Origin of the sequence: Streptomyces sp. NPDC046197 (genome assembly GCF_040646295.1) — a bacterium.
Lineage (GTDB): Bacteria > Actinomycetota > Actinomycetes > Streptomycetales > Streptomycetaceae > Streptomyces.
Genome location: NZ_JBEYZY010000011.1, coordinates 183,861 through 239,851 on the forward strand (window position 1 = coordinate 183,861; position 55,991 = coordinate 239,851).

Genomic DNA, 55,991 nt, shown 5'->3' on the forward strand with positions numbered 1-55,991 from the left:
GCTCGCGGACGGCATCGAAGCTGTCTTCTGCAACGCCGAAGCGCTGCTGGAGCACGGCCCCGGCACTCAGCGCGCCACTGACGCCCAAAGGATCGCCGGCACCTTCGCAGAACCCGGCGTCCTCCTCGCCGCCTGGTGTGAAACAGAGATCCCGGTGCGCGGCGAGGAACACGAGGGCATGAAGCCCGCCGAAGTGAAGACCGCCCTGGCGGAGAACGACGCCAAGCACCAAGTCGTCCGGGAGCTCGCCAAGGCTGCAGTGCCGTCCCAATTCCTCGTCGGCCGCGAGTACGACCCGTTCACCAAGACCTTCACCATCATCAAGAGGCCCGCGAAAGCCTTCGAGGATCACCGCGTCTACATGGGTCTGCTGGACCTCTACCGTTCGTGCGGGGTCGTGGACGACCGCTTCGAGCGTGCCCTCTACCCCGGCGACGACCCCTACCCGCTGCCCCGCATGGCCTTCTGCGGCATCCACATCCGCAAGCAGGCCACGGACCGCAAGTACAAGGGCCAGCCCAAAAGGATCATCACCGCCAGCGTGATCATCCCCTCCCCTGAACCCGGCGGCCCGTGGCGCATGATCGGCTGGAGCAACATCCACCCGCAGTGGGAGCACTACGCCCTCGCACAGAGCAACTTCCACGCCGCCAACTACCCTCTTCACACTGAAAACGGCGACGGCGAAATCCAGCGCTGGGCACAGGCCGGTGAAGACGTCCGCACCGCCCTCCAAGAGCTCCACGACGAACTCGACGGCCTGCCCTACGCCTTGATGATCGACGGTCACGCCAGCCGCCGTGTATGGCCCGGCCTCCACAACAACAAGCAGGGCCTCGGAAAAGATCCCGGGGACCCGCGCCTCTGGCTCCCCGCAAGCGGACTGCCCCGGTCCTGGAATCCGGTCAGCATCATCCGCATGAACTGCGCGCAGGCGGAAATGCCCCGTCTGGTCGCCGTCACCGAGAAGCAGAAGAACGGCAAGACCGTCCCGCTCAAGACCTCCAGCGACCTCTACTACCCGGAAGCACGGCCCGAAGGCCACCCCTGGTTCCTGTTCACCGAACCCCGCAACTACGGCAAGAAGCGCCATGGGCAGTGGAAGACCCGCTGGCGCGCCGACCCGGGGAAAGCATCGAAGAATGCCGACGAGCGCAAGGAGAACGAACTGAACGCACCCTGGTACAGCATGACCACCAGGGAGATCACCCCGATGCACACGCGGGACGGCTACGACCGAGAGATTCTCGCGGTTGCCGCGGCGCGGCTTTGTCACCAGGCGCTCTCCTGGTCAGACCGGACGCGATACCCGGCCCCGCTCCACGCCGCGCTTCAGATGGACCTTGGCCACCCCCAGTACCGACGCTCCGAGCCGAAGGACCCTGAGAGCATCGAAATCCTGAAGGAAGCCAGCGGCACCGACCTGTAGATACCGGGACGGCTCCGAGCCGTTCGGCGTGGCGGCCTCGAAGATGAGGCCGCCAGCCGAACGGCAGCAACGCTGGCCGCACTGCCCCTATAACGGGGCACCGCGATCTTCCGTCGATGGTTTGGACACCGCCTCCTGGTCGCGCTCTGAAGGCACACTGGCCAGTCGAGGGACTCGCATATTCGCGAAGGCAAAGCTGTTCGGCGAGCTGAGCGAACGTGTGTGCCGTGTGGTCGGCCAGGCCCTACCACGCCCGGCATCCTTGCTCCCGGTGCTCCAGAGCCGGGAGTCCAAGCGTCAGTGCCCGTGCTGCCGGACGCCGCACTCTGTCATAGCCCCCTCCATGCGGAAGCCCCGTCGTGATGTTTCCGACGGGGCTTCGCCGTATCACCGACGCCCCTATAACGCGGGATCGGTAGATGCCGTCCTGACCAGGCCGAAGACCTCTCGGGCGGCATACCGCTTGAGGCATCGGATGATCTCACGCCGGGTCTTGCCCTCCTGGGTGCGGCGTTCGAAGTACGCCTGGGTGCGCGGGTCGTGGCGCAGCCGGGTGAACACGATGCGGTGCAGGGCGGCGTTCGCCTGACGGTCGCCGCCGTAGTTGAGCCGGCGCGTGCTCCGACGGCCCGACGAATACTCGACGGGGCTGACTCCGCAAAGCGCGGCAAAGGATGCCTCAGTGTTCAGCCGCTCGGGGTTGTCTCCCATGGTGATCAGCAAGGTGGCCGCGCTGTCCGGGCCGATGCCTACCGGTACGAGTAGCTGTGGGGCGTGGTGTTCGACGAGCTGGGTCAGGCGTTGGTTCAGCTCATTGATCTGCCCGGTGAGCTGTTCGATGCGCTCGGCGAGCATTCTCAAGGTCATGTGGGTGGCCTGAGTCACCGCGTCCTCGCCGTCCTCACCGTCGCCTGGCCCGAGGCATGCGCAGGTGCGGAACAGCTCGCGGTTGCCCAGGCTGGACAGTCGTTCCCGCAGTGCGGGATCGGCGATGACCAGGACGGCTTTGAGCTGGTTGATCGCCTGGGTACGGGCCTTTACCGCGGAGTCCTTGGCGAGCTTGAAGATCCGGGCGCTGTGCACCGGACCGTCACCGGACTTGGCCTGGGCCCGGGCGCGGCCACTGAGCACGGCTCGCGCGGCGGCCTGCGCGTCGAGCGGGTCCGACTTCCCGAGCAGACGGCGAGCCGAGCGGTCGGGCCGGTTCACTTCGAAGACCTGAATCTGCTGGGCCAGCAGGTAGCGGGACAGGCCCGCGCCGAAGGTGCCCGTGCCCTCCACACCGGCCCGGCGCACCGTACCCCGCTTGCGGGCCCACACGAGCAACTGTCGGTAGCCGGCCGCCGTCGCGGGAAAGGACTCCGTTCCCAGGATCTTCCCGAGCGGGGAGATCACGGCGGCAACATGCACCTCGCCGTGCGTGTCCACGCCCAGGACGACCTCGCGCCGAACGGGCGGATCCGCGCTCGATGAGGTGCTGTGCTGTCGGGTCGTCATGATGGCGTGCCTCCCACATGCTGACGTACTGGGTGATGGCACCGGCCTGCTTGGGGCGGTCTGAACCGTGATGGCGCCTGAAACTCGGCAAGGCCCCTATAGGGACACGCCCTGTGGCTCGGTGGCAGGCAGCATCCCGCAACGACGGTCGACAGGTCCGTGACTGGACACTTCGGTCATAGATCTCACGAGTCAGACCCCGTCCGGGATGACACTGCACAACCGTCCCATCGATCGCGGTACAGCCGCGTGACTCGATCACTGCCGGATGACTTCGACCGAACCGATACTCAAACTGACTGAGCGGGCTGACAAGGCGTTGACTCTCGTCCACCCCTGACCGGCATTGACAGGGAGACGTCACGCAAGGAGGTGGTGCTCGCCGGCTGCGGCAGCTGCGGCTCCTCCCCCGTAGAGTGTGAGCAGGGCACTCTGGTCAGGCAGCTCAGGAGTCAGACCCCACCGCAGGACAGCACCCACCTGCTGTTCTCCTTCTATCCTGCTTGCAGCCCCGTCAGCCCGCTCGTTCGGACGAATTGAGTCGAAGCACCGGTCGCCTACCAACGGAACTGGCAACATGCCGCTGTCGTACGACACTGCGAGTTGAAGGCGGGCCATTGGAACAGCGGGTCAACGAGCGGCAGCTCTCGGTGTTGCAGTGGGTGGGAGCCGGGTGCCCTGCCAGCGTATGGGAGACCAGCTCCTACAAGACCACCTGCCAGGCACTCCACAACCGTGGTCTGGTGACGGTCTCCCGGAAGGCCGGGCAGTGGAGCGTCGCCCTGACAAGCGCCGGTCGGCACTACCTGGCGCACGGCACGTACCCTCCCCGCGGATCACGCCCGCGGAAGACCCAGGCCGCCGGTCCACGGCCTAAGAACTCCTAACGAAATGATCTTCGGCGTGGTTGGATCACTCCCAGGCTGATGATCAGGGGGTGCGGGGTGGCGCGGCCGAAGCCGTGGGAGGTCGACGACGAGCTGTGGGCGGTGATCGAGCCGCTGCTGCCCAGTGTCGAGCGCCGGACCCGGCACCCCGGGCGCAAGCGGCATCCTGACCGGCTGGTGTTCCAGGGCATCCTGTTCGTGCTGCACACCGGGATCTCCTGGGAACACCTGCCGCAGGAACTCGGCTTCGGTTCCGGCATGACCTGCTGGCGCCGCCTGGCCGAGTGGACCGAGGCCGGGGTGTGGCCCCGGCTCCACGAGACCCTCCTTGCCAAGCTTCGCGGCGCGAACGCCCTGGACTTCTCCCGGGCGGCCGTCGACGGCTCGCATATCCGGGCGTTAAAGGGGGCTCCAAGACGGGACGAAGCCCTGTCGACCGGGGCAGGACGGGCAGTAAACATCACTTGATCACCGACGCCACCGGCATCCCACTCGCCGCCACCCTGACCGGCGGCAACCGCAACGACGTCACCCAGTTGATCCCACTACTCCAGGCTGTGCCGCCTGTGCGGGGCAAACGTGGTCGGCCCCGACGCCGACCAGACGCGGTGCTCGGTGACCGCGGTTACGACCACGACAAGTACCGCCGGCTCGTCTGGGGCCTCGGAGTGAAACCGCTGATCGCCCGCCGGGGCACCGAACATGGCTCCGGACTCGGCTCCCAACGCTGGGTCGTGGAGCGCGCGTTCGCTCACCTTCACTGGTTCCGCCGCCTGCGGATCCGCTGGGAGATCCGCGACGACATCCACGAAGCGTTCCTCATCCTGGGATGCGCACTCATCTGCTGGCGACGCCTGCGTGCCCTTGAAAAGCGGGCCTGAAATTTAGTTGGGTCCTACCTCATGAGCCACTACGTCAAGACGTTCCATGCCATTGAGATCGGTGACGGCGCAGACGGTCGGTGGGCCGTGCATGTCCGTTCGGCCATGGCGAAGGCGGAGGACTGGCTGACCGAGGAGGGCCGCACCCCCGAGGGCGCAGCGCAGGCCCGACAACTCTTCGATACGCACATGCCCGAACTGGTCCCCGTGCTCGACCGGCTCGCGGAGCAACTGGAATCTCCTCAGGCCAGGACGCTTCTCACCATGGCAACGGTGCGCCCGTTCTTCTCTGGCTGTACCCAGATCGGCCACGAGGGCACGCTGCTCAGAAACTACGACTTCGCCCCGGAACACTGCGAGGGCACCATCGTCTCCTCCCAGTTCCTCCGCCCAGTCATCGGCATGCAGGAAGCAGGATGGGGCCTGCTGGACGGCATGAACGACGCCGGACTCGCAGTGTCTCTCACCTTCGGCGGGCGATTCGTCCATGGAGCCGGCTTCGCCATTCCCCTCGTGCTGCGCTACCTCCTGGAAACCTGCCGGACCGTTGACGAGGCCATCGACAGACTGCGCACCATACCCATCGCGATTCCGCAGAACGTCACCCTCGTCGACGAGCACCAGAGCCTGACGGTCTATGTGGGCCCCGACATCCCGATGACCGAGGCCCACGACGCATGCGCCGCCAATCACCAGCACCTACCCGTGCCTGACGAGCAGGAACAAACCACCCGGACACGAGCACGACTGGCCGCCGTTCAGGCAGCGGGAGTTGATGTTCCGTCGATGCTGCGACCACCGCTGTACCAGTGCAGCTACGACCAGTGGTTGGGCACTGTGTACACCGCCCACTACCGACCCGCTGAGGGGCGAGTGACGTACCACTGGCCCGGCGAGCATTGGGAACACACCATCGTCGGCTTCACGCCGGGAGCACGCACCGTTGCCCTGGGGCTGTCCGGCGATAACGATCACTGACGCACAACCGACCGTCACCCGCATTCATTTCGTTAGGGGTTCTAAGTCCACCCGAGCGCAGGAAACTCCGGCCACCGAGCGGAAGCCAAGCCCTCCCTCACAGCCTCGTGTGACGCTCACGGAGCAGCTTTTACAGGAGCTTGCGGAGGCCGGCGGCAGGATCGTCAAGAGCGGCAGCGGTCCCGGCTTGGAGAAGTGGCCGTCCCGCGTCGCCGCCGCACGCAGATCCGGAAGGGTTCCGGAGACGAAGGAGCTGTACGGAAACTGGTGCCGCGACGGGTACGAGATCAAGCTCGTCGACATCCCCGCCTGGCGCCTTGCCGTCCTCGACCCCGTCCCCGTGCCGTCGCGGCTCACTCGGCCGCACACCGTTGTCCGGGCCATGCAGAACGAACGCCAGCCGCTCGGCCTGACCAAGCCCGTCCACATACGCGCTCTCCGACTCATCCAGGCACTGATCACCGCTGCCGAGGCCGACGGACACACCTGCTCGGCCGGGCAGACCGGCTTCGCACCCCCACCTCATCGCCGCCGCAGGGCAAAGCCCCACTTCACCATCACCGCCCAGGGCCAGACCGTGGGGTTTCTCGTCCTCCAGGAACAGGACCGGGCCGAGCACGTCGCCACCGAGAAGGAACTCGCCGACGCCAAGAAGAACTCCTGGGTCAGAATCCCCCGCTTCGACTACACCCCGTCCGAACGCCTCCGCATCATCCTCAGCGGCGGCCAGCCACACCGCGCGAGCGAATGGGCCGACGCCCCCGGCCGTCCCCTTGAAGAGCAGCTCGCCGAGATCGCACAGGAGGTCACGCTGCGCGGCCAAGCCGCCGAACGCAGACGCCAGGACGAGGCCGAAGCGGCACGCCAGAAGCGCATCCGCTGGGAAGCCGCCATGGAACAAGCCCGCATCCGGTACGCGGAGGCGTACCGCGTCCGGCACCTAGAAACTCAGGAAGCGGCATGGCGCCACGCCACCCGACTGACCCAATACGTGAGCGCCGTACGCACGCGAGTCGAGGACATGCCTCCGGGCCAGGCCAGAACCGACGCCGAAAAATGGATCAGCTGGGCAGCGGCCACCGTTGAGCGCCTCGACCCATTGAACGCACCGCCCCGGCTGCCCGACATTCCCAAGCCACAAGCCGACGACCTGAAATCCTTCCTCGGGCACTGGAGCCCTTACGGCCCCACCCACTGAACGCCCGCACCGCACAGTGTGCGCACACAGCCGCAGTTCAGGAGCTCTTCGCAACCGGTTCAATCGCGGCACACCGACGTGGTGGGTCATCGGAAAGATGTCGGATTCGGCGAGGTCCGGAAAGGTACAGGTCAGGACCCCTTTTACGGCCTGCTGCACCGCCTGTGGGCACCCGGAGCGTCAAACGAGCGTCATGGCCAACACTGCGTCGCAGGCGGCGAGGGGAGGCGCGCCGTGATCGCCCTGCGCACACCTCCTGCGGCACAGGAGTAACGACGCGAAACGTCGCGCGCACTAATCGCGGACAAGAGGTGAGCCGCCACGGGCAACCCGCTCACACCGCTGGTTGGAGTCCTCGGGCCAGCAGAGTCCCGCAGGAGGGCCGTCCGCACCATGATCACCCTGCCTGGACTCTCGTTCTGCGGGACCTCGGTGAGCGGGAAGAGCGGTGGGTGTGGAGGACGAGCAGCGCCAGGGCACCGGTCGCCGCTGACCAGGTGAGGGAGAACAGGCCGTGGGACCAGGGGATGCGCGAGGTGAGAGCTGAGCTCAGCGCCAGCTGGTTGACGCCGTACAGAGGAAGCGCGGACACGCCCGCCACATCCATGAGTGTGTTGAAGACGGGGTTCTGCAGGCCGGTGTCCACCAGGCTGAGCATGATGATGAGGAAGAAGCCCTCCAGCTCGCCGCGGACCAGGGAGCCGAGCAGAAGACCCATGCCGCCGTAGGCGAGGCCCGCGCCTGCAAGGGCCAGTCCCAGGGGGCCTGCGTGGCGCACGGGCAGAGAGATCCACAGCAGGATCGTGGTGTAGAGGGCCAGCAGGGCGGCAGTAAGGGCGACGGCAGCGAGTTTGGCCAGCAGTATCGGCAGCCGGGGGTACCCGGCCAGCAGCAGACGGCGATCCATCTCCCGCGACTGGAAGGTCTCGGTGAAGGCGATAAAGCCGGCGACCATGGTGATGGCGCCCAGCGCGCTGGCCACCTGGCCCACCTGGCTGGCCGGAGCGGAGACGGAGCCGCTGATGGCGTCCAGCCAGATACGCACCACGTGGTCGGAGGTGCACAAGCGCGCCACGAAAATCCAGATGGGGATGAACGCGACCGCCAGAACCAGGGCCAGCCGGTTGCGCAGGTGGCCCCGAAGAGTGCAGCGCAGCAGTTCGATGAATGCCGTCCAGGAGAGCCTCAACTGTTCGACTCCTCGAAGTGCAGACGCCCCTGGCGCAGATGAGCGATCGCATCGAAGTGGCGCAGGTCGTGCAGCAGGTGAGACACCACGATGATCGACCGGCCCTGATCACGCAGATCGGCGGCCAGGGACCAGAACCGCTGATGGGTGTCCCAGTCGAAACCCTGGTAGGGCTCGTCCAGGACCAGCAACTGCGGATCGTGCATGAGAGCGATCAGCAGGTTCAGCTTCTGTCGCGTGCCACCACTGAGTTCACCGGCCTGTTGTCGCCGGCAGCCGGTCAACGCCAGCAGCTCCATCAGCTCGCCGGCGCGCTCCAGCGTCGGCAACCGGTAGGCCATCTGGAACAACCGCAGATGCTGTCCGACGGTGAACGCATCGTTGAGCACCGCCTGTTGTGGGCAGTACCCCACCGCCCCGGCCCGTGTCACCGTTCCGCGGTCGGGCACAAGGTGTCCCACGGCGATCTGCAGCAGAGTGCTCTTACCCGCACCGTTCTCGCCGACGACTCCCACCAGCATCCCGGCAGACACGTCAAGATCCACATCACGCAGGACCTGCCTGCCGCCGAACGCCTTGCAGACTCCGCTGATCCGCAGCCGTGGCCGGTGGCGCGTCGTTACTGCCTGCACATAAGCCCCTCGAAAGAACGGACAGGTGTAGCGAGCCGGCCCGGAGCCCACCGCAGAGGCCGAGGCCGTGCGGGCTCATGTCCCCTGGCCTGTCCGGCTCATGACCGCTCAGCAGCGCCCCACCCGGACGGTCCGGCCCTCGGCGGGACCGATCCGCCGCGCTGCTGCCCGGTGTCCAACGAGTCCATACCGCTGGTGTAACGGCAACCACCCGCTGTTGCGTTGAGCAGCCGACATCACCACTCCACAGGCTTTGCGCCTCCCCGTCGAGCGTGACCCGCTGCGCGGTCCGCCGTTGTAGGAGGCGATGCCCTCGACACCGCAACAAAACCGCAGCGCTCCCACGATCGTGATCGGAGCGGGCCCCCACGGCCTGGCGGCCGCCGCGCTACTGCGCCGCTCCGGAGTGCCAGCCGTGATCCTGGAACGGTCGGACCGGGTGGGAGCGAGCTGGGCGCAGCGCTACGACCATCTACGCCTGCACACCACTCCCGGCACCTCGAGCCTCCCCGGCCTGTCGGTGCCGCGTCAAGCGGGCCCGTGGGTGAGCCGGGACGACTACGTGCGCTACCTGGAGGACTACGTAGCCCATCACCGGCTCGAGGTCCGGGTGACCACCCCGGTGCAGCGCATCGAACGGGCCGAGCCCGGTCTGACAGCCCAGTGGCTGGTCCACACCCCCGACCGCACCGTGACTGCTGGTGCGGTCGTGGTGGCCACCGGCCGCTGCCACACCCCCAATATCCCCGACTGGCCCGGGCGTTCGGCCTTCACCGGCACGCTGCTCCACTCGGCCCACTACCGCTCTCCGGCCCCCTACCGCGGGCAGCACGTCCTGGTGGTCGGCGCCGGTAACAGCGGTACCGAGATCGCCAGCGTCCTGGCCGGGGCCCGGGCCGCACGGGTATGGATCGCAGTCCGTACCCCACCCAACATCCTGCCCCGCTTCAGCGCCCGATGGCACGCGGCCGGCCGGCTGACGGAGATCCTCCCGCTCGCGTGGCGCGACCGCACCTCCCTGCTCACGCAACGTCTCGCGGTGCCCGACCTGACCTCACGGGGGCTGCCGCGGCCCCGCACGGGCCTGTACACCCGCAATGCCCGAGAAGGGGTCAACCCGGTGCTCGACCACGGCTTCGTGGATGCCGTCCGGTCCGGGCGGGTCGAGCCGGTCGCAGCCGTCCAGGCGTTCGACGGCCCCGACGTGTTACTGGCCGACGGCACCCGACTGCGTCCCGACACGGTCATCGCCGCCACCGGGTACCGGCCCAACCTGCACGACCTGGTCGGATCCCTGGGCGTACTCAACGAGGACGGGCAACCCCTCACCGTAGGAGCACAGACCCATCCCGCGGTCCCGCGCCTCTACTTCGCCGGATACACCAATCCCCTCACGGGTGTCCTTCGCCAGGCCGGCATCGAAGCGCGCGCCATCGCCCACGCCCTACGACGCGAGACGGTGCGGGCGCCCCTTCCCACCCCACGCGTCGGCGACAGCACCGCCGACACACTCCGCACAGGCCACGCGCCGAGCTGACCAGGCTTCGAAACCAACGCCTCCAGCTGCGCGGCCTGTGATTCCGGCAGACGTGCCGTGGTCAGAGGCAGGCATGAACGCTTCACCGGAGCCGACAGGTTCTCCTCAGGCGGAACGGTCGTCCATGCACTGGGCGAACAGCGTCAGGCAGGCGGCACAGTGCGGTGCGTCGTCCCCCTGAGCGCGGCGCGTATCTTCGACAAGCGGCTGTCCGCACAGAGCGACGAGAGCCTGCGGAGCGATGACATGCCACACCTCGGCACCTCGATTGCCGTATCCACGACGCATCTCATACACGATCAGCCTCCTTGCCTCGGACGAAGGCTCCGCGTTCCAGGAGACCTCACCCCCATGGAGTACACCTGCTGAGCAGCGCCATCTGGGTGATATCCGCATCGACCGGTTCGGCCACGGCGCGGCCCCCGCTGGGCGGGACGACCACCGTCTCGCCGCCGACCGTGTTGGCGGTGACGCCCCCCATCCGGTCGCCCGGCGGCTTCCGGCCACCGCCGTCGTACGCTCCGGCGCGCCGCTGGCGCAGCGCCGATCAAGGCTGCGCATCCCCGCAGGGCGTGGCCTGGCGGGAACCCAGCCGTGCGAGGGCTGTAGCGGCAGCAGGGCGATCCGGCCGCCTGCTGCTGGGCGGAGACGAGTGACACCGCTCGGGCTGGTGATCGGTGCGGAGACGGTCATAGCGGCCGTGATCGTGGGCCGACAACACCCGCAGGTCGGCGTGCCAGGGCATGAGCGGGCGGATGCGGCAGGATCGTCCCGGGTGGGCCGTGCCGTGCTGGAGAGAGGACCCTCGGGTTCAAGCCATCGCGTCGGCGGCTGCGAGCGTACGTCGTGCTCAGGGCTGAGGGTTGGTCTCGCCGTCGTGGGCGATGGGGAAGATCTGGTCGAGGCCGGCGATGCGCAGGGCGCGCAATGTGTGGGCGGGTACGGCAGCGAGTGCGATGTCCGCTTGGGCGGCCTGGGCGTGATTGTGGGCGGCGATCAGGGCGCTGAGCCCGCTGGAGTCGCAGAACTCCATGCCGCCGAGGTTCAGGGTGAGGCAGTGCCCCGGTCGCAGGACGAGGGCGGAAATCAGTTCACGCAGTTCGGTGGCACTGTTGTAGTCCAGCTCGCCGAAGATCTCCATTACGGGACCGGTGGCAGCGTCTCGGGTGGTGATCTTCAGTGGGCTCATGGGCTGCTTTCCCTCCGAGGACTGCGGGCGGGGACACCGACGGCGAGGAGGGCGGTGTCGTCGTCGAGGCCGTCGCCGAAGCTGTGCAGCAGTTCGGTCAGCGCCTGCAGCACGGCGGGCGGGGGCTTGCCGGCGTGTTCGGCGGCGAAGGCGAGGAGGGCCTCGTCCCCGTACAGGCTGGTGCGGTCTTCGCCGGTGCGGGCTTCCGTGAGGCCGTCGGTGTAGAGGACAAGGGTGTCGCCGGGGGCAAGCAGGGTCGTGGCGGCGGTGAAGCGGGCGGCGGGCAGAACGCCGACGAGAAGACCTCCAGGGGTGGGCAGGAAGTCGGCGGTGCCGTCGGCTCGCGCGACGATGACCGGAGGGTGGCCGCCCGAGGCCAGGTGGACGGTCACCCGGCCGGTGTCGGGATCGGGCTCCAGGGTGCCGAAGACCACGGTGCAATAGCGCGGGTCGTTGCCGGAGCTGGTGTACCGCTCGTGGAGCACCTTGTTGAGCGTGGTGAGGGCGCTGACAGGGTCGGGGTCGTGCAGTGCGGCGGCGCGCAGGGTGTAGCGGGTCAGTGAGGTGACCGCCGCCGCTCGGGGTCCCTTGCCGCACACATCGCCGAGGAAGAAGCCGAAGCGTTTGCCGTCGATGGAAAAGACGTCGTAGAAGTCGCCGCCGAGCCGGTCCGGTGAGGCGGTGTGGTAGTAGGCGGCCGTCTCCATCCCCGGTATCTCCGGCAGGGTGTCGGGCAGCAGGGACCGCTGGAGCACGGCGAGAGTGTCCTGCAACCGGGCTCGATCGGCCTCTGCCTGCTTGCGCGCTTCTTCGGCCGTCTTCCGGCTCCGCAGGAGTTCCTGTTCGTAGGCGCGGCGGTCCCGGGCGTCGAAGACGGTGGTGCGGATCAGCAGGGGCTCGCCGGTAGTGCCGTGCTTGATCACGGAGGAGATCAACACCGGTATCCGGCCGCCATCTGTCTTCTTGATCTCCAGGGCGATGCCGCTGATCTCACCCTGCATGCGCAGCAACGGCGCTAAGTGGGTCTCGTGATACAGCTTGCCGCCCACGGTCAGCAGGTCGGGGAACCGCATCCTTCCCACGACTGCCTCGCGGTCCAGACCGAGCCAGGTCAGCAGCGTGGTGTTGATCCTCGCGATGGTGCCGTCCATCAGCGTGGACAGGTATCCGCAGGGGGCGCTCTCGTAGAGGTCTTCGGCGCTGTCCTCCAGCAGCGCGGCGAACGCTGCGCTGCTGGAGGTTTGTTCGTCGCCGGCCTCGTGTGGATCGGGGTGCTGACCGGTGCGGCACATCACCGCAAGCCCGCCAGGAAGTTGCGTAGTGCTTCGTTGGTGGCTTCGGGGGCGGACAGGTGCGGGCAGTGCCCGGTCGCATCCAGTGTGACCAGCGTCGAGCCGGGGATCGCCTCGTGGACGAAAGCGCCCACCTCCCGAGGAGCGATCACATCCTGGGTGCACTCCAGCACCAGGGTGGGCACGTTCACGCCCTTCAGGTCGTCCCGCGAGTCCGACAGAAACGTGGTCCGGGCGAAGACACGCGCCATCTCCGGGTCGGTGGCGCAGAAGCTGTTCTTCAACTCCTCGCCGAGTTCCGGACGGTCAGCGTTCCCCATGATCACCGGAGCCATCACCGCCGACCAGCCCAGGTAGTTCGACTCCAGCGACTCGAGCAACTCACCGATGTCCTCGGCGCTGAAGCCGCCGCGGTAGCCGTCGTCGTCGATGTAGCGCGGAGACGGGGCGACCATCACGTGTGCCCCGATCCGCTCCGGTGCCATGCCGGCCGCCAGCACGCCGATCATCGCGCTGACCGAATGTCCCACGAACACGACGTCGCGCAGATCGAGCGCCTCGCACACCTCCACCACGTCCTGGGCGTAACCGGCCAGGCAGGCATAGCGGTCCTCCGAGAACGCGGCCGCATCCGAGCGACCCGAGCCAACGTAGTCGAACAGCACCACCCGGTGGTCCTCGACCAGCGCAGGCAGGGTCAGCCGCCACATGTTCTGATCGCAGCCGAAGCCATGGGCCAGCATCACCGTCCGCCCCTGCGGGCTGCCGGTCACGGTGACGTTGTTCCTGCGGGCGATATCCATGATCGGGAATCTCTCAGACATAGTCGGGTAGTCCTGTTGCGCCCAGGATCATTCGCATTTCGTCCGCCGCCGTCATCGACCGACTCCCACAGCCGCCCACCTCGACGGCAGCGCGGCCACACGGTTCTGGACGGCATCCGACGGTCTTTTGCGGACCTGTCATCGGACTTGCCTGTGGGCTTCAGCGGTGGGTGAGCATGCCGTCACGCAGTCGGGCAAGGGTCCGCGACAGGAGTCGGGAGACGTGCATCTGGGACACGCTCAGGTGTTCGCCGATCTGGGCCTGGGTGAGTTCCTCCACGAACCGCATGTGAATGATCTGCCGGTCCCGCTCATCGAGTTCGGCGAGCAGCGGGGCGAGGGTGTGGAAGTCCTCCACCAGTTCCAGCGCCTGGTCTTCGGCGCCGATGAAGTCCTGCAGGGCGCTCTCGCCGTCATCGCTGCCGCCGATCGCGGCATCCAGGGAGGAGGAGTTGTAGCCGTTGGCTGCCAGACGGGCTTCCCGCACCTCGTCCTCAGACAGGCTCATCAGCTCCGACAGCTCCTGGACCGTGGGCGTGCGGCCGAGCCGGCTGCGCAGCTCCTCGGTGGCGCGGGCGAGTTCGACGCGGGCTTCCTGCAGTCGGCGCGGCACGTGCACGGCCCAGGTGGTGTCCCGGAAGAACCGCTTGATCTCGCCCACGATGTAGGGGATGGCGAACGAGGTGAACTCCACTTCACGGGTCAGCTCGAACCGGTCGATGGCCTTGATCAGGCCGATCATGCCGACCTGGACGATGTCCTCCATTTCCTCCGCGCCACGGCTGCGGAAGCGGCCGGCCGCGTATCGGACCAGGGACATGTTCATCTCGATCAGCGTGCCGCGGGTGTAGCTGTACTCGGGCGTGCCCTCTTCCAGGACCGTCAGCTGTTCGAAGAACAGCTTGGAGAGCCGGCGGGCGTCCTTGGGCGCCACTCGGGAGGGGTCGGCGACCTCCGGCAGCTCGCTCGTTCGTGCGTCCAGTGCCGCCGGAATACTCATGAGCGCCATGCTGTGCCCTCCCAAAGTTCGAGCCGGCCGCTACTGCTCGCAAGACGGCCGACGGGGCAGCGCGTACCCCGTCTTTCCGCACCTACACCTGTGCCCTGTTGAGCGGGCCCGCCACGTGGCGACGGTCAGCTAGGGAGGTAGCAGCGGATGGTGGTGCCATCGGGGCCGGTGTGGACACGGACGAGGTCGGCCAGTTGGTGGACGAGCAGGAGTCCACGGCCGCCGGGCTGCGTGGGATTCGGCGGGCGGCGCCCGGCCAGCGGATCGGTCAGCTGTCCGCCGTCGTGCACCTCGCAGACGGCCCGGCCACTCTCGGCCCAGATGCGCAGTATCCCCGAGCCGGCGCCGTGGACGACGCTGTTGGTGGTCAACTCCGCCACCGCGAGTTCCAGGTCTCCCAGACTCACGCCGGACATGCCCATTGACCGCGCCTGGGACACGGCGAAGTCGCGGGTGGCGGGCAGCGTCCGGGCGGCGAAGGCGCAGACCGCGGCGTCACTGGGCGCGAGCAGGGGCTCGTTGTAGCGGGCGATGATCTCTTCGGGGCCGTAGGCGGTGGAGGACCTCTGACCGTCGGCGTCGATGACGACCGGGTGGGTCGCCAGGGCGTCGCTGAGGGCCTGTTTCCTCAGTTGCCCGGCGTCGTAGGGGCACAAGATGGTTACCGCGCGCCCGGTGAAAGCGGCATTGATCAGCGCCTCGTGCTGGACGCACGCCGGGTACTCGTCGGCGGAACGGCCCTGCCAGATCGGCTCGCCGATGATGCGGACCCGGCGGGCGCCCGGCTGGGCGTCGGCGAACTTGCGCAGCACGCCGGGGATGATGCGGCCCGGGTTGCGCCCGGCCCGGGTCATGTCGATGAAGCGGACCTGTGCCGCCGCTCGCTCACCCAGCCCCTCGCGGATGAGCTCCAGTCGATCCGGCGGCGCGGCGACGGCTGCGGGCTCGCCGGCGTCCAGCCCTTCCCGCAAAAAGGGAACCGTTCCCGCGATGTACTGCTCCGTCCCCTCATAGAAGAGCGCCGGGTGAACGAACGGCTCGGGCGAGGTGGCTGTGCTCATCACGAAGCCACCTCGATCCCGGCAAGCCCGGGCCAAAACATCTCAAGGATGCGTGGCAGCTGCGCCGGTGGTCGGTGAAGTACGATCCGCTGCCCCTGGGGAAGACGCTGGGCCGTGACCGCAAGGTCCGTCACGCCGGCCACATCCACGAATCGCACCCGGGACAGATCCACGTGCAGCACATCCGTGCGGCACTCGATCAGTTGCCTCAGCGCCTGCTTCCAAACTCCCCGTGTGTTCATGCTGATCTCCCCGATCGCCCCCAGCCCGGAATTTTCCGGCAACGGATTGATCTGCAGTACCGCGTCACGTGGCGGCGCGACGGGTGGCCCGCCCACACCAGGTGCGACATCCACGCTTTTGCCCCCAGTTCCCCGGGCTCGGCCGCACGGCGGCTCAATATCGATCGCCTCACACGATACCGGCTCAGGCACCGCGCACGCCCAGTCCGGCCAAGCGAGGGAATGGAGCAGGGCATGCCCTGCACGGATACCGGTGAGGCGAGCCGACGGCAGCGCATGCGACCGAGCAGGCTTCCTCCAGCAGCGGCGACCACGCTGACGCTTACCCAGAGGAAAAGCGGCTCAGGGGGCGAGGCTGAGTTCGGCCCAGACCGTTTTGCCGGGGTGACGTGGGGTGACGCCCCAGCGGTGCGCAAGCCGTTCGAGGAGCTGCATGCCGAAGCCGCCGGGCTCGGTGTTCTTGGTGGCACGCAGGCACGGCCAGCGGTCACTGTCGTCGCTGACCGCGAGCCGCAACAGCCGACCGTTCCAGGAGAGACGGACCAGCGGTGGGCCGGCGCCATGGCGGATGGCGTTGGTGATCAGTTCGGAGACGAGCAGCTCGGCAGTCTGGATCATCCGGTTATGGTGCACTGGGCCGCCGAAACCTTCGACGCAGTCGCGGACCCAGTGCCGGGCGGCCGCGATGCTCGCCGTGACAGGGGGGAAACGCGACTCGCAGGAGGAGGTGGTTGGTTCGCCGTTCACGAGGTTCCTCCAGCCTGGGTGGCGGCCCTGCTCTGCCGCCGACCGACTGTATACAGCCGGTAGCAGTCGCCTGTCGGGTTACCCCTGCCCGCCTGGTGAACCATCTGTGTCCGTCAGATGACGGGCTGATCCTGTGAAGGGTTGATCGCCGCTGTTGACGGGACTGGTGGTGGCGGGCCGGGGGGCGCTGGCAGAATCATCCCGTCACACGACATGAGGCCACTCCGGTCGCGCTGCCGCCCGGGCCCGAGAGCGAGGGAGCCGGCATGGAACAGATTTCGGATGTGGAGATTCCCCTCGACCGTGATGTGTTCCTGCGGACCTTGGTACGCGAGCTGGCGACGTCGCTGGAGTCGGTGATCGGCCTGGAGGAGGCATCCGGCTACGTCAGTCTCGTGGGGCAGGCCGTCGGCACGCAGATCGACGAGATGTACCTCAAGGCACTGGGAACCGACCGGCTCACTGGTGAGCAGGTCGCCGAGGCGCTGGTGGACCTCAAGCGCCGAATCAAGGGTGACTTCTACGTCATCGAGCACGACGAGACGAAGATCGTGCTGGGCAACCGGGTGTGCCCGTTCGCGGAGAAGGTGGTGGGCCGGGAGTCGATGTGCATGATGACATCCAACGTCTTCGGCACCGTCGCCGCCCGCAACCTGGGCTACGCGCGGGTGGAGTTGGAAGAGACCATCGCCCGCGGCGACGCGGGCTGCCGGGTGGTGGTGCACCTGGTGCCCGACGTGGACGTCGAGACGGTGAGTGGCCGTGAGTACTTCGGCGACCGGGCTGTGGCTCCATGAGCCTTGGCCTCTTCCGGGCCATCACCCAACCGCTGCCCCATCCGGTGCTGCTCTGCGGGGCCGACGGCCGCGTCCTGGCCGCCAACCCGGCGGCCGTCCGCTGCGACGACCGGCTGCGCCCGGGCGCCAGCGTGTTCGATCTACGGCCCGACGACACCGCGCAGTTGCGTCAGCAGCTGGCTGTGTGGCTACGGAGCGGAAGTCCCGTGCCCGGCGCGCTGGTCCTCAAGGACGCCGACGGCCGCACACGGCGCTTTCGCTGCCACGGGGCACGGGCCGCCTGGTGGGACGGTCCGGAGCCGGCCGTGCAGCTGCACCTCGTCGAGGCCGGGGCGTCCGACCGGTTCGTCGTGCTCAGCCAGCAGGTGGAGGCGCTGAACCGGGAGGTGGCCTTCCGCCGTGCCACCGAAGTGGACCGGGCGCGGCTGCTGGCCGCCGAACAGGCCGCCCGTGGCCAGTTGCAGCACCTGTACGACCTGACCGCCGCCCTGGCCGCCGCGATCACCCTCGCCCAGGTCTCCCGTGCCGTCCGCGACGTGGCGCCGGCCGCCCTGGGAGCCACCGCGGCGGAGCTCTATCTGCACTCGGCACGGCTGGTGCCGCCCCTGCAGCCGGAGGACAACGGCCTTCCGGCCGGCGCGGGCGGCTGGACCGACCTGGACCGGCCCTCCAGCGCGGAAGCCTCGCTGCCCCGCGAGACCAAGGACGATGTCCCCCTCGCGTTGTCGCTGGAGGCGGACGGCGTCCAGCTGGGCATGCTCATCGTGTACGGCTCACACACCTCCACCGCTCCCGAGCATGTGACGGCCGTGGCCCAGCAGGTCGCCCAGGCCCTGCGCCGGGCGGGTCTGCACGAGCACGAGCACCGGGTCGCCGAACGCCTGCAGCTCAGCCTGCTGCCCCAGCTGCCCCGGCTTCCCGGCCTGGATGCGGCGACCTCCTACGCCCCGGGCAGCGACCTGCTCTCGGTCGGCGGCGACTGGTACGACGTCTACGACGTGGACGCCGATCACATCGGCCTGAGCATCGGCGACGTCGCCGGCCACGGACTGCCCGAAGCGACCGTCATGGCCCAGGTCACCGCAGCCCTGCGCAACATCGTGCCGCGCTGCGGCACGGACCCTGCCGCCGTCCTGGACGAGCTCAACTCCTTCCTCGGCCGCTACCACCCGGAACGGATGGCCACCGCCTGCTACCTGGTCTTCGACCGCCGCACCCGCACCCTGACCTACGCCACCGCCGGCCACCCGCCGCCGCTGCTCATCCACGCCGACGGCACGAGCACCTACCTCGACCACGCCACCTCCCCGCCCCTCGGCCCCGTCCGGGGCGTCCGCTACCGGCAGGCCGACACCACCCTGGCCGACAGCGACACGCTGCTGCTGTACACCGACGGGCTGATCGAGCGCCGTCGCGAAGACCTCGCCATCGGCATGGAGAGGCTGACCGAGTTCGCCCGCACCACCAGCGGCCTGGACATCACCGAGTTGTGCGACCGCTTCCTGCACCACCAGCCCGAGGCGGCCTTCCCCGACGACCGGGCCCTGCTCACCGTCCGCTTCCCCCTACTGCCCTGACGGCCCTGCACTCAGCGACAGCAGGGCGCAGAGTTGCCGAGGATCACGATCTACTCTGCGGACTGCCGCCCGGGACCAGATTGAGCATCCCGAGAGGGGTCACGTCATCCCTGTGAGCTGCGCACCCTCGTCGACCCCTACCGCGGCCATCTGCGCGCCCGCCGCGCGGCCGATCCGGCAGTCCCTGTCACCCACCTGCTCGGAGAGATATGGGAGTTGGGCTACACCGGCAGCGCGAACCTCCTGGTCCGCTACCTCAACCAGGGCCGCGCCGAAGGCGACCGCCCCGTCACCACCCCACGCCATGTCGGCCGCCTCCTGCTTACCAACCCCCCAAAAACCTGTGCCCGAAGGAAACAGCCCTGTTGGAGAAGATTGCCGGGCCTGCCCGGAGATGACCACACTCGCCGATCTCGTACGCGGCTTCGCCACCCTGTTGAAACCAGTCGAGGGCAACGACGTGAAATTCACCGAGTCGATCACGACCGCCCGCGCCGTCGACCTTGCTTCACCGTGTCCGACCCGGCCACCGGGCAGGACTGCGAAGTCGACATCCTCAAGGAGAACTTCTGGGGGCCGGGCGCCCAAAGCCCGTACGGCCCTGTCCTCGCGAGGAGGATGTGATCGGGACCAAGGTCCGCGCCCTCGCCGACCGCGGAGCACCCCGTGATCTGATCGATGTGTTCGCAGCCTCGCGCCGCTGGACCAATGCCGAGCTCGAGGAGTTCGGCGGCCGCCACGCGCATGGCCGCTTCGAGCGCGAGGACCTGCAGTCGAACCTCACGGGCGCCGAGTGGACCGACGACGAAGCCATCGCTGCCTATGGCCTCGATGACGCCACGATCACCGCTCTCCGCGCATGGGCTGCGGAATGGGCCGACGACCTCGCTGCTCGTCTCCTCGAAGAGGGCGATGCTCCGGACAACGACTGACCAAGTCCCGGAAAGATCACAGCTGCGAACGATCATTCGGAGCCGACTCTTGTGCGCGTCCCCTGCTTGGCCTCTGGGATAGCCGCCCACTCCGCGTCCGTCATGTCCGACGGACGGGCGCACCGGTCGGGCTGGTCGGCCGCGTTGCCGTACACGTGCGCGAGGCAATCACACGGCAAAGCAGCCAAGTTGAACTGGACGCCGGGCGGGCTTTCTCTCGTTCAAACCGTGGCTGGCTCTCGTCACTCGCACGGAGGCCGGCCACAAACCCGAAGTCCGGCTGAACCGATTCGTCAGGAGCAACTGCAAGCAAGGGGTCGAGCATCCAGCGGAAGAGGTCGGTGCCCCTGCCGGTTCTCGACGACGGCCGAACGCTGACCCTCTGACGGCGGATCAAAAGTGACCCACTTGGTGATCTTCGTCTGACTCTGGCCTTGGTGATCAAGGTCAGGAGGGAAGGTGATCCTCGTGGAGGACTGGGCAGAGATCCGCCGGCTGCACCGGGCCGAGCAGATGCCGATCAGAGCTATCGCACGGCATCTGGGCATCTCGAAGAACACCGTCAAGCGGGCCCTGGCCAGCGACCGGCCGCCGCAGTGTCGGCGGCCGGCCAAGGGCTCTGCCGTCGACGCGGTCGAGGTGCAGATCCGGGAACTGCTGCGGGAGACCCCGACGATGCCTGCGACGGTGATCGCCGAGCGGATCGGCTGGGACAGGGGCATGACCATCCTCAAAGACCGGATCCGGGAACTGCGCCCGGCCTATGTCCCCATCGATCCGGTCTCCCGCACGGCCTATCGGCCCGGCGAGCTGGCCCAGTGCGACCTGTGGTTTCCCGACGCGGACATCCCTCTCGGCTATGGGCAGAGTGGACGCCCGCCGGTCCTGGTCATGGTGTCCGGCTACTCCCGCGTGATCACCGCCCGGATGCTGCCCTCGCGCAGAACCGGCGACCTGATCGACGGACACTGGAGGCTGCTGACCGAATGGGGCGCCGTCCCCAGGACGCTGGTCTGGGACAACGAAGCCGGCGTCGGTCGAGGCCGCCCGACATCCGAGTTCGCCGCGTTCGCGGGCCTGCTCGCCACCAAGATCTACTTGTGCCGCCCGAGGGATCCGGAGGCGAAGGGACTGGTGGAACGGGCCAACGGCTACCTGGAGACCTCGTTCCTGCCCGGACGGCACTTCAGCGGACCGGACGACTTCAACACCCAGCTCGCGGCATGGCTGAAGGTCGCCAACCGGCGTGTCCACCGCACCCTCTCAGCCCGTCCGGCCGACCGGTGGGCAGCGGACCGGGCCCAGATGCTCACCCTGCCCGCGGTCGACCCGCCCACCTGGTGGCGGTTTTCGACCCGGCTGGGCCGCGACCACTATGTCCGCGTCGACACCTGCGACTACTCCGTCGACCCCGCCGCGATCGGCCATCAGGTCACCGTGCTGACCGACAATGAGCAGGTCATCGTGCTCACCTCCGGCGGTGAGATCGTCGCCCAGCATGCCCGCTGCTGGGCCCGCCACCAGACCCTCACCGATCCCGAGCACGTCGAGGCCGGACAGGCGATGCGACAGGAAGCACGTCGCCGGCCCACAGGTCAGATCCACGCCGTCGGCTCCGCCTCCGGCCCGCTCATCGAGGTCGAACAGCGCGAGCTGGGCTCTTATGACCGGTTGTTCACCGTCATCGACGGCGGCGAAGGAAAGGAGGCCGGCTGATGGCCCGCACCTCCACCACCGTCGACGCTGACGCACCCTCCGCCGGCACGGCCACGGGTCGCAGGACCGGTCAGCAGACTGCCTCCGACCTGGCCTTCCTGGCTCGGGCGATGAAGGCCCCGGCCCTTCTTGCCGCGGCTGACCGGCTCGCCGAACGGGCCCGCAAGGAGTCCTGGACCCACGCGGAATACCTGGTCGCCTGCCTCCAGCGCGAGGTCTCCGCCCGGGAATCGCACGGCGGCGAGGCACGAGTACGCGCCGCCCGATTCCCCGCGGTCAAGACGATCGAGGAGCTCGACGTCACCCATCTGCGCGGCATGACGCGCCAACAGCTCGCGCATCTGGGCACGTTGGACTTCATCGCGGGCAAGGAGAATGTCGTCTTCCTGGGCCCACCCGGCACCGGCAAGACACACCTGGCGATCGGCCTGGCAGTGCGGGCCTGCCAGGCCGGACACCGCGTCGCCTTCGCCACCGCCGCCGAATGGGTCGACAAGCTCGCCGCCGCCCATGACACCGGCCGCCTGTCGGCCGAGCTCACCCGGCTCGGCCGCTATCCGCTGATCGTGGTGGACGAGGTCGGCTACATCCCCTTCGAAGCGGAGGCGGCGAACCTGTTCTTCCAGCTCATCTCGAACAGATACGAACGCGCGTCCGTGATCGTCACCAGCAACAAGCCCTTCGGACGCTGGGGAGAGGTCTTCGGGGACGAGACCGTGGCCGCCGCCATGATCGACCGCCTGGTCCATCACGCCGAGGTCCACTCCCTCAAGGGCGACTCCTACCGCATGCGAGGACGCGAGCTCGGACGCGTCCCCGCCGACACATCCGACAACGACTGAACTACCACCTATCGACACCAACCGGGTCAGATTTCAACCGTCCAAAGTGGGTCCGAGTTCAGCCGACGCCGACACCGGTGGCGGAGCGGGCCGGCTGGGTCGCGGTGGACGTGCGCGCGGTCGACACGGTCTTGTGCCACAGCGACCGCCGCCCGGCAGGCCGACCTGCTCTGTTACAGGGTGAGATGCAGGCGGACGGTGGTGCCGGTCTGCTGGGCTTGGACTTCCGTCAGGTCGCACAGCTGGCGCACTGCCCACAGGCCGTGGCCGCGCGGCTGTGTGGGGCTGGGCGGCAGGTAGCCGAGGTACCAGCCGGTGGTGGTGCTGCCACTGTCAGTGACATCGCAGACGATCCGGCGTCCGTCGCGCCAGAGCGTGACCTGCCCGGTGCCGCCGCCGTGCTGGACGGCGTTGGTGGCAACCTCGTTGACCGCGAAGGTGAGACGGCCCGCGTCGGTCGCCGACATCCCCAATGCCATGGCCTTGTTCGCCACGAACGTGCGTACTGCGGTCAGATCGGCGCCGAAACGCATGACCGCCTCCCTTCCGTCCTGGGGAGGTCGCGTCAGCTCCCGGTGCCAGACGCCATCGCGCGCGGGGGCGGCGTAGTGGACGCTGCTCTCAGCGGTGGGGCCGGTCACCAGCTGCGGGTGGGTGCGGCGGGCGTCGGCAACGACGGGTGAAGGCAGGACGCGGGCGTCGTAGGGACACACGATCCAGGCCGGACAGTCGGCGAAGGCCATATTGATGACCGACTCGTACCGGGTCCACTCGGTGGTTTCCAGCGCGTCGCGTCCGTGCCAGACGGGCTCCCCGATGACACGGACCCGCCAGTGGCGACCCGTGTCTCCGGTGCGTTGGTCGACGTAGCGGTGGTAGGCGGCCAGTGTGCGCCCGGGAGCGTCGTACCACTGGTCGGCGGCGATGAACTCCACGTCCCCCGAGGCGTCGCCCAGCTGCTGGCGCAGCAGGTCGATGTTGGCGGGGGTGGTGACGGCCAGGACCGCGTCGTCACAGGCCAGGCCGTCCAGACAGAACGGCACGGTCGCGTCCAGGAACTGCTCGTCGGTGTCGTAGATCAGGCCCTGATGGATCAGTCCCGCAGCGTCGGACCCGGGGCGGGAGAGCGTGGTGTCGCTGGTCATGCCATCACCTCCGGAGAGGTGACGACCAGCGCGGGATGCTGATCGAAGCCCACGACGCTGATCACTTTGCACAGCATCGGCGTCAGATTCATCACGCGCAGCCGCCGGCCCTCCCCCAGCCGCTCCGCCGTATGCACCAGGACGCGCAGGCCGGCCAGGTCGATGAAATCCAGGGCGCTCATGTCCACCCGTACATCCCCGGGCCAGTGCAGTGTCCGCTCCAAGGCCGCGGCCAGATGGGCGGTGGCCTGGTAATCCACCGTGCCCGTCACCCGCAGCACCCGCTCGCCCTCGCGGAAGGCCGGACCGATACTCAGCACGCTGGAGCTGTACCAGGGGTGCAGCTCCACCGCCGCGGGGTGACATTGCTCGAACATCCGCAGCTGCTCCGGGTTGAACTGGCGGGCGTCGTACTGGCAGATCGCCGATGCCGGCCTTCCCGCGAACACCGAGCGGACCTTGGTTTCGTACTCTGCCAGCCGCCCGAGGCCAGGAGCATCCCGCAAGGCCCAGCTCATCTCCCCGCTCACCCGCAGGCCCGCGTACCCGGCCGCAAGACTGTGACGCGCCTCCTCGTGCAACGAGGCGACCATCGCGTCGGGGTCGAAGACGCCCGACGCCAGATAGCTTTCCTCGGCGGTGGCCACCCGCAGCTGCCCCCTGGCCGCCGCCGCATCCGGATCCACACCGCCCGACCTCAGCCAGCTCAGCACGGCCGCCGGGGCATGCCGGTCGGTGAAGTACAGCACCCGCTCCCCCCGCGCCAAGCCGTCCGCAAGGTAAGCGGAGGCCACCCGACGCTGCTCGGCATCATCCGCGAAGGCAAAGCAAAGATGATCGCCCGGTCCCACCTCAACGACCTTGCGCGCCCTGCTGCCTTGAGCGGTCACCACTGCTTCTGCTCCTCCTTCTCACCGCGCCCCCGGTCGCCGGTGAGACCCCCAACCGCGGCCATGGAGCCATCGGAACCGGATTCACCTTACCCGCCGACATGCTGGTCTCCCAGGCTGACTGTCTATGCACAAGCTGGCGTGCGCAGCGCCAGCATGGCGACATCGTCGTCGTTGTCGCCGGGACGGACTCGCTCCAGCAGCAGGTCACAAAAGGAATCCAGAGGGCGGTGGGCCAGAGAGGCCGCGTGTCGACGCAACCGGTCCAGTCCGCGGTCGATGGAGTGGTGCGGTGACTCGACCAGTCCGTCGGTGTAGAGCAGGAGGGTGGTGCGGGGCGGCAGGACGGTGAAGACGTCGGGGCGAGGCCGGATGACTCCGGTCCCGAGCAGGATGCCGTGGGCGTCGGTGAGGTAGCGGGCCCGACCGTCGTGGCTGACCAGCAGCGGAGGAGGGTGGCCGGCGTTCGTCCAGCGCAGTTGCCACAGCTCGTCGTCGCCGCGAGCGAGGGTGGCCAGGATCATGGTCACCATGGGCACCTCGGCTATGTGCTTCACGGCGTTGTCGAGCTGGGTGACGACTGCGCTGGGCATGGCCTCGGGCTGGGACCAGGTGAAGGCGCGCAGCATGTTGCGGACCTGCGCCATCCCGGCAGCTGCATCGAGGTCGTGCCCGACGACGTCCCCGACGGCCAAGGCGTGGGAGCTGTCGGTCAGGGCGAAGACGTCGTACCAGTCACCGCCGACGGAGGAAGCGTGCGGAGCGGGTACGTAGCGCGCCGTCATGTCCACCCCGGGCACAGTGGGGAGCTGGGGCAGCAGGTGGCGCTGCATGGTTTCGGCAACCTTCCGCTGACGCTGGTACAGACGCGCGTTGTCCAGCGCCAGGCCGGCCCGGCGGGTGATGTCCTCCAGCAGTGGCAGGTCGGCGGCGGTGAAAGCGCCAGGACGTTTCGAGCGCCCCAGCGTCAGCGCTCCGAGCACGTCGCGCAGACCTCGGATGGGCGCGATGACAGCGGAGTGCATGCCCGTCTCGGCGAACAAGCGGCCCTGCTCGACGGCGATTCCGGAATCGGGCGCACCCTGGTAGGTGGCAGGGCCCGCCAGGGAGGACGCAGCGCCGCGCAGAGCCCGCGACAGGGGCATCGGGGACTCCTCCGGCACGGGGGGCATGGGCCCTTGCAGGTCGTCCCGTTCGACCAGGATTCCGTCCTTGTGCTCCGTCACCAGGGCGCGTCGAACCTCGTCCTGTTCGGTGAGCAGATCGATCACCGCCCAGTCAGCAAGCCGGGGCACCGTCAGGGCCGCCAGCCGACGCAGCGCCTCGTCCACATCCAGGGTGGACGTCAGCTGAGTGGTCGTCTCCGCCAGCAGCGCCAGGCGGTCCAGCTCCGTCAGCGGTGCTGGAGCGTCATTGATGCCGCCGTCCATTACGTCCGGTACGCCCTGATTCGATTCATACAACAGCACCAGCGCACCCGCCCCCTCCGATCCGGAGGAGCGGGGCGCGACCAGCCAGGACATCTGGACGAGCGTGCCGTCCCCGCGGGCGAACCACTCCGAGTCGCCGTGCTGGGTTCTCCGAGCGAGAAGCGCTTTCCTCAGCGGACAGCGCGTGCGGGGCGTGGCGTGCCCGTGACGGTCGCGGTGCAGCAGGTCGTGAAGATCCTGCCCGCGCAGTTCCTCGAGGCGGCGCCCCAGCTTGGTTTGGGCCGCGCCGTTGGCCCAGACGATGTATCCGTCTTCGTCGACGACAACGACAGCCGTCTGCACGTCCTCCAGCGTTGCGCCAAGCAGGGCGCCGGACCACGTCTGGCGGCCGAGCGCGGAGGGGTTTCCCGTGTCGGCGCCGGTTATGTCCATGGCCCTCCTCTGGCGGATGCGGACATGCCCGAAGGTACCCTGCTGGCTTCGTTCCCTTCAGCGTCAGCATCCGTGCCTCGTTGTGGCCTAAACATGCTTTATTGACGTCACCCGCGTGGGCCGTCCGCCGCCCGCGACATTCCTGCCCGCCGCCGGTCGCCGAGCAGACAGAAGCGCCCAGAGGGCTAACGCCCCGGCCACGAGAGCTTGTGAACCGCGCAACCTGACGGACGCCGGTCAGCCCATTGACCAGATCCCATCGCTGCGCCCGGCCGGGTGCCGTGAGGACACCCGAGTCGGTGCCACGACGAGTCGGCGGCCTAGCGAGTGCCGTGCGCTTCTCGTCCGCCGAGTCCGTGTCTTCGCTGGTATGGACCGAAGACGCTGACGTTCAGCCCGGGAGCGCGATTCCGCGGAGACCGATGGCGCTCTGCTTCGGTATCAGAGACAGATGGGCGGTGATCCGCTTTCCCGTTTCACGCAGTGCGACGACGACCCTGTCGCTGACCGTGTGCACCAGGTGCAGCCCATGGCCGCCGATGCGCCGCGGGTCGGCCTTCTTCACCGCCGGCTTCTCGGTGGAGCTGTCCCATACGGTGATCGTCAACTGGTCGCCGGACAACTGCAGGGTCATCCCGCAGGGGCCCGGAGCATGCCGGACGGCGTTGGTGACCAGCTCACTGGCGGCGAGTTCGGCGTCGACGGCCAGGGCCGCCGGCACAGCTGCGCGGCCGGTTCGAGGGGCGTGGCCGAGCAAGGCGCGCAGAGCCTGGCGAGCGTCTGCGGCACGAGCCGCGCCTTCCTCCCAGGTCACGCCGTAACGCAGTGGGGCGCCCTTGTCCCCACCCTGCTTGTCGGCCGTCTGTTTCCTCAGCGTGATGACCATATGGCGCCCCTTCGTCCTACTCGCCGCTCTTCGGTGCTTTTCGCCGCCCTGTTCTCTCGCGTACCCGGGTGCCCACCACACACACACCGTGCGCCCGATGCCGCCCTCCCCGGTCAGGGCCGGGTAGCGGCGTCCCTGTCGGGGTGGCAGAAGAAGATCTGCTCGAGGCCGACGATGCGCAGAACGCGCAGGGTGTGGGCAGGACTGCGGCAAGGACGATGTCGGCCCGACCACGATTCGGGATCGGGGGTGCGTTCGAACGCACCATCCGACTGCCGTACACGCTCCCTTCGAGTCAACTGATTAGGCAATCCGCAGACTCGCGCAGGCAGAGCAGGCACTCGCACAAAGCGCGACCACGCCCCCGCACCCATCGCATGAGCGTCAACAACGTCATGACCGGCAACACCCAACTGTAGGGCTGTGCCAGGCATGCCCGCTGATGCCACTCCTGCGAGCGAGGGTGTTCAGGCGGTGGTGCGATTGCCCTGGCGGACGGCGAGCGCGGCCTCGGCGCTGGGGTAGGCGGGCAGGAAGGTGTCCATCCCGGTGACGCTGAGCAGGCGGCTCAGCCGGTCGGGGATGGCTGCCAGGGTCAGGGAGCCGTCGGCTTCCTTGGCGCAGCGCCAGATGCCGACGAGGGCTCCCAGCCCTGAGGAGTCGCAGAAGGTGACGCCCGACAGGTCGGCGACCAGGTCTGGGTGTCCGGCTGCGATGAGTTCCAGGGCGCGGGCCCGCGCGGCGGGTGCGGCGGCGATGTCGAATTCGCCGGTCAGTGCGATCACGGCCAGGGCGCCGTCGGTGTGCGGGACTTCGATGTGGAATGCGTCGGTCATGGGCGTCGGATCTCCTGCCCGACGGAGGCGTCGGCGGGTGCGGTCGGGGCGGCGGCGCTGTGAGCGGTGGTGGTGATGCCGGCGGGAGCAGCATCGGGAGTGGGGACGGACAGGGCCAGCAGGGCCACGTCGTCGCGTTCGGTGTCGGGCAGGGTGTCCAGGAGCGCGACGGTGTCGTCGATCAGGGCGCCGGCGCTGACCGGCGCCGGCCGCCGGGCCAGGAAGTCGGTCAGGCCCGTGTCGGCGAGCATGTCACCGTCGGCCGTGCGGGCCTCGGTCAGCCCGTCGGTGTACAGCAGCAAGCCCTGGCCGGGTGCCAGGTGCAGGGTGAGTGAGGCGAAGGCGGCCTCGGCGAACGCGCCGACCAGCATGCCGCCTTTGGCGCGGGCCGCCTCGACCCGAACACCGCCGCCCTCGGCAGGGCTGAGGTGGTAGGCAGGCGGGTGACCGCCGGTGGCCAGCGTGACGGTGAAACCGCCGTCCCGGGCCGGATCGAGCAGGCCGAAGACGGCGGTGCAAAAGCGCGTGCCGACCGCCGCGTCGAGCAGCAGTGCGGTGTTCAGGGCTTTGAGCGCGGCCGTGGGGTCCGCGTCGACGAGGGCTGCGGCCCGCAGCGTGTAGCGGGTCAGTGAGGTGATCGAGGCGGCTTCGGCGCCCTTGCCGCACACATCGCCCAGGAAGAACGCCCACCGACCTCCACCGACGGGGAAGACGTCGTAGAAGTCGCCGCCCACTTCCTGCGGGGAGGCAGTCTTGTAGTGGCAGGCCAGCTCAAGCCCGGGTACCGCGGGCAGCGCGGGAGGCACCAGGGTGCGCTGCAGGGTGGAGGCAAACGCGGCGATGGCCGCCTTGTCCCGCTCCGCACGCTGGCGGGCCTCTTCCTCCGCCTGACGCTTCTCCTGCTCGACCTGGCGGCGCTCCTGCTCGGCGCGTATCACCTGCAACGCCGACAGTCGAAGTTCCAGCTGGTCCCGCACCACCGCGGCCAGGTCTGTGAGGGTGGAGGCATCGGCCTCGCTGATCTCGCGGGGGCGGGTGTCAAGGACGTTGACCGTGCCCAGGCGGTGTCCGTCGGCGGTGATGATCGGAGCGGCGGCGTAGAACCGCACCCCCATCGGGCCGGCGACCAGCGGGTTGGAGCAGGCGACCGGGTCCAGCAACGTATCGGGGATGACGGTGGTGTGATCACGCAGCACCGCCGAGGCGCACAGGCCCGGATCCCGGCCGATCTCGCTGACACCTTCCAGCCCGTGCGCGGCCTTGAACCAGATCCGGTCCTCATCCACGATCGTCACCGTCGCCACCGGCACCTCGAACAGCCGCGCGGCCAGCGCCGCGACTCTGTCGTACGCGCCGTCCGGCGGAGTGTCGAGAATGTCGTAACGGCGCACGGCCGCCATCCGCGCCGCCTCGACCGACACGGCCGAAGGCTCGCTCGGTGCTATCGCAGGCAGGCTCGCTTGTTCCGGCATGTTCCTCGTCTCGCTCATCCCCCCAGGAAGGCACCGACCGGACAGCCAGCACTCCGGAACCCTACCGAACGCGGCCGGGGCACCCGATTCGACGGCGAGCTTCGTAGTGCGCACCGGCATCGTGCACGGCCGCCCAAGCACCGACCGCAACCGGGCGCTGTGATCGGCGAAAACGCGAAGCGTGACGGCCTTCGTGGTCCGGACCACAAGCTGCTCACCGACCTGAGCACAAAACTCCGACGGGACGTTGCCCTCGGCCAGGTCGGCCATGTCTGCCGCCGCGAGGACCTGGCGGCCCTGGTCGCGCGGCACCCCGCTCGGACCGGAGCAGGACGCCACGCGACTCGGTGTGCGCAGGGTTGAGTTCGATTGGATGGCGCGGCTCGGTTGGATCCGCTCCACAGTCGATCAGGTCCGCTTCGACACCTCGCGGGCGCGGGGCCGTCGATATCACGGAAGGAGTAGGCATGAAGGCGGGAAGACGGGGTAGGCGCGGCAGGGTGAGTCGAGGTGGGCCGGTGTCGGCATGGCCGACAAGGGGAGGGACACATGGTTACGGATACGGCAGCGGCGACGGCGGATGCGCACTGCGCTGAACTGCCGGAAATCCCGGACCCGTCGAAGGTCGCCCCGAAGGACGCCCGTGAGCTCACCCGCCTGTTCTTCCAGCAGCTGGACCGGCTGGAGGAGGGCACGCCGGAGCACCAGTACGCGCGCAACACGCTGATCGAGATGAACATCTCCCTGGTCCGCTACGCGGCCTCCCGGTACCGCAGCCGGGACCCGGAGGAGATGGAGGACATCGTCCAAGTCGGCGTGATCGGCCTCATCAAGGCCATCGACCGGTTCGAACTCTCCCGCGAAGTGGAGTTCACCTCCTTCTCGATCCCCCTACATCGTGGGAGAGATCAAGCGGTTTTTCCGTGACACCACGTGGGCCGTGCACGTTCCGCGACGTCTGCAGGAGGCCCGCGTCCAGCTGGCCCGCGCCACCGAGGAGTTGAGCAGCCGCCTGGGCCGCACGCCGACCGTGGCGGAGCTGTCCCAGCTGATGAACCTGGACGAGGAGGAGGTCATCGAGGCACGTCTGGCCTCCAACGGCTACCGCTCCTCCTCCCTGGACGCCGCCATCGGCAGCAGCGAGGACGGCGAGAGCGCCCTGTCCGACTTCATCGGCAACGAGGACGGCGCGCTGGAACTGGTGGAGGACTTCCACGCACTCGCCCCGATGATCGCCGACCTCGACGAGCGCTCGCGCAAGATCCTGCACTGCAGGTTCGTGGAGGAACTGACCCAGGCCCAGATCGGCGAACAACTCGGCGTCTCCCAGATGCACGTCTCCCGGCTGCTGTCACGCACCCTGGCCCAGCTCCGACAGGGCATGCTCGCCACCCACTGACACCGCAACGGCACCTCGCGGTCGTGGTGAACCCCGACACCACGGGTCAGTTCCGAGCGGCCCCGCTCAGGCCGTTCTCCACTTGTGTAGGCCGCCGCCGCGCCATTCCACCCACTGCGGATCGTCCAGCACGCCCCGGGGATCGTCGACACCCGCGCCTTCGAGGAACACCACCAGGTCGTGGTCGCTGTAAGCGGTGTCGAGGATCCCGGCGCTCCGGCCACCGGTACGGGAGGGCTGGTGTACGACGATCGGCGCGCTGGTCACGCCTCCCAGCGTGCTCCAGGCAAAGCCGTGCGGCGAGTCGGGGCTGCCCGGATCAGGAAGGGTCTCGGGCCAGTCGAAACGGCGCGGGAATCCGGGACTCGGGTGTACATAGCCCCGCCCGTCGGCGTTCGAACCGCCCCGCGCAGAGGGGCGACGCGGGTGTCGATTCCGCAGCCCATGGTCACGCAAGCAGCCTGACCCGCACCTCACCGCTCGCGAGGTCGACCCGGACAGGATGCGGCCGTTACGGAATCAGAGAGTTGCAGACCTCGCCACGTCCACATGACCGGCAGCGCCGCGACCCATGACGCGATCGTCTTCGGTGCGGGTAACGAGGGCGCGGGCCGAAAGAAGGCGGGCACACCGCTGCTCGACAAGCCGGCCACTAGAGAACTGGGCGGGGTCTCCCCCACGATCGTGCTGCCGGGCGGCCGGTCCGAGGCGGACCTGCGCTACTGGCCGAGCACATCGCCACCCAGAAGCTGCACAACAACGGCTACAACTGCGTAGCGAGCCAGGCGGTCGTCGTCAGTGCCGACTGGGCGCAGAAAGACCGCTTCCTGGCCCACCTGCGAGCCGCGCTGGCCGACGCACACGCCCGCCCCCGCACTACCCCGGCAGCGACGGCCGGGGCGCCCACGTCCTCGACACGTACGGCGACGACGCCGAACGGCTCGGAGCAGGCCGCGTGCTGGTCACAGGTCTCGCCCCGGCGGAACCCGGACCAGCTCTGACCACGGAGCACTTCGCCCCCGTCCTCGCCGTGCTGAAACTCCCCGGTGACCCGCCGCGCCAGTTCCTCGCCGAGGCGGTCCGCACCACGAACGAGGAGTTCGGCGGCACCCTCGGCGTGAACCTCGTCGCGCATCCAAGCACGATGGCCGTGCTCAGCCCCGCGCTGGACGAAGCTGTCTCCGAACTCCGCTACGGCACTATTACGTTGAACGCCTGGACCAGCGTCGACAATCACCGCAACCGCCTCCTGGGATGCTTTCCCGGGGCACACCCTCGACGACGTGCAGAGCGGCATCGGCGTCGTGCACAACGCGCTCCTCCTGGACGGGCCCGAGCGCACCGTGGTCCGGAGCCCGTTCCACCCTGCGCCCCAGGCGCTCCTGCACGGGGGTCAGCTTGATCGGGTGGGCACTCTGGGCACCTATGCAGCACGCCCGCCGCTTCCTGTATTAAAGCGGCAGCATCCGCCTCACCCCGCAGCCAGGCTCTGCGCTCGACGACCGGCGGGCAGGGCCCGGCTCAGGCAAACTCATCGCCCACGAGACGGGGCGGGGTCGGCGCATGGCCCCGCTCACGGGTTCCCAACTGTCTCTCTGGCCGGGCTCTCACCCTCGTCCCGGCCTCGAGCGGTCCAAAAGCTCCTCACGGTGTGGACTTTCCGACGCGGAGGGAGACATGGACACGTCACTCATCGCAGAGAGTGGGTGAGGCTCCCTGACTTTAGAAGAAGTGCTTGCGTCCACCGACCGCACGACCGGTCGCACCCAGGATCCATAGGATGGCGCCAACGAGAATGAGGATGCCACCGATCGTCGTCAGCAGACCCATGCCGGCAAGCAGGCCGATGATCAGCAGAATAAGCCCAAGAATGATCATTTTAAACCCCATCGTCAATTCCGGCTCAGGCGCGTGTGCGTATGAGCTTCACAAGGGCCTGAGTTCGCCCCTTGGTGGGTAGATCCCGACCAGCTCCGAATGCCAGGATCTCGGTGCGATAGCCCTTGTGCCCGGCGACAGGGTGTTCACGCCCTCATTCGAAACTTCGTTCAGTACGCCACCTCCTCGATCGCCCTCTGCTCCAAAAGGTCCTTCCACCCCGGACGGTTTGGACGTTGGTGACGGAGACACCAGGCAGCGGCGCCTACGGGCAGGTCCTCAGGTCCAAGGGCTTCTTCACCCTCCCCAGCCGGCCCTGGTGACGGGACTGTGGCCGCAGGCCGGTTCGGTAGCTCGCTTCGAGCCTTCCTCTGCTCGTGACACCCCCGGCCCTTCTGCGCAGGAACTCGTCTTCATCGGCCCCAGACGGACGCGGAGCTGCTGCGGGCCGACCTGAAAGGCTGCCGCACGCAGGAAGGCGTAGCTCTGCCCGCTTCCGATCCCTTCCCCGCCTGGGATACCTACGGCTCCTGCGAGAGCTGCGCGCATGAACACGACCCCCTCACCACGGTGACGGGGCACTGAAACTCCGGGTCAGTCGGTGGTCGCGGCCACGGCGGAGCTTCAATGGTCCCTGACACGAGACTTTTCTGGCGCCAGCCCCGCCCTGCCTCCCCGCGGGGTTCCGTCGTCTCACGGCTGCAATGCTGACAGCGGATGCGATCGCAAATCCGTCGTCCCCACAAGCAACGCAGGAACCTGACTGAGTGAGGAGCCGAACGTGTCTTGTGCGCCAGCGCGTTCGACCTCACGGCGAAGCCGCACCGGAGTGCTCCGGTGCGGCTTCGCCCTCTCACGGATCCGCGCAGAGATCCCGCCCGGACGGGCCTCGGTGGGGTCTCGCCGTATCACCGACGCCCCTATAACGCGGGGGCGCGGGAAACCGGTCTGACCAGGTTAAAGACCTCGCGGGCGACATACCGCTTGAGGCATCGGATGATCTCGCGCCGGGTCTTGCCTTCCTGGGTGCGGCGTTCGTAGTACGCCTGGGTTCGGGGGTCGTGGCGCAGGCGGGTGAACACGATGCGGTGCAGGGCGGCGTTGGCCTGCCGGTCGCCGCCGTGGTTGAGCCGTCGCGTGATGCGCCGCCCGGAGGAGTACTCGATGGGGCTGACTCCGCAAAGGGCAGCAAAGGACGCCTCGGTGTTCAGCCGCTCGGGATTGTCCCCCATGGTGATCAGGAGAGTGACGGCGCTGTCCGGGCCGATGCCCATCGGTACGAGCAGTTGCGGCGCGTGGCGTTCGACGAGTCGGGTCAGGCGTTGGTTCAGCTCGTTGATCTGCCCGGTGAGCTGTTCGATGCGTTCGGCGAGCATGCGTAATGTCATGTGGGTGGCCTGGACCACCGCGTCCTCGTCTCCCCCACCATCGGGTGGGCTGAGGGTCGCGCAGGTGCGGAACAGCTCGGCATTGCCCAAGCTCGACAACCGTTCCCGCAGGGCGGGGTCGGCGATCACTAGGACGGCCTTGAGCTGGTTGATCGCCTGTGTGCGGGCCTTGACCGCGGAGTCCTTGGCGAGTTTGTAGATCCGGGCGCCTTGCACGGGTCCGTCGCCGGACTTGGCCTGGGCCCGGGTGCGACCGCTGAGCACGGCTCGCGCTGCGGCCTGCGCATCGAGCGGGTCCGACTTGCCGAGCAGACGGCGGGCTGTGCGGTCAGGCCGATTCACTTCGAACACCTGGACATGCTGGGCCAGCAGGTAGCGGGACAGGCCCGCGCCGAAGGTACCGGTGCCCTCCACACCGGCCCGGCGCACCGTCCCCCGCCTGCGGGCCCACACGAGCAGCCGACGGTAGCCGGCCACCGTCGCCGGAAAGGACTCGGTGCCAAGGACCTTCCCCAGCGGGGAGATTACGGCGGCGACGTGCACCTCACCGTGCGTGTCCACGCCGAGCACGACTTCTCTCCGCACGGGAGGATCCGTACTGGAGGAGGTGCTGCGCTGTCTGGTCGTCATGGTGGTTCGCCTCCCGCAGGGTGACAAGCTGAGTGGATGGCACCGGCCCGCTCGGGCGGTCTGAACCGTGATGGCGCCTGGAACTCGGCAAGGCCCCTATTGGGACACGCCCTGTGGCTCGGTGACAGCAGAAGCCAGCCCGCAACGACGGTCGACAAGCCTGTGACTGGACACTTCGGTCAAAGATCTCAAGAGTCAGACCCCCGTCCGGGACGGCATCGCGCAACCGTCGCATCGATCCCGGCGTATCGGCATCTACCGACCACAGCCGGATGGCTTCGCCCGAACCAATGCCCAACCTGGCCGGAGCAGGCTGAGAATGAGTTGACTCCCCGCCTACTCGCGACCGGCAATGACAGACAGCCGTCTGGGCCGCCTTACGGTCGCCCTCCATCGGCCATCGCACGAACGGCTTCGAGCCCTCATTCTGGTGCACGGTTGTCCGCAAGTCATGGCGCGGGCTGCCAAAGAGGCTGCCTAGCAACTCGGCAAAGGCACCGGCGAGTGCTTGGGAACTCGGTCTACTCGAGTAACGGGGAACAGCAGCACCGCACGAAGGGGCGCCCGCGTGGAAGGCATGGCGCATGTGGGCGCTGCCGGACCCGATGCTCGCGGCCCCCGTCACCGACCCGGCGCCGCCCGATGGGTGGGCCGCCGAGGAGAAGTGGGACGGTTCTCCAGACACCTCGTGATGTCTCATTCGCGTTGGCACCGTTCACCCAGGTCACGACTGGTCCTTCGTGCGTGCGGCTGAGGCTTGCCGGGTGTCTGCGCCGCTGCTGACGTGCCGCTGGGTCTCCTGGGGGCCGTGCCAGTCCAGGCAGACGGCGGTGGCATCGTCTTCGAGCCGGCCGTCGGCGGCGTCCCGGACCGCGGACGTCAGCGCCAGCGCGGTCTCCCTCGGGTGCAGATTCCGGGTGCACCCCAGCAGGGCGGGCAGATCGACCTTCTCTCCGTGACGTTCGAGCATGCCGTCGGTGAACATGAGCAGACGGTCACCGGGCCGCAGGTCGAGGTCCTGCACACGGTACGGGTGGGGAGTCAGCTCAGACAGCCCGAAGGGATGGTCCACCTCGCAGGTGATCGTCTCCACAGCCCCGTCGCGCATGCGCAGCGGCCAGGGATGACCGGCGTTGACGAATTGGGCCCGCCCGGTATGGAGATTGATGCGCAGGAGCTGCCCGGTGGCATGACCGTGGCCGTGTTCGATCAGTGCCTGGTCTGCCCGGTGGGCCTGTTCGCCCAGGCCGGTGCCCGCCCGGCGGGCACCGCGCAGGGCGCCCACCAGGACCGTGGCGGCCAGGGCGGAATCCATGTCGTGGCCCATGGGATCGGTCACCGACACGTGCAAGGTGTCGCGGTCCACGGTGTAGTCGAAGGTGTCGCCGCTGAGGTCCTCGGAGGGCTCCAGGTTCCCGCACAGGGTGAACTGTGCGGCCTCGCACGACAGCGACAGGGGCAGCAGCTGGTACTGGATTTCAGCTGCCAGGGTGGCCGGCTTGGAGCGTTTGCCCCAGGTGTAGAGATCGGTGAAGCGGCCGTTGGCGATCACGATGTAGGCCAGGATGTGGGCGGCTTCCCCGACTGCGTCGAGCACGTCCTCGCCAGGGCCGGTCGGCAGGAGCAGTTCCAGCAGCCCGATCGCATCCCCGCGGTTGGTGACGGGCACGATCACCCGCTGCCCCTCGCCGGTCGCGTCCTGATACAGGCGCTGGGTACGGATCACCTCCTCGTAGACACTGCCGAACAGGGGAACCCGCTCGGCCTGCCGCCCACCTTGAGTGGGAGCGGTGGACAGCCGAGCCACCGCCTTCCCCGTCAGGTCCACGATGAGGAAAGAGACCTTAGTGGCCTCGAAACGCCGCCGCAGGTCCTCCGCGATCACGTCGACGGCGTCCGCCGGCGCCGCTGTCTCCGCTGCTGTCAGCAATCGAGTGAGCCCACTTTGTCCACCGCTCACGACCGCAGTCCCTTCCGCACCCCCCACCAGCTTGGTAATCACCGCAGTGAGCGTCAATCCGTGAACAGTCACGCTCCGGCGTTCGCCCGCGGACGGGGCCGCCACGGCTGCTCTGTACAAAAGCGGCTCGACGGGCCCATGTCCTAGGAGACACGCCAGAGTCTGGATAACGATGGCTGGAGAGCGCTGCTCTCTCTGGATGCCGGGCGTTTGGTGTTGCGCTCGCGCAGGGACAGGAACCTCGCACCCTCCTTCCCCGAGGTTCGTTCCGGGCACGGTCCAGCTGCCGACGCGACGGCCCTGGACGGCGAGCTGGTCGTACGGGAAATCCAGCAGGCTCGCCTTCGAGCGACTCCAGGGTCGCCTCCAGCGGCGCGGTGCCGGCGCTGCCCGGCTCGCCGAGCAGTGGCCCGCCCACTTCGTCGCCTTCGACTTGTTGCGCCTGGCGGGCACCGACACGACCAGATGGCCGTACGCGGGCGCCAGGGCGGCTGCTCCGGAACGCCTTTTTACCGAACAGAACCTCACCGCGCCGTGGGCGCTGTGCCCGTCGTTCCCCCCGCTGGCCTGGGGATTCACGAAACTGCGGACAGGGCCCTGAAAGCGGCCAGGGCTACTTGTCGCCCGAGCCGGACGGGAGCCGACCCGCAGGTCCACCGCGGCCCGGTCCGTGAGGCGGGGAGCAAGGCTGCGGCTCAACCGGGCGAGGGCCTCGTCCACCTCCAGAGTCTGACCGAGCACGTCGGGACCAGCCGTCCGTCACCACGCAGGCACCTGTCGTCGTCCCCGCGTGCCGCACGCCTCCCGGCCAGCGCCCACAACAGCGGGCAGCGCTCCCGCGGGACGAGGGCACCTCCCGGGTCACGATGGCACAGATCGTGCGTGGAACTCCCCGTCGCCACCCGCCACACCAACGGCGGGGCCATGGGCGCCATCGCGGGGCGCCGTCACTGCGGTCACGTCAGCGGCTCCCCCGGCTCGTTGGCTGAACCGGAGGAGCCTGAGTCGAGCCAGCCCCATGGATGCGCTGCTGAACGCGGCCCACCTCCGGGTCCCCCTCCCGAGTCCCCCGCACCCGAATGCCTGCCGCGATGTGCTGCAACGGATCGGACGCCTCCTGCGCGGTCGGCAGCCGCCCTCCGACAACAGCAGCGGGCCGGCGCCGCAAAGCACCCGGGACAGCGGGCCCGTCACCGTCTCCGGCACCGGCACCGGCGGCAACGGTCCCGTCAGGCCGGTCAGAGCGGCATTGGGGTCACGGTGCGAGACCCAGACCCGCTCGACGGCGCCGTCCTCGTCCATCAGATCGGCCGCGGAACAGTCGGCCAGTTCCGGCACCAGCACGCGGCACACCCGTCTGAGCCCCTCGACTGCGTCCAGCGTGCTCGACAGCGCCGCCGCGCTCCGGGTGGCGAACGCCAGCCGGTCGAGCGCCGCTCGCAGCGCCGCGTCCGCGTCATCCTCGTCCATGGCGACCACCTGCCCGCCTGGTGGCTCTACGGCCGCTTCCGCCCTGGGAAACCAGCTTGCCGAACGACGGTTCGCGGGGCCTGTGCCCGCGCCGCCGCTCATGCCGCGTCGCGCCAGGCGGCGATACCGGTCACCGTGACCGCGACGGTGACCGGCTCCGCGGCACCGTGGGTGGCGAGGTGGGTGACGAGGGCGGCTGTCACCCGGTCGTGGACGATTCGGGCGATGTCCAGCGCCCGCCGACCCTCCGTCAGGACGCAGCGCACCTCGATGTGCCATCCCGACCCGTCCGGCGCCCGGTCGGCGCGAACGCCGGCCTCGGGCGGCGTGGTGTCCGCCCGGGCGGGCGCGGCGGCTGCCGCGAGGCGCCGGGCGAGGCGGGGCTGCAGGGCGGCCACGCCAGGAACCGCGAGGGCTGCCTCGGCCGCGACGCCGAGGAGCACGGTGGTGCCGGTGGCGGTCATCATCCGCCACCGCCCGTCGGGAGGCGGGGACCGAGGGGCGGCCCCGGTTCCAGAACGTCGGCCACGGTGATGTCGACGGCTGTCACCGTGAGCCCCAGGTCCTGTCCGGCCGAGTGGAGGACCGATCGGCGTACCTGGTGGACCCGGTCGGGCAGCGGGCGGTCGAGGGCAGCGGCCAGGGTCATGGTCACCCGCACGTCGGTGCCGTTGCCCTCGGGTACGAGCCGGCAGGTCGCGGCCCTGGCACCGGGGACCGTGTCCGCGGCCCGCCTCAGCACCTTCGCCGCGGCGCTCTCGGCGATCCGCAGGTCCCGGTCGGGGTCGGCCAGGGGCAGCAGCCGCCCGAACCGGACCTCTGCCCTGACGACGTCCATGACCCGGTCCGCGAGTGCGTGCAGGCCCGGAGGGTCCTCGTCGCGCAGCGCCCGGGCGGCCGCGTTCACCGTTGCCAGTCCCTCGACCGCCTCTCGGCAGTATGGACAGGACACCGGGTGCGGGTCCGCGGCCGGTGGTGCGTCCCGCGCCTGTTCCCAGACCCGGCTGAGCAGGCGGCCGCAGGGCAGTACCTCATCGCCTGCGATCGGGGGCACGTCGGCGGCGGCCCAGCCGTTGCGGGGCCCGCCGGCTCCGGGCGGTCCGGGAGGCCGCGTGTGCGGGTCGTCTAGCGCCATGAGCCCATCGCCTCCTGCAGGGATCGGCGTGCCCTGAACAGTCTGCCGCGTACCGTCTGCTCGCCGGTACGCGTCACGTGCGCGATCTCCTTGTAGGGCAAGCCCTGCACCTCCCTCAGGATCCAGCAGACCCGCTGCCCGGCGTCCAGCTCGGCGAGCGCGCGGAACAGGGCGGCCATGGCCGCGTCCTCCTCGGCGGTCCGGGCGGGCTGGCTCCACGCGTCGCCCGCCGCGGGTTCGGCGACGGCATCCAGGGAAAGAGGCGGCGGCCGTCGGTGGCACATGGTCTGGCAGCGGTTGACGGTGATCCGGTACATCCAGGTGCGGAACTCCGCCCTGTGGCGGTATTCCGGCAGGTGGCGCCAGGCGCTGACGAAGGCGTCCTGAACGGCCTCCTCGGCGTCCTGGGGGTTGCCCAGCATGCAACGGGCCAGGGTCAGCAGGGACCGGCTGTGCCGCTGGACGAGAACGGCGAAGGAGTCCTCGTCCCCCTCGGCCGCCCGTACCGCCAGCAGGCGGTCGGGCAGGTCGCATCCCAGTCGTGGGGAAGCAGTGCGTTCGATCATGGCGCTCCCACGCAGGCTCGGAACAAGCGTGTACCCCTGAACCGAGCTGTGATGCATGTCACACATCGGGCATGTGAGGAACACGCCGCCCGGTATGTCCAACCTTTGACGGGCACCATTCCGGTGTCCGGCCGACCGATCGAGGCGACCGCCATGACGGACAACATCACCAGCGTCGGCGGGGGCAGCCGGCCCGAAGCGGACGTGAGCGCGCTCAAGGGCCGCACCGGGGCCGGGGCTCCGGCCGAGACACGGGGCAGGACCACCATCGCGGACGGTGTGGTGGCCAAGATCGCGGGCATGGCCGCCCGCGAGGTACCGGGCATCCACAGCCTGGGCGCGGGGATGGCCCGCGCCTTCGGCGCCATGCGCGAACGCGTCCCCGGCGCAGGCGGAGGCGGAGGCGGAGCGGTCACCCGCGGCGTCAAGGTCGAGGTCGGGGAACGGCAGGCCGCGGTGGACCTGGACGTCGTCGTCGAGTACGGCGTCTCCATCGTCGACGTCGCGGGCGGCGTACGCACCAACGTCATCAGCGCCGTGGAGCGGATGACGGGCCTGGAGGTCGTCGAGGTGAACATCGCCGTCGACGACGTCCATCTGCCTGACGACGAGGAGGAACAGACCGAACCGAACGAGGGCCGCGTGAGGTGACCGCTGCCAGGAGCACCGCCGTGTCCTCGGGCCCGAGCGGATGATCACGGCGAGAGGGACGCTCGCGAGACGGGTGAGTGCGAGATGAACACAGCAACGACGGGACTCGCGGCCGGCATGGCCCTCGGCTTCGCCGGCTACTTCGGCGGCTTCTGGGCCTTTCTGCTGGTGCTGGTCCTCGGTGCGGCGGGGCTGATCGTCGGCCTCGTCGTACAGGGCGACCTGGACCTCCGGACACGGAGGCAGCGGTGAAGACCCGGCCCGGTCCCCCTGGCGAGGGGTCGGGCCCGCCGGCGCCGGCCGCCGGGCTGCCGCCCCCGGCCGAGCGGGGCGCCACCGTCATCCCCGACAGGGTGGTCGCCCGTATCGCCGCCCAGGCCGCACGCACGGCCCAGTCCCGGCGCGCCGCCGTACCACCCGACCGCGGCGGACCGGCGGCACCCCACGCCTCCGCCGCCGTCCGTACCGGATCGGTGCGCCTGCATCTGACCATGGACCTGCCCTACCCCACCGACATCCCCCGTGTCTGCGAGCGGATCCAGCGGGACGTCGCCGAACGGGTCGCCCAGCTGACCGGGCTGCGAGTGGGAGAGGTCCTCCTCACCGTCCGGCGGCTGGTGACCGCCACCGACTCGAGCCGGGGGCGGGTCCGGTGAGCGGCCGGGCGGCCCGGGTCACCGGGCACGCCGTGCAGGAGGGGCGATCGTGATGACATCCGGTCCACGTCCCCCGGGCCGCGGCTCCGCGTCGTCCACGCACCGTGCCGCGGTGCCGCTGACGAAGGAGCCCGACTCTCCCGAACGCGACGTGTCCACCTCGGACCTCACAGCCGGTGAGCGCGCAGGGGGGCACCGAACCCGTCGCAAGTGGTCCGCGCGCCGCATCACGGCGGCGCTGGTCGCCGCGGTGATCCTCGTGGCCGCGGTCGTGACGCTCGTCGACGTCATAGCCGTACGGGCGGGACGCCCGGCGGCGGCCTGGCGACGGCGCCTGGCCGACGAACTGGCCACCCGCCCGGTGGACGACGTGTGGATGTTGACGGGAGCCGCCGTGGCCGCCGCCGTCGGCGTCTGGCTGATCGTCCTGGCCCTCACCCCCGGTGAGCGCCGCTGGCTGCCCCTGCGCTCACCCGCCGGCTGCCCGCGAATGCGGGCCTTTCTGGAGCGCGACGGCGCCGCCGCCCTGCTGCGCGACGCCGCCATGCGGGTCCCCGGAGTCGGCGCGGCGCACGTCCTGGTGCGCCGCCACCGCATCAAAGCCCGCGCGGACGTCCGCTTCCGCGACCCCCGGCAGGTGAAGGACGACCTCACCGCCGTCCTCGGCGAGGAACGCGACCGGCTGGCCCTCGCCCGTCCTCCCCGCATCGCCGTACGGGTGCGGCGACGCACCCGCTGACACAAGACCGCAGCACCGGAGCCCGCCATGACGCCGCGATCCGCACTCAACCGCACTCTGCTGGCCCTCGTCGGACTGGTCCTCCTCGGCGGCGGACTGCTCATCCTCTTCGCCGGGCTCGACCTCTACCGGCAGCACGATCTGGCCCCACCCGCCGGCTGGCCCCTGACCACCCCGGCCGACGTCCTGCTCGGCTCCGCCGACCGGGCCCGCTGGAGCAGCCAGGGCTGGTGGTGGTGGCCCGCGGTCATCGCCGCCCTCGTCGTCGCGGCTCTGCTCGCCCTGGGGTGGCTGCTCGCCCAGCTGAGCCGACGTCGCCCCGGCTCCCTGCCCGTCGGCGGCACACCCCCGCAGGAGGGCGTCGAACTGCGCGACCGCGCACTCAGCGAAGCGATCGCGAACGAAGCCGGTGCCCTGCCAGGGGTAGGCCATGCGGCCGTACTCATCACCGGCCGACCGGGCCGCCACCGCACCCGCATCAAGCTCACCCTCACCCCCGAGGGCACGCCCGGCGCCACTCTCGGTGCCCTGTGCGAAGGCCCGATCGGCACCGCGCGTCGGTCCACCGGCCTCACCGACATGCCAACCGAGGTCCGCCTACAGGTCAGCCGCCACGGACCACACCGCGTGGAGTGAGGAGGAGATCGGCCGTTCCCGCCGACGCCCTTGCGGCCCATAGCAGTTCGCGGGCGCGCCGGCACCACTCCCCGAAGGAGAGATCATGATCATCCTGGGCGTCATTCTGCTCGTCGTCGGCTTCCTCACGGGCCTGTCCATCCTGTGGACCATCGGGATCATCCTGCTGGTCGTCGGAGCCATCCTGTGGATCCTCGGCGCGATGGGACACGCCGTCGCCGGCCGACGCCACTACTGGTAGTCGGAATCGTCGCCCTGCAGGACAGTGATCCAGGCTGCGGGCAGGCCGGCAGACGTCGCGGACCCCACCAAGACGTTCGCGGCGGCGGACGACAACGGCGGAGAGGTCGATCCGCCTGAGGCCGCCGCCGGTGCCGGCCAGCCGCCGCGGTTCGGAGCGCGGGGCGACCGGTGGCCGTTGTGCCGGTCCTCGCCGCACGAGCGCACGGCCGACTCGTCGGGGAGTCGGTGGATCGGCCCCCACGGTCCGGGCGGAAGTTCCCCACGCGTCGGCCCGTGAGTCTCCGTCGGGAGTTCGTATGCACAGCACCTTCGTGAGGATCCGCCCGAACGTCCCCTGGGGCCACGGCGATGACGGGCGGTGAGCGGCAAGGACCCGCGGAAGGCTCCACCCGGTCGGAGCGCTTCGGGGAGCAGTTTCTGGGAGTTCTGCTGGACCAGGGGCACGAGTTGCCGCCGCACGAGCTCGGTCCGCTCGTCGCACGGCAGATCGGCATGCCCGGCGGCCGCGAGACCTCGCTCTTCCTGCAGGACTACGGCCAGGTGTGGCTCGTCCCCCTGCCGGGTGACGGGCTGGCGGCCGGGGAACCGCAGCCGATCGACGGCTCCGACGCCGGACGCGCCTTCCGGGAAGCTCGTCCCGTCGAGGTTTCGCAGGCCGACGGTGTGCGGGTCTATCTGCCCCTGCTGGACGGTGGCGACCAGGTGGGCGTCATGGCCGTCACCCTGGACCGTCTCCAGGACGACGAGCGACGGCTGCTGCGCAGGCTCGCCTCACTCGCGGCCGACATGCTGGTGACCAAGCACGGTTACACCGATCTGTTCTTCCGGCTGCGCCGCAGAGAACCGATGAGTGTGGCGGCGGAGATCCAGTGGTCGCTGCTGCCACCGCTGGCGATGTCCACGCCCCGGGTCGAGCTGGCCGGGATGCTGGAACCCGCCTACGACGTGGCCGGCGACAGCTTCGACTACGCCCTCAACGGCGATGTCTTGCATGTGGCCATGGTCGACGCGATGGGCCACGGACTGGACGCCGCCACGATGGCCACGGTGGTCATCGGAGCCTACCGGCATGCCCGGCGCATCAGCGTCGGCCTGTCGGAGATCTATACGTTCATGGACCGGGCCGTCGCCGATCAGTTCGGCCCCGACCACTTCGTGACCGCTCAGATGATGCGGCTCAACACGGCAACGGGCAGGCTTCAGTGGGTCAACGCCGGACATCCCGCTCCTCTGTTGATCCGTGGACACCGTGTCGTACGACCGCTGCAGGGCCCGACGACGCTGCCCGTCGGCTTCGGCGGTCACGAGCCCCGGATCAGCGAAGTGGCTCTCATCCCCGGCGACCGGATCCTGTGCTTCACCGACGGACTGATAGAGGAGCGCGATGTCGGCGGTGAGGAATTCAGTGAGGAGCAGCTCATCGGGTGGGTGAACCGCCTTGAGCCCACGGCCCAACAGATCCGGACGGTGGCGCGCTCCCTCTCCCACACGCTGCAACGGGCGCGGGGCGGGATCACGACGGACGATGCGACGCTCCTGCTGATCGAATGGCGCGGGAGCGCCACCGACGACCTCGCCCTCCCGGAGTGAGCCGGCCTCCCACCCCCAGGGAAAGGCCGACGGCACGCAGCCTTTCCCCCACCGCCGATCTCTCACACTCCTGCTGCCGCGGTGGGCACGTGACGGGTGACCGGTCCGTCAGGAGTGCGTGAGGCGGGGTGGGGGGCGTCGTGTCCGCCTTCGGAGTCCCAGACCGCCTCCCCGAGTGAGTCCGAGTCGGCCGCTGCCTCTGCCGCGGCCCGGAAACGTTCGGCCTCATGGATCAGGCCGGTCGCCGTGAGGCTCCGTGACGGGTCGGTGGCCGCGGCCATGAGCCGGGCCGCGGTGGCCGGGGCTGTCTCCGGTGGGATCACCAGCAGGTCCCAGCGGCCGAAGGTGTAGGACAGCAGCAACAGCTTGTGCGGATCCTGCCCGGCGTTGGACCAGCCGACGCGCACCATGTGGCCGTGCGCGGGCACTTCCCCCGGAATGACCGGCCAGAACGTGCGGCTCACCGCTACCCGGGTGATCCGCCCCCACAGCCGGTCGAGACATTCGACGAGCGCCGGGAGCTGCTCCGTCAGGTTGCGCGAACGGGGCCACCAGGCACCGTCGATGAGGGCCGGAGGGGCGCCGGCCGGCGCCAGCGTGAGTCGGAGCGGTGACGAAGAAGGAGCCCGGCCTCCGACTGCGGGTGTGAACGGAATGGTCGCGGTCATGGCGGGGACCCAACCCCGGGCCGGTCACGGCCGGCCCGGTTGTGATGAATCGCCGAGAACGACCCGGCGTGGAAGCCGGTGTACGAGATGCTCTCGGTAATCACCAGGATACTCCCCGCCCGCGCCCGGCGGACCGATGCGGAGCGACGGGTTGAACAAAACACGAGGAAAACCTCCCGCGCAATACAGCCAAGGAGTGCCGGCCAGGGCATGCGAGCCGTCGGGCGTGAGACCGGTCCGGTAGCCGGCGTACGACGTGCCCCGGCGCCCTCAGCCCACTGCCCGCCGGTATCGACAGCCGCTTCACGGATCCGGCGGCGCCTCCACAACCGCCCCGGCGTGTGCGGAGTACCGTGGACAGCACCGAGGACATTTCGCACACCGGCTTCCACTCCGGGTCGTTCTCGGCGAGAGACGAAACCCGGGGCGCCGCCAAGGCGGCCCGGAGACGGGTCCGCATCATGTCGGCGACCTTGCACCAAGCCCTGCCACACCACGAGTCCGTCGCAGCCCCGGCCGCGCGTCTCGCGCTGAAGACCGACGGCCCGTCGCGCGGCCTCCTGGACGGTGCCTGGTGGCCCCGCTCCCGGGACCTGCTGAGCGAGCTGCCCGCGCTGACCGATGTGCTGGACCCTCTGTGGGGCCGCATCACCCGCATCGCCGTCAACCCGACGTACTGGCCGGTCATCCCGCACGAGATCCCCGTGGGCGGTCATGTCGTCAAGGCCGGATGGTTCACCCCGGAGATCGACCCGCACAAGCTGCTGCTGCTCTCCTACGGCACCGGCCGCTGGGACCTGCTGGTCATCCCACCCGAGACCGAGACGGAGTCGGCGGCCCGCCTGATGGCGGCCGCGTCCGACTACGACGGCCCACCGCTGACGTCAAGCGCTCTCATGGCCGCGGACGAGACCCGGCACGCCGTCTCCGCCGCCGACCGGCCACTCGAACCGGACGAGGCAGGGAAGTACGAGGAGGACGGCCCCGCCTCAGCGGCCGTTCCGGCAGGGACGGATCGCGCCAGTCGCCTGGTCATCGGCATGTGAGACAGTCGCCCGACCGGCGCCTTCCCGGGTTTCGGCCCTGCCTCGCGAACCGGCGCAGGCACATGCAGGGGTCTCGACCGGCGGATACCCGCCCCCGTGGTCCTCGTCCCGAGGAGCAGTACATGCAAGCCCTGATCGTTCTCATCGTCGTGATCGGCCTTCTGGCCGTCCTGGCCCTCGCCCTGTCCGTGAAGGTCGTCAAGCAGTACGAGAAGGGAGTGCTGTTCCGCTTCGGCCGACTCGTCGGAACACGCTCCCCGGGACTGCGGTTCATCATCCCGTTCGTCGACACCCTGCACCGGGTGTCGCTGCGGGTCGTCACCATGCCGATCCAGTCCCAGGGCATCATCACCCGGGACAACGTGAGCGTTGACGTGTCTGCGGTCGCCTACTTCCGCGTCGTCGACGCCGTGAAGTCGGTCGTCGCCGTGGAGAACGTCAACGCGGCGATCAACCAGATCGCCCAGACCACCCTGCGGAAGGTCGTCGGCCGGCACACGCTCGACGAGACGCTGTCGGAGACGGACCGTATCAACCTGGACATCCGCCAGATCCTGGACGTCACCACCGTCGACTGGGGTGTGCAGGTCACCCTGGTCGAGCTCAAGGACATCCAGCTGCCCGACACCATGAAGCGCGCCATGGCCCGCCAGGCCGAGGCCGAGCGGGAGAAGCGAGCGAAGATCATCAACGCGGAGGGTGAGTCCCTGGCCGCAGCCGCGCTCGGCGACGCCTCGGACACCATGATGGCCCACCCCCTGGCGCTTCAACTGCGCAATCTCCAGAGCCTGGTGGAGATCGGTGTCGACCAGAACACCACCGTCGTCTTCCCGGCCCCCCTCATGAGCACGATCGGCGAGCTCGGCTCCTTCCTCGCCCGGGAAACCGCTGCCGCCGCACCCGCCGCGGCAGCGCCACCGGCCGGCACCGGCCGCACCCACACGTCCCTCAGCCCGGCAGGCAGCGCGCCCGGCACCGCGGCGTGAAGCCGACTACGGCCCGAGCGATCCGTGGCACCAGGGAGGATTCGTGACCGTCGCCTGTCGCGCGCATCCTCCGGGCACCGGCTGATGATGGGGGTACGGCCGAACACGCGGAGCTGATCATGACGGGTTGGCGGGTCAGGGACTACACCCAGGACGATCTCGAAGCGGTGATCCGTGTCGACATGCAGAGCGGCACGACCGAGGAGCCGCCGCTCTTCCCACTCTCGGACGCCGTGACGGCCCTCCAGACCCGCCACCCGGCCGTGGTGGCCACGGCCGACGACGTGCTGATCGGCGCCGCGGTAAGCAGGGTGGAGGGCGAACGGGCATGGATCCTGCGCATCTGCATGGCGCCCACCTGGCGGCAGCGCGGGCTGGGCAGTGCCCTGATCACCGCCCTTGAGCAACGCGTCTTCGCCGCCGGCGTCCGCGCGGTGCACGCCGCCCTGCCCGAGGGCGAGACCGGTGCCACCGCCCTGCGCAATTGCGACTTCGGCGCCCGCCCCGGGCTGGTCTTCTTCGAGAAACGCGGACCGGTGACCCCGCAGTCGGCCGGCACGCTGTCCTCGCTCGGAGCGGAGCTGCCGCCAGGGGGGCTCTGGCAGAAGGTCGCGGGCATGCAACGGGAGAAGCAGCTCATCGAGCGGCGCCTGGTCCTGCCGCTGGCCCATCCCGAACTGGCCGCCCAGCACGGAGTGGAACCGCCACGGGCGGTGATGCTGTTCGGCCCGCCCGGGACCGGCAAGAGCACGTTCGCGCACGCGATCGCCGGCCGCCTGGGATGGCCCTTCCTCGAACTGTTCCCCGCCCGTCTGGCCGCCGAGTACGGCCTGGCGACCGGGCTGAACCGGCGCTTCGACGAGATCGCCCGGCTCGACCACGTCCTCGTCTTCATCGACGAGGTCGAGGAGGTCGCCGGCGAACGCGGCGGCGCGGACGCGACCGCCGTCGGCGTCGTCAACGAACTGCTCAAGGCGATCGTCCGGTTCCGAAGCCAGGACGGACGGCTGCTCGTCTGCGCCACGAACAACGTGACCACGCTCGACTCCGCGTTCCTGCGGCACGGCCGCTTCGACTACGTGCTGCCGATCGGCCCTCCCGACCACACCGCCAGGACCGCACTGTGGGAGAGCTACCTGGCCCGAGCGGGCGCGCGGGCCGACAGCGCGGTACTCGCGTCCGCCAGTGAGGGGTTCACCCCCGCCGACATCGCCCACGCGGCGCGTACCGTCTCCCAGGCCCAGTTCGAGCGCACCTTCGACACCGGAACCCGGACCACCCCCACCACCGACGACTACCTGGACACGATCTGCGACACCAAGCCCACGGTCAGCGCTGCCATGGCCCGGGAATTCGCCCAGCAGACGGAGGAGTTCGCCCGCATCTAGCGTCCAGGCCGGGTGGGGAGTCGATCTGCGACGGACGTGTCAGGCCGGCGTAGGTGGCGTGTCGCTGCCCGTTTCGATGAGGATCTGCCTGGCCTCGGTGACGTTTGCGGCCCGTACGGCCCTGGCCATCGCGGCGCGTGCCGCGTCGGGCGACGTGTCCGGAGGAACCAGCAACAGAGAGAAAAGGTCCCCTTCGCCTCGGGTGATGAGGACGGTGTCGTCACCGACCGGGAAGGAGTCGATGTGCACGACCCGGTCGTCGACCATCACCCGGGTCGGCAGTTCGTCCCAGGCGCTGCCGTCCAGACCGACCCGGGTGACAGGCCCGAGATGCTCGGTCAACGCGGAGATCAGCGAGGGAAGCTCGGCACCGATGTCCCGGGACCGCGGCCACCATGCGCCGTCCAGGATTCCCTCGCGTGCGTGGGTGGTCTCCAGTCGCAGCAGGGCCGTTCCGGGTTTCACCGACCGGTGCACGGCGTCCGGCAGGAGCCTGGGGAAGTCGGGGGTGTCTGAGCCTGCCATGGTGTCCGCCCGTCCGCAGAGAGCAGTGCGACCGCACGGCGTGCGACCACGATACGACCCTGCTACCTCACGGTACTCCGCACGACGCGCCCGCGAGCGCTTCGCCGCAGGCGCGGTTGCGGAAACAGGCAACGGCTCCGGCGTATACCCGCCGGAGCCGCCCTTCCGGGTCATTGCACGTGAGCGTGCGCCGACCCGCTCTCCAGGTTACGTCAAAGGGACTAATCCGCCATAAGCAATCCTTGCGAGGGTTCACTTCGGTCCGAGAAGCCGACGCGGCGGTTCAGCCACGCCCTTCCTCTTCCGTCTCCATCTGCCGGATCCCCTGGTGCGTCAGCGTGATCATCCCGGGCGTGTTGCCCCTCTCCCAGTCCACGACGACCCAGCCTTCACCTGCCAGGTACATACAGGCAGCGGCCATGTCCTGCTCAGGGATACCCAGGTCCGTGCGGAGCTTCGCCCCATCGACACCCAGGAGGCGATTGCCCTCGGCGGCCTGGTACAGAGCCTGCATGATCCTCTCGCGGTACGTCTTCCGGTCCCGCAACATCGCCATGACGCGCCTTCCTCTACTGCCCACGGTCGGGCCGAAGCCGATGTCATCCGCGGTCGCCGTCGCGGTGGGGCGCGTCGGAACGGTCGCGTCCACCGACCGACGGTGTCTCCGGGCCCGACGCCCGATCCCCGGCAGAACATCGCTGTAGTGGAAGGCAGCGATCCGTTCGGCGTGCTGGCCGTTGAGCCGGTGGATCAGAACGACTCCGACGGCGATCAGGACGAGCAGCACGGCCACGGCGATGACGAGCATGGGATCTCACCTCCGCCGACCGGCGGGCGAAGGCCCTGCCGAGCCGATGGGCCGGGGCAGGGACGACGGTCGACCTGCTCCGCCGTCGGCCTCCCAGGCTTCTTCCCTGTTTCGTGCATCGATCCTGTCTGCTGCTTGCTCCCGGGCCGAGGCATCGACGCCGTCGCCGACCATCAACTGCGCGGCGGCATCCGCACCGGTTTCCGGCGGAATCACCAGCACGTCCCGGCGGCCGTCAGCGGAGAAAAGAGTGAGTCTGTGGGGATCCTGCTCCTCGGTGGACCAGCCCACCTGCACGGTGCGCCCGGCGTAGGACACCCAGTGCGGCAGGACGGGCCAGTAGGCCGGGTGCACGGTGACACCCGTGATACGACCCCAGAGATCGCCCAATGCGGCCGTCAACGACGGCAGCTCACGGGTGAAGGCACGGGAGCGAGGCCACCACATACCGTCCAGCCCGCCCGGCGCGGGCGTCAGGGACAGCCGGGCCGGCTGCGGCGGCGCACATCTGATCGATGTCGTACGGTCAATGGTCACAGCCATGGCGCGGACCTGTCCCCGGGCTCGTGGGTGCGGCCCGGCGCTGTCGATCACCGGGAACGGCACCCGCGTCGGAGCCGGTGCGCGAAGAACTCCCGGTGTCTTCAACACTACTCCGCTCACCGGTCCGAAAAGCCCGGGATGACCAGGCAGTTTCCTACCTTCAGGACCTGGTCGCCGGTGCCGATGCCGGTCAGAGCCAGTCCTTGCGCTTGAACGTCAGATACAGCAATGCGGACAGGAGCACGATGACGGCGGCGGAGGTGATGAAGCCCGACTCGTGGCCGAAACCGGGATAGGGGAGGTTCTGGCCGTAGTAGCCGGTGATCGCGGTGGGAACGGCGATGATCGCGGCCCAGCTCGTCACCTTCTTCATGATCAGATTCATGCTGTTGGCCTGGACCGAGAGGTTCGTCTCCATGACCGAGGCCACCAGGTCCCGCAGTGATTCCGTCCACTCGGTCGCACGCAGCACGTGGTCGTAGACGTCCTGGTAGTACGGGACGAGAGGGTCGGTGATCAGGTGCAGGCCGGGGCGCATGAGCCCGTTGACCACCTCGCGCATCGGAAGCACGACGCGGCGCAGCCGGACGAGCGATTTGCGCAGTGCGAAGACCCGGCGCTGCACGGCTTCGATCTCACGGCGCCCGGCCGCGAAGAGCAGGCCCTCCAGCTCCTCGATGCTGTCGTCCAGTTGCTGGACGGCGGCGAAGTGTCCGTCCACGAGATGGTCGAGCAGGCCGTGCAGCAGGAATCCGACGCCGTGGCCGGCCAGATCCGGGCTCTCGTCCCAGCGGGCGACGACGTCCTCGATGTCGAGGCCGTCGTCCTTGCGGACGGTGATCATGGCCTGGCCGGTGAGGAATACGGCGATCTCGCTGTACGTCAGCTGCGCACCGTCCGGGCTGACGGCCACGGCATAGGCGCTGAGGAACTCGTGGGTGCGATAGCGGTCGAGTTTCGGCCGCTGTCCACGCTGGGCGGCATCCTCCAGAGCCAGTTCGTGGATGCCGAACTCCCGACCGAGCATGGTGAGTTCAGCGGCTCCGGGCCGGTGCAGGTCCAGCCACAGGACCGACGCCGGATCAGCGAGATGCGCTGAGACGTCACTGGCGGGAAAGCCCTCCAGGACCAGAGTGCCGTCGTGATACAGCCGGGTACGCGTCACCATGGCCCGAGGCTAGTGTCTTATACCCCTGTCATGCCGCTTCGCCCCGATTGCCAGCGCGGCTGGTTCATCGACAGCAGCCACCCTCCGTGGGGGCCTTATGTCAAAGCCCGCGACATCCGGAGCTCCGACCGACGAGCATCGGGTGCCGGTCCGAAGGCAGGAATGTGGGTACCCGGCTGCCGCATCGCATCCGGCCTGCACCGCACGACCGGATGCGGCCCGTCAGCCGGGAAGGACACTCCGAGACCATGACCACGCATACCCTGCGCCGTCGGGGCTGGAGCGCGTTCGTCGTCATCGGCGCCGGGTGGTGGACCCTGGCGCTCGCCGCGTTCCTCGCCGTGATGTTCGGGCAGGTGGCTCTGCTCGCCCACGACGTCGCGCACCGCCAGGTCTTCCGCCGGCGCCGGCCCAGCGAGACGGCCGGCCGCATCACCGGGGCCGCGATCGGGATGGGCTACGGATAGTGGCAGGACAGACACACCCGCCACCACGCCAACCCCAACCACGAGGACCTCGACCCCGACATCGCCCCGGACCTGCTGGTGTGGTCCCAGGACCAAGCCCGCGCCGCGACCGGACTGCCGAGGATCATCGGCCGTCGGCAGGCGTTCCTCTTCTTTCCCCTGCTCCTGCTCGAAGGGGTCAACCTTCATGTCTCCAGCGCGCGAGCACTGGGCAATCGCGCCCTGAAGAACCGCGCCCTGGACGGCACGCTGCTCTACGGGCACACCGCCGCCTACCTGACCGCAGTGTTCCTCGTCCTCCCGCCCGGTATGGCGATCGCGTTCCTGGCCGTCCACCAATGCCTGTTCGGCCTGTACCTCGGTTGTCTGTTCGCCCCCAACCACAAGGGCATGCCGATCCTGACCGGCGAGGACCGCCCCGACTTCCTGCGCCGCCAGGTCCTCACCGCACGCAACGTACGCGGCAGTTGGTTCACCGACCTCGCCCTGGGCGGCCTGAACCACCAGATCGAACACCACCTGTTCCCCAGCATGCCCAGCTCCCACCTGCGCAGGGCCCGGCCCGTCGTCCGCCGCTACTGCCAGGACTGGGGAGTCGACTATCGGGAAACCGGACTGATCGCCTCCTACCGGCAAGCACTCGCCAGCCTCCACCGAGCAGGAGCGCCACTGCGGCGAGCCCGTATCAGCAGCGCCCGAGCATGACGCACCGGCGCCGGCGGTAGACGATCTCGCCGCCCTGTCTGAACCAGCACAGCCGTAAGCCGCCGTACCCGTCCCAGACTTTGCGCCGCGTCGCGCGCAGGGCTGCGCCGGAAGAAGCCTCGCCCGCAGCCGGCCGGCGTCCACCCACGAAGCGAGCGCATCCTCGCCGGATGTGCCTGCCTGTGCCGCCGGACGGGCCGGACCCACGCACTCAGCTCGCGAAGTGACCCTGCTCCGGCGTCAGTCCCACCGCGGACATGAGCGCGTCCGCGGCCTGCTCGGTGGCCTCCGGTGGCACGACCAGCAGATCCCGGCGCCCATGGGCGGGGGCCATCAGCACGATGGTGCTCGGCGTGCGCACCGTGGCGGTCCTGCGCAGCCGGACGACCTGGTTGCAGACGAGCATGCGGCCCGGGGCCCCCGCCCACCCTGTGCCGTTCACCAGGACACTGACGATCTGGCCCCAGGCGCGGGGCAGGCTGGATAGCAGTGACGGGAGTTCCGCCAGGAGGTCGAAGGTCCGCGGCCACCAGGCCCCGTCGATACGGCGTGGCACGGTGCTCTCGGGCGCGAGGTACAGGCGAAGGAGGGGCGGGGCCGGTGGCGGGCGCCGCAGCTGGTCGCTCATGAGGTGTCCTGTCGGGTGGTTCGGCGCGGCATGTGGACCCCGGCCGGACAGCGCGCCTCGGCGGCGGGCGATGCGCTCGCGGGGAGGCGGCGTGCGGCGTCGGCCGTTCGTCCCTCCCAGGCGTCCTGTGCGTTCGCGTAGGCGGGGAAGCGGTCGAGCAGGCCGGTATGGCGGAAGACCAGGTCGGTCGTGTGGCTGTCGTACACGATGCGTACCCAGCCGCGCCGGGCGCGGCAGTCGGACCACGCCTCGCACAGCGCGGACAGGACGCTGGAGTCGGAGAAGGTCACCTCGCTCAGGTCCACGATCAGGAAGAGCCGTCCGGGCGGGGCCGCTCGGGCCTCGGTCAGGGCGCGGACCAGTGGGGCCGCTGATTGCGTGTCCAGTTCGCCGTACGTGCGGACGATGCGGCACTCCTCGAAGAGCGCAGAAGTGTCATTCAGAGTGGGCAACGGCTCACGCGAGGATGGTGGTCGAGGCCGGCCGGTCGTCCCTGCCGCGGGCTCCCAAGGGGGCCCGTGCCTCATTCCGCCTCCCCGGCCGCGCCCACCGGGCGACCCGCATCGGCGAGCGCCAGCATGCTCGCGGCGGTCAGTGGGTTCTCCGGGTCGGCAGCGGCGGCCAGTAGCCGGACGGCTGTTCCGGCGGGCTCCTCGGGCGGGACGACCAGGAGCACCCAGCGTCCCACGGCGCCGCAGTCCAGGGTGATGACGTGCGCGTCGCTTCCGGGTCCGGTCGGTTCCACGGCGATCACCCGGCCCGGGGCCATGACTGTGTGCGGGGCGCCGGGCCACCCGGCGGGGTCCACGGTGACCCGTATCACGGCCCCCGGCTCCGGCTCCAACAAGTCGACTAGCGAGGGAAGTTCGAGCTCCAGCGCGTCGCAGCGCGGCCACCAGGCCCCGTCCAGCGGACCGTGGCTGACGTCCGGGGTGAGGGTCAGGCGGGGCAGGGGCATGCGGTACGTGTGCGCGCCGGCACCGGAGACGCCTCCGGCCGACGTACTGCTGGGTTCCATGGTCCGGTCCCGTCCCGGGAGCCGCAGGACGACTGCCCGTTTCGTCCCTCGCCGGGAACGGCACCGCCGGAAGCGCTGCGCGGAAAGCTCTCGGTACGATCAGGCTACACCTGGGCCCAGGAGAAGCGCGCGGGTCAGCCGTCCGGCTCCGTCTTCTCTGCCCTGCCGTGTTCCCCCTGTTCTTCCTCCAGCTCCTCCATCAGGCGGATGCCCTCATGTGTCAGCGAGACGGCCGCGGGGGTCCGGTGCGAGGTCCAGTCCACGCTGATCAGTCCCTCGTCGGCCAGATAAGAGCAGGCGGCGGAGAGGTCCTCGTCGGGCAGGCACAGCTCGGCGCGGAGTACCGAACCGCTGACCTCGGGGCGATTGCGTTCGACGGCCCCGTAGAGGGATCGCAGGACCGCCTCCCGGTTGTTCTTGCGTTCGCGGAGTCTCGTCATGGCTGTCGTTCTCCGAGGTCACGGCCACGGGGGACGGACACGCCGGCGGATCCTCGTGGCCTCGCGGATCCGGGTCATACCTCGTCGGCGTGAGCGTGCGCGTGCTCTGTCGAATTGCTGGTCGCGAGCCGGAGCGTGCGGGTTCCGCGGCGTGCGCGGTGTCGAGGGCGACATGGAGCCGGGTCGCGACCGGCGGGCAGCTGCTCCATACGGACCTCCTGACAGGCGACGGGTGCGAAACGTGCACCAACGACGATTCGGGTCGCTGCCCGACGCAGCCGGCGACGGTGTGGGGGCCTGCGTCGCGTTTCCACGGCAGCCTCCTCTGCAGGGTATGCCGGGTACGGGTGGCCCTGCGTCGGATGACCGGCCGGGCGGCCGGCCGCCTGCCGGTCCCCCGGCCGAGCCCGGTGACCACGCGAGCCGGCCTGGGCCGGAGGAGAGCGCCCGTACGCGGACGGTCGGCGCCGTTCCTGGTGTCGGCGACCGCCGGGCCCGCCGGGGCGGGCCCGGCCGGGAGTACGGTGGACACACCGAGGGCACGCCGCGCACCGCCTCAGGCACCGGTGCCGTTCTCGGGGATCGACGACGCCGGGGCGGCCATCGCCCGCGCCCGGGGGCAGGGTTGGCAATGACCGCGCAGGTGCTCCCCCCGACGACCCTGGCCCTCCCCGCTCTCCGGCCCGCACGGGGCAGGCCGCGTACCCGCGAACAGGGCCCGCCGCAGAGGGAGCGCACGTCCTCGCCCCAGATTGCAGATCGGATCCATCGGCTGACGCGTGGTCAGGTCGCGGACCGTCTGCAGGAGCTGGGCGACCTGTACGCGGAAACCTCCGGTGGTGACCCGTGGGCGTGGAACCAGGCACGTGGCCCCTTCCTGGGCCATCTCACGGCCGACACACGACGGCCGGGGTTCTCGCTGCTGATCGCCGAGACCACCGCCCTGACCGGTTACGCCTATGGCTTCCCCACAGGCGGCTCGGGTCCATGGTGGGCGGGCTTCGACGGGCACGTCCGGGGAGGTCTGCTCCGCCGCGCCGCCTCCGGGCGGCTCTTCGTCGTCTCCGGGCTCGTCGTCCCGCCTCGCGTGCGCCGGGAGTACCGGGACCACGT

General features: G+C 69.4%; 54 protein-coding genes and 6 pseudogenes (2 of these 60 cut by a window edge). 25 read left to right on the plus strand and 35 right to left on the minus strand.

Annotated elements, in window-relative coordinates:
• Positions 1-1,429, plus strand: partial view of an RNaseH domain-containing protein gene (locus AB0A61_RS17970; RefSeq protein WP_361292720.1) — the end only. It extends 1,478 nt beyond the left edge of the window; the window shows 1,429 of its 2,907 coding nt (coding positions 1,479-2,907); its start codon lies off the left edge, out of view; the stop codon is at positions 1,427-1,429.
• Between the two features lie 399 nt (positions 1,430-1,828).
• On the opposite strand, the gene AB0A61_RS17975 is transcribed toward AB0A61_RS17970, so the two are convergent.
• Positions 1,829-2,926 (minus strand): IS110 family transposase, encoded by a 1,098-nt coding sequence (locus AB0A61_RS17975; RefSeq protein ID WP_361292722.1) that lies wholly within the window; start codon positions 2,924-2,926, stop codon positions 1,829-1,831.
• Between the two features lie 926 nt (positions 2,927-3,852).
• Here AB0A61_RS17975 and AB0A61_RS17980 point away from each other — a divergent pair.
• The 3 genes from AB0A61_RS17980 (at position 3,853) to AB0A61_RS17990 (ending at position 6,870) form a co-directional block, all read left to right on the plus strand.
• Positions 3,853-4,694, plus strand: a protein-coding gene (locus AB0A61_RS17980; RefSeq protein ID WP_361292724.1) for an IS5 family transposase whose coding sequence is annotated in 2 segments (ribosomal slippage) — positions 3,853-4,216 and positions 4,216-4,694 — 843 coding nt in all. Because the reading frame shifts where the segments join, the coding sequence is not laid out codon by codon here.
• Between the two features lie 21 nt (positions 4,695-4,715).
• The gene (locus AB0A61_RS17985; RefSeq protein ID WP_361292726.1) at positions 4,716-5,672 is read left to right on the plus strand and encodes a C45 family peptidase; all 957 of its coding nucleotides are present in this window, start codon (positions 4,716-4,718) and stop codon (positions 5,670-5,672) included.
• Positions 5,673-5,781: 109 nt separating this feature from the next.
• Entirely contained in the window at positions 5,782-6,870 is a 1,089-nt protein-coding gene (locus AB0A61_RS17990; protein WP_361292728.1) for a hypothetical protein, read from the plus strand.
• 397 nt (positions 6,871-7,267) lie between these two features.
• Here the strand turns inward: AB0A61_RS17990 and AB0A61_RS17995 are convergent, their stop codons facing one another.
• Together AB0A61_RS17995 and AB0A61_RS18000 are read right to left on the minus strand one after the other, a co-directional pair.
• Positions 7,268-8,059, minus strand: coding sequence for a hypothetical protein (locus AB0A61_RS17995; protein WP_361292730.1), 792 nt, complete (start codon positions 8,057-8,059; stop codon positions 7,268-7,270).
• A complete protein-coding gene (locus AB0A61_RS18000; RefSeq protein WP_361292835.1) occupies positions 8,056-8,658 on the minus strand; it encodes an ABC transporter ATP-binding protein in 603 nt (200 codons plus the stop codon). Before AB0A61_RS18000 ends, AB0A61_RS17995 begins: the two co-directional genes overlap by 4 nt.
• 340 nt (positions 8,659-8,998) lie before the next feature.
• On the opposite strand from AB0A61_RS18000, the gene AB0A61_RS18005 reads away from it, so the two are divergent.
• Positions 8,999-10,228 carry an NAD(P)/FAD-dependent oxidoreductase gene (locus tag AB0A61_RS18005; RefSeq protein ID WP_361292732.1) on the plus strand — a complete coding sequence of 410 codons (1,230 nt, stop codon included), beginning with the start codon at positions 8,999-9,001 and terminating at the stop codon, positions 10,226-10,228.
• 850 nt (positions 10,229-11,078) lie between these two features.
• Here AB0A61_RS18005 and AB0A61_RS18010 read toward each other — a convergent pair.
• The 7 genes from AB0A61_RS18010 to AB0A61_RS18040 form a co-directional block, all read right to left on the minus strand.
• Entirely contained in the window at positions 11,079-11,417 is a 339-nt protein-coding gene (locus AB0A61_RS18010; RefSeq protein ID WP_361292734.1) for an STAS domain-containing protein, read from the minus strand.
• The gene (locus AB0A61_RS18015; protein ID WP_361292736.1) at positions 11,414-12,709 is read right to left on the minus strand and encodes a SpoIIE family protein phosphatase; all 1,296 of its coding nucleotides are present in this window, start codon (positions 12,707-12,709) and stop codon (positions 11,414-11,416) included. Before AB0A61_RS18015 ends, AB0A61_RS18010 begins: the two co-directional genes overlap by 4 nt.
• Positions 12,709-13,512 (minus strand): alpha/beta hydrolase, encoded by an 804-nt coding sequence (locus tag AB0A61_RS18020; RefSeq protein WP_361292837.1) that lies wholly within the window; start codon positions 13,510-13,512, stop codon positions 12,709-12,711. The genes AB0A61_RS18015 and AB0A61_RS18020 overlap by 1 nt, the downstream gene beginning before the upstream one ends.
• Before the next feature lie 181 nt (positions 13,513-13,693).
• A complete protein-coding gene (locus AB0A61_RS18025; RefSeq protein ID WP_361292738.1) occupies positions 13,694-14,542 on the minus strand; it encodes an RNA polymerase sigma factor SigF in 849 nt (282 codons plus the stop codon).
• 125 nt (positions 14,543-14,667) lie between these two features.
• Complete coding sequence (locus AB0A61_RS18030) at positions 14,668-15,603, minus strand: anti-sigma factor RsbA family regulatory protein (RefSeq protein ID WP_361292740.1); 936 nt, start codon at positions 15,601-15,603, stop codon at positions 14,668-14,670.
• Positions 15,603-15,959, minus strand: a complete 357-nt coding sequence (locus AB0A61_RS18035) for an STAS domain-containing protein (RefSeq protein ID WP_361292742.1) — start codon at positions 15,957-15,959, stop codon at positions 15,603-15,605. Before AB0A61_RS18035 ends, AB0A61_RS18030 begins: the two co-directional genes overlap by 1 nt.
• Positions 15,960-16,187: 228 nt before the next feature.
• Positions 16,188-16,592: an ATP-binding protein gene (locus AB0A61_RS18040; protein ID WP_361292744.1), complete on the minus strand. Its 405-nt coding sequence runs from the start codon at positions 16,590-16,592 to the stop codon at positions 16,188-16,190.
• 266 nt (positions 16,593-16,858) lie between these two features.
• Between AB0A61_RS18040 and AB0A61_RS18045 the strand changes: the two genes are divergently transcribed.
• The 6 genes and pseudogenes from AB0A61_RS18045 to istB all read left to right on the plus strand — a co-directional run bounded on the left by AB0A61_RS18045 (position 16,859) and on the right by istB (position 22,456).
• Positions 16,859-17,389, plus strand: a complete 531-nt coding sequence (locus AB0A61_RS18045; protein ID WP_361292746.1) for a methanogen output domain 1-containing protein — start codon at positions 16,859-16,861, stop codon at positions 17,387-17,389.
• Positions 17,386-18,966 (plus strand): SpoIIE family protein phosphatase, encoded by a 1,581-nt coding sequence (locus AB0A61_RS18050; protein WP_361292748.1) that lies wholly within the window; start codon positions 17,386-17,388, stop codon positions 18,964-18,966. The genes AB0A61_RS18045 and AB0A61_RS18050 overlap by 4 nt, the downstream gene beginning before the upstream one ends.
• Positions 18,967-19,089: 123 nt before the next feature.
• A pseudogene (locus AB0A61_RS18055) lies at positions 19,090-19,471 on the plus strand (ISL3 family transposase); the annotation flags it as partial.
• A 2-nt stretch (positions 19,472-19,473) separates the two neighbouring features.
• A pseudogene (locus tag AB0A61_RS18060) lies at positions 19,474-19,898 on the plus strand (nucleotidyl transferase AbiEii/AbiGii toxin family protein); the annotation flags it as partial.
• 459 nt (positions 19,899-20,357) lie between these two features.
• Complete coding sequence (istA, locus tag AB0A61_RS18065; protein ID WP_361292750.1) at positions 20,358-21,614, plus strand: IS21 family transposase; 1,257 nt, start codon at positions 20,358-20,360, stop codon at positions 21,612-21,614.
• Complete coding sequence (istB, locus tag AB0A61_RS18070) at positions 21,614-22,456, plus strand: IS21-like element helper ATPase IstB (protein ID WP_361292752.1); 843 nt, start codon at positions 21,614-21,616, stop codon at positions 22,454-22,456. Before istA ends, istB begins: the two co-directional genes overlap by 1 nt.
• Before the next feature lie 173 nt (positions 22,457-22,629).
• Here istB and AB0A61_RS18075 read toward each other — a convergent pair whose 3' ends face one another.
• The 7 genes and pseudogenes from AB0A61_RS18075 to AB0A61_RS18105 form a co-directional block, all read right to left on the minus strand.
• Complete coding sequence (locus AB0A61_RS18075) at positions 22,630-23,601, minus strand: sensor histidine kinase (RefSeq protein WP_361292754.1); 972 nt, start codon at positions 23,599-23,601, stop codon at positions 22,630-22,632.
• Complete coding sequence (locus AB0A61_RS18080; protein WP_361292756.1) at positions 23,598-24,494, minus strand: MEDS domain-containing protein; 897 nt, start codon at positions 24,492-24,494, stop codon at positions 23,598-23,600. The genes AB0A61_RS18075 and AB0A61_RS18080 overlap by 4 nt, the downstream gene beginning before the upstream one ends.
• A gap of 122 nt (positions 24,495-24,616) precedes the next feature.
• Entirely contained in the window at positions 24,617-26,353 is a 1,737-nt protein-coding gene (locus tag AB0A61_RS18085; protein ID WP_361292758.1) for a SpoIIE family protein phosphatase, read from the minus strand.
• 391 nt (positions 26,354-26,744) lie between these two features.
• A complete protein-coding gene (locus AB0A61_RS18090) occupies positions 26,745-27,239 on the minus strand; it encodes an ATP-binding protein (RefSeq protein ID WP_361292760.1) in 495 nt (164 codons plus the stop codon).
• Positions 27,240-27,352: 113 nt separating this feature from the next.
• Positions 27,353-27,465: pseudogene (locus AB0A61_RS18095) on the minus strand (anti-anti-sigma factor); the annotation flags it as partial.
• A 241-nt stretch (positions 27,466-27,706) separates the two neighbouring features.
• Positions 27,707-28,075: an STAS domain-containing protein gene (locus AB0A61_RS18100; protein WP_361292762.1), complete on the minus strand. Its 369-nt coding sequence runs from the start codon at positions 28,073-28,075 to the stop codon at positions 27,707-27,709.
• Positions 28,072-29,496, minus strand: a complete 1,425-nt coding sequence (locus AB0A61_RS18105) for a SpoIIE family protein phosphatase (RefSeq protein ID WP_361292764.1) — start codon at positions 29,494-29,496, stop codon at positions 28,072-28,074. Before AB0A61_RS18105 ends, AB0A61_RS18100 begins: the two co-directional genes overlap by 4 nt.
• A 600-nt stretch (positions 29,497-30,096) precedes the next feature.
• On the opposite strand from AB0A61_RS18105, the pseudogene AB0A61_RS18110 reads away from it, so the two are divergent.
• Positions 30,097-30,946, plus strand: a pseudogene (locus AB0A61_RS18110) (RNA polymerase sigma factor SigF).
• 66 nt (positions 30,947-31,012) lie between these two features.
• Here the strand turns inward: AB0A61_RS18110 and AB0A61_RS18115 are convergent.
• The 3 genes from AB0A61_RS18115 to AB0A61_RS18125 all read right to left on the minus strand — a co-directional run bounded on the left by AB0A61_RS18115 (position 31,013) and on the right by AB0A61_RS18125 (position 32,824).
• A complete protein-coding gene (locus AB0A61_RS18115; RefSeq protein ID WP_361292766.1) occupies positions 31,013-31,213 on the minus strand; it encodes a hypothetical protein in 201 nt (66 codons plus the stop codon).
• Positions 31,214-31,709: 496 nt separating this feature from the next.
• Entirely contained in the window at positions 31,710-32,081 is a 372-nt protein-coding gene (locus tag AB0A61_RS18120; protein WP_361292768.1) for a hypothetical protein, read from the minus strand.
• A gap of 587 nt (positions 32,082-32,668) precedes the next feature.
• A complete protein-coding gene (locus tag AB0A61_RS18125; protein ID WP_361292770.1) occupies positions 32,669-32,824 on the minus strand; it encodes a hypothetical protein in 156 nt (51 codons plus the stop codon).
• A gap of 213 nt (positions 32,825-33,037) precedes the next feature.
• Here AB0A61_RS18125 and AB0A61_RS18130 point away from each other — a divergent pair.
• Positions 33,038-33,409: pseudogene (locus tag AB0A61_RS18130) on the plus strand (GTP-binding protein); the annotation flags it as partial.
• Between the two features lie 335 nt (positions 33,410-33,744).
• On the opposite strand, the gene AB0A61_RS18135 reads toward AB0A61_RS18130, so the two are convergent.
• The 6 genes from AB0A61_RS18135 to AB0A61_RS18160 form a co-directional block, all read right to left on the minus strand.
• Positions 33,745-34,842 (minus strand): IS110 family transposase, encoded by a 1,098-nt coding sequence (locus AB0A61_RS18135; protein WP_361292772.1) that lies wholly within the window; start codon positions 34,840-34,842, stop codon positions 33,745-33,747.
• A 724-nt stretch (positions 34,843-35,566) separates the two neighbouring features.
• Positions 35,567-36,772: a PP2C family protein-serine/threonine phosphatase gene (locus tag AB0A61_RS18140; protein WP_067246241.1), complete on the minus strand. Its 1,206-nt coding sequence runs from the start codon at positions 36,770-36,772 to the stop codon at positions 35,567-35,569.
• Positions 36,773-37,663: 891 nt separating this feature from the next.
• Entirely contained in the window at positions 37,664-38,272 is a 609-nt protein-coding gene (locus AB0A61_RS18145) for a hypothetical protein (RefSeq protein WP_361292774.1), read from the minus strand.
• A 98-nt stretch (positions 38,273-38,370) separates the two neighbouring features.
• Positions 38,371-38,736 (minus strand): hypothetical protein, encoded by a 366-nt coding sequence (locus AB0A61_RS18150; RefSeq protein ID WP_361292776.1) that lies wholly within the window; start codon positions 38,734-38,736, stop codon positions 38,371-38,373.
• Positions 38,736-39,407 (minus strand): hypothetical protein, encoded by a 672-nt coding sequence (locus AB0A61_RS18155; protein ID WP_361292778.1) that lies wholly within the window; start codon positions 39,405-39,407, stop codon positions 38,736-38,738. Before AB0A61_RS18155 ends, AB0A61_RS18150 begins: the two co-directional genes overlap by 1 nt.
• Positions 39,398-39,973, minus strand: a complete 576-nt coding sequence (locus AB0A61_RS18160) for a sigma-70 family RNA polymerase sigma factor (RefSeq protein ID WP_361292780.1) — start codon at positions 39,971-39,973, stop codon at positions 39,398-39,400. The genes AB0A61_RS18155 and AB0A61_RS18160 overlap by 10 nt, the downstream gene beginning before the upstream one ends.
• Before the next feature lie 153 nt (positions 39,974-40,126).
• Between AB0A61_RS18160 and AB0A61_RS18165 the strand changes: the two genes are divergently transcribed.
• From AB0A61_RS18165 to AB0A61_RS18195, 7 genes are all read left to right on the plus strand, one after another.
• On the plus strand, positions 40,127-40,624 hold the full coding sequence (locus AB0A61_RS18165; RefSeq protein ID WP_135790982.1) for an Asp23/Gls24 family envelope stress response protein: 498 nt from the start codon (positions 40,127-40,129) through the stop codon (positions 40,622-40,624).
• A gap of 84 nt (positions 40,625-40,708) precedes the next feature.
• The gene (locus tag AB0A61_RS18170) at positions 40,709-40,876 is read left to right on the plus strand and encodes a hypothetical protein (protein WP_030645371.1); all 168 of its coding nucleotides are present in this window, start codon (positions 40,709-40,711) and stop codon (positions 40,874-40,876) included.
• Entirely contained in the window at positions 40,873-41,280 is a 408-nt protein-coding gene (locus AB0A61_RS18175) for an Asp23/Gls24 family envelope stress response protein (protein WP_361292783.1), read from the plus strand. The genes AB0A61_RS18170 and AB0A61_RS18175 overlap by 4 nt, the downstream gene beginning before the upstream one ends.
• Before the next feature lie 112 nt (positions 41,281-41,392).
• Positions 41,393-42,019 (plus strand): DUF6286 domain-containing protein, encoded by a 627-nt coding sequence (locus AB0A61_RS18180; RefSeq protein ID WP_352089193.1) that lies wholly within the window; start codon positions 41,393-41,395, stop codon positions 42,017-42,019.
• A gap of 27 nt (positions 42,020-42,046) precedes the next feature.
• Complete coding sequence (locus AB0A61_RS18185) at positions 42,047-42,655, plus strand: alkaline shock response membrane anchor protein AmaP (protein WP_352089194.1); 609 nt, start codon at positions 42,047-42,049, stop codon at positions 42,653-42,655.
• An 85-nt stretch (positions 42,656-42,740) separates the two neighbouring features.
• On the plus strand, positions 42,741-42,896 hold the full coding sequence (locus tag AB0A61_RS18190) for a DUF6131 family protein (RefSeq protein ID WP_099054839.1): 156 nt from the start codon (positions 42,741-42,743) through the stop codon (positions 42,894-42,896).
• Between the two features lie 350 nt (positions 42,897-43,246).
• Entirely contained in the window at positions 43,247-44,488 is a 1,242-nt protein-coding gene (locus AB0A61_RS18195) for a PP2C family protein-serine/threonine phosphatase (RefSeq protein ID WP_361292785.1), read from the plus strand.
• 62 nt (positions 44,489-44,550) lie between these two features.
• Here AB0A61_RS18195 and AB0A61_RS18200 read toward each other — a convergent pair whose 3' ends face one another.
• The gene (locus tag AB0A61_RS18200) at positions 44,551-45,156 is read right to left on the minus strand and encodes a DUF5994 family protein (protein ID WP_135790987.1); all 606 of its coding nucleotides are present in this window, start codon (positions 45,154-45,156) and stop codon (positions 44,551-44,553) included.
• A 353-nt stretch (positions 45,157-45,509) separates the two neighbouring features.
• Here AB0A61_RS18200 and AB0A61_RS18205 point away from each other — a divergent pair, with 353 nt between their 5' ends.
• From AB0A61_RS18205 to AB0A61_RS18215, 3 genes are all read left to right on the plus strand, one after another.
• Positions 45,510-46,202: a DUF5994 family protein gene (locus tag AB0A61_RS18205; protein WP_361292787.1), complete on the plus strand. Its 693-nt coding sequence runs from the start codon at positions 45,510-45,512 to the stop codon at positions 46,200-46,202.
• A 122-nt stretch (positions 46,203-46,324) separates the two neighbouring features.
• A complete protein-coding gene (locus tag AB0A61_RS18210; protein ID WP_310769905.1) occupies positions 46,325-47,188 on the plus strand; it encodes a slipin family protein in 864 nt (287 codons plus the stop codon).
• 119 nt (positions 47,189-47,307) lie between these two features.
• Positions 47,308-48,576 carry a bifunctional GNAT family N-acetyltransferase/ATP-binding protein gene (locus tag AB0A61_RS18215; RefSeq protein WP_361292790.1) on the plus strand — a complete coding sequence of 423 codons (1,269 nt, stop codon included), beginning with the start codon at positions 47,308-47,310 and terminating at the stop codon, positions 48,574-48,576.
• Between the two features lie 39 nt (positions 48,577-48,615).
• Here AB0A61_RS18215 and AB0A61_RS18220 read toward each other — a convergent pair whose 3' ends face one another.
• The 4 genes from AB0A61_RS18220 to AB0A61_RS18235 all read right to left on the minus strand — a co-directional run bounded on the left by AB0A61_RS18220 (position 48,616) and on the right by AB0A61_RS18235 (position 51,620).
• On the minus strand, positions 48,616-49,101 hold the full coding sequence (locus AB0A61_RS18220; protein ID WP_351945045.1) for a DUF5994 family protein: 486 nt from the start codon (positions 49,099-49,101) through the stop codon (positions 48,616-48,618).
• 283 nt (positions 49,102-49,384) lie between these two features.
• Positions 49,385-49,657 carry a hypothetical protein gene (locus tag AB0A61_RS18225; RefSeq protein WP_030645389.1) on the minus strand — a complete coding sequence of 91 codons (273 nt, stop codon included), beginning with the start codon at positions 49,655-49,657 and terminating at the stop codon, positions 49,385-49,387.
• A gap of 258 nt (positions 49,658-49,915) precedes the next feature.
• Entirely contained in the window at positions 49,916-50,452 is a 537-nt protein-coding gene (locus tag AB0A61_RS18230; protein ID WP_030645391.1) for a DUF5994 family protein, read from the minus strand.
• A 190-nt stretch (positions 50,453-50,642) separates the two neighbouring features.
• Positions 50,643-51,620 carry a magnesium transporter CorA family protein gene (locus tag AB0A61_RS18235; RefSeq protein WP_361292792.1) on the minus strand — a complete coding sequence of 326 codons (978 nt, stop codon included), beginning with the start codon at positions 51,618-51,620 and terminating at the stop codon, positions 50,643-50,645.
• Positions 51,621-51,895: 275 nt separating this feature from the next.
• On the opposite strand from AB0A61_RS18235, the pseudogene AB0A61_RS18240 reads away from it, so the two are divergent.
• Positions 51,896-52,792 (plus strand): annotated as a pseudogene (locus AB0A61_RS18240) (acyl-CoA desaturase); the annotation flags it as partial.
• A gap of 211 nt (positions 52,793-53,003) precedes the next feature.
• Here AB0A61_RS18240 and AB0A61_RS18245 read toward each other — a convergent pair.
• The 4 genes from AB0A61_RS18245 to AB0A61_RS18260 all read right to left on the minus strand — a co-directional run bounded on the left by AB0A61_RS18245 (position 53,004) and on the right by AB0A61_RS18260 (position 54,878).
• Positions 53,004-53,420 (minus strand): DUF5994 family protein, encoded by a 417-nt coding sequence (locus tag AB0A61_RS18245; protein ID WP_361292794.1) that lies wholly within the window; start codon positions 53,418-53,420, stop codon positions 53,004-53,006.
• A complete protein-coding gene (locus tag AB0A61_RS18250; protein WP_361292796.1) occupies positions 53,417-53,872 on the minus strand; it encodes an STAS domain-containing protein in 456 nt (151 codons plus the stop codon). Before AB0A61_RS18250 ends, AB0A61_RS18245 begins: the two co-directional genes overlap by 4 nt.
• A 71-nt stretch (positions 53,873-53,943) precedes the next feature.
• Entirely contained in the window at positions 53,944-54,438 is a 495-nt protein-coding gene (locus AB0A61_RS18255) for a DUF5994 family protein (protein ID WP_361292798.1), read from the minus strand.
• 134 nt (positions 54,439-54,572) lie between these two features.
• A complete protein-coding gene (locus AB0A61_RS18260; RefSeq protein WP_361292800.1) occupies positions 54,573-54,878 on the minus strand; it encodes a hypothetical protein in 306 nt (101 codons plus the stop codon).
• Between the two features lie 631 nt (positions 54,879-55,509).
• Between AB0A61_RS18260 and AB0A61_RS18265 the strand changes: the two genes are divergently transcribed.
• A protein-coding gene (locus AB0A61_RS18265; protein ID WP_361292802.1) for a hypothetical protein crosses the window boundary here: on the plus strand, positions 55,510-55,991 show its 5' portion. It continues 199 nt past the right edge of the window; 482 of the gene's 681 nt are visible here — the first part of the coding sequence; it begins with the start codon at positions 55,510-55,512; its stop codon lies beyond the right edge, outside the window.

Bases quoted from the DNA above. Each gene is read 5' to 3' on its own strand.
- AB0A61_RS17975 (WP_361292722.1), bottom strand. From the start codon at position 2,926: ATGACGACCCGACAGCACAGCACCTCATCGAGCGCGGATCCGCCCGTT.
- AB0A61_RS17985 (WP_361292726.1), top strand. From the start codon at position 4,716: ATGAGCCACTACGTCAAGACGTTCCATGCCATTGAGATCGGTGACGGC.
- AB0A61_RS18005 (WP_361292732.1), top strand. From the start codon at position 8,999: ATGCCCTCGACACCGCAACAAAACCGCAGCGCTCCCACGATCGTGATC.
- AB0A61_RS18010 (WP_361292734.1), bottom strand. From the start codon at position 11,417: ATGAGCCCACTGAAGATCACCACCCGAGACGCTGCCACCGGTCCCGTA.
- AB0A61_RS18015 (WP_361292736.1), bottom strand. From the start codon at position 12,709: ATGTGCCGCACCGGTCAGCACCCCGATCCACACGAGGCCGGCGACGAA.
- AB0A61_RS18020 (WP_361292837.1), bottom strand. From the start codon at position 13,512: ATGGATATCGCCCGCAGGAACAACGTCACCGTGACCGGCAGCCCGCAG.
- AB0A61_RS18025 (WP_361292738.1), bottom strand. From the start codon at position 14,542: ATGGCGCTCATGAGTATTCCGGCGGCACTGGACGCACGAACGAGCGAG.
- AB0A61_RS18030 (WP_361292740.1), bottom strand. From the start codon at position 15,603: ATGAGCACAGCCACCTCGCCCGAGCCGTTCGTTCACCCGGCGCTCTTC.
- AB0A61_RS18045 (WP_361292746.1), top strand. From the start codon at position 16,859: ATGGAACAGATTTCGGATGTGGAGATTCCCCTCGACCGTGATGTGTTC.
- AB0A61_RS18050 (WP_361292748.1), top strand. From the start codon at position 17,386: ATGAGCCTTGGCCTCTTCCGGGCCATCACCCAACCGCTGCCCCATCCG.
- istB (WP_361292752.1), top strand. From the start codon at position 21,614: ATGGCCCGCACCTCCACCACCGTCGACGCTGACGCACCCTCCGCCGGC.
- AB0A61_RS18075 (WP_361292754.1), bottom strand. From the start codon at position 23,601: ATGACCAGCGACACCACGCTCTCCCGCCCCGGGTCCGACGCTGCGGGA.
- AB0A61_RS18085 (WP_361292758.1), bottom strand. From the start codon at position 26,353: ATGGACATAACCGGCGCCGACACGGGAAACCCCTCCGCGCTCGGCCGC.
- AB0A61_RS18090 (WP_361292760.1), bottom strand. From the start codon at position 27,239: ATGGTCATCACGCTGAGGAAACAGACGGCCGACAAGCAGGGTGGGGAC.
- AB0A61_RS18100 (WP_361292762.1), bottom strand. From the start codon at position 28,075: ATGACCGACGCATTCCACATCGAAGTCCCGCACACCGACGGCGCCCTG.
- AB0A61_RS18120 (WP_361292768.1), bottom strand. From the start codon at position 32,081: ATGCGCGACGAGGTTCACGCCGAGGGTGCCGCCGAACTCCTCGTTCGT.
- AB0A61_RS18125 (WP_361292770.1), bottom strand. From the start codon at position 32,824: ATGATCATTCTTGGGCTTATTCTGCTGATCATCGGCCTGCTTGCCGGC.
- AB0A61_RS18135 (WP_361292772.1), bottom strand. From the start codon at position 34,842: ATGACGACCAGACAGCGCAGCACCTCCTCCAGTACGGATCCTCCCGTG.
- AB0A61_RS18145 (WP_361292774.1), bottom strand. From the start codon at position 38,272: ATGGACGAGGATGACGCGGACGCGGCGCTGCGAGCGGCGCTCGACCGG.
- AB0A61_RS18150 (WP_361292776.1), bottom strand. From the start codon at position 38,736: ATGACCGCCACCGGCACCACCGTGCTCCTCGGCGTCGCGGCCGAGGCA.
- AB0A61_RS18155 (WP_361292778.1), bottom strand. From the start codon at position 39,407: ATGGCGCTAGACGACCCGCACACGCGGCCTCCCGGACCGCCCGGAGCC.
- AB0A61_RS18160 (WP_361292780.1), bottom strand. From the start codon at position 39,973: ATGATCGAACGCACTGCTTCCCCACGACTGGGATGCGACCTGCCCGAC.
- AB0A61_RS18165 (WP_135790982.1), top strand. From the start codon at position 40,127: ATGACGGACAACATCACCAGCGTCGGCGGGGGCAGCCGGCCCGAAGCG.
- AB0A61_RS18170 (WP_030645371.1), top strand. From the start codon at position 40,709: ATGAACACAGCAACGACGGGACTCGCGGCCGGCATGGCCCTCGGCTTC.
- AB0A61_RS18185 (WP_352089194.1), top strand. From the start codon at position 42,047: ATGACGCCGCGATCCGCACTCAACCGCACTCTGCTGGCCCTCGTCGGA.
- AB0A61_RS18190 (WP_099054839.1), top strand. From the start codon at position 42,741: ATGATCATCCTGGGCGTCATTCTGCTCGTCGTCGGCTTCCTCACGGGC.
- AB0A61_RS18195 (WP_361292785.1), top strand. From the start codon at position 43,247: ATGACGGGCGGTGAGCGGCAAGGACCCGCGGAAGGCTCCACCCGGTCG.
- AB0A61_RS18200 (WP_135790987.1), bottom strand. From the start codon at position 45,156: ATGACCGCGACCATTCCGTTCACACCCGCAGTCGGAGGCCGGGCTCCT.
- AB0A61_RS18210 (WP_310769905.1), top strand. From the start codon at position 46,325: ATGCAAGCCCTGATCGTTCTCATCGTCGTGATCGGCCTTCTGGCCGTC.
- AB0A61_RS18215 (WP_361292790.1), top strand. From the start codon at position 47,308: ATGACGGGTTGGCGGGTCAGGGACTACACCCAGGACGATCTCGAAGCG.
- AB0A61_RS18220 (WP_351945045.1), bottom strand. From the start codon at position 49,101: ATGGCAGGCTCAGACACCCCCGACTTCCCCAGGCTCCTGCCGGACGCC.
- AB0A61_RS18225 (WP_030645389.1), bottom strand. From the start codon at position 49,657: ATGGCGATGTTGCGGGACCGGAAGACGTACCGCGAGAGGATCATGCAG.
- AB0A61_RS18230 (WP_030645391.1), bottom strand. From the start codon at position 50,452: ATGGCTGTGACCATTGACCGTACGACATCGATCAGATGTGCGCCGCCG.
- AB0A61_RS18235 (WP_361292792.1), bottom strand. From the start codon at position 51,620: ATGGTGACGCGTACCCGGCTGTATCACGACGGCACTCTGGTCCTGGAG.
- AB0A61_RS18245 (WP_361292794.1), bottom strand. From the start codon at position 53,420: ATGAGCGACCAGCTGCGGCGCCCGCCACCGGCCCCGCCCCTCCTTCGC.
- AB0A61_RS18255 (WP_361292798.1), bottom strand. From the start codon at position 54,438: ATGGAACCCAGCAGTACGTCGGCCGGAGGCGTCTCCGGTGCCGGCGCG.
- AB0A61_RS18260 (WP_361292800.1), bottom strand. From the start codon at position 54,878: ATGACGAGACTCCGCGAACGCAAGAACAACCGGGAGGCGGTCCTGCGA.